Raw genomic sequence first — 56,661 nt, 5'->3', positions numbered from 1 at the left:
TGATCCTGCTCGTGCGCCGCGTGGGCTGAGCCCTCGGCGAGGCGCCTGCGCCAGGCTGGCGTCCCCGCCTGCACCACGCTCCGAACGCAGAAAAGGCCGGGTCCGAGGACCCGGCCTTTTCTGCCGTGATGGAGCCGCCTAAGGGAATCGAACCCTTGACCTATTCATTACGAGTGAATCGCTCTGCCGACTGAGCTAAGGCGGCGTGCTACGTCCCGGTCCGCTCGGCGAACCGGTGGCAACGAGCGCCTACTGTACCCAACGACCGGGCCAGATTCCAAAGCGGGCCCGGGGGGCCCCGTCGGGCGCCCTCCGGCTCAGCAGCGGAGCCCGTCCTCGGGGACGGTCCCGTCCACGAGGTAGGCGTCCACGGCGTCGCTCAGGCAGTCGTTCGCGCGCCCGTACGCGGTGTGCCCCTCGCCCTCCCAGGTGACCAGGACGGCGGAGTCGAGCGTGTCGGCGAGGCCCTCGGCCCACACGTAGGGGGTGGCCGGGTCGTTGGTCGTGCCGATGACGAGGATCGGCGCGGCGCCCTCCGCGGCGAGGTCGAACTCCTGGTCGACGACGGGGTACGCCCAGCCCTCGCACGTGAGCCCGCCGAACGCGAAGAAGTAGCCCATCGTCGGGGCCTCCTCCTCGAGCCGCTCGAGCTGGGCCTGCATCGCGGCCGGGTCGTCGTCCTGGCGCCCGTCGAGACAGTTCACGGCCCGGAACGCCTCGGACGAGTTCGACGAGTACGTGCCGTCGGCGTTCCGGTCGTTGTAGAAGTCGGCGAGGTAGAGCAGGCCGTTGCCGGTGCCCTCCTCGAACGCCTCGGTGAGCGCCTGCGTGAGCACGGGCCAGCTCTGGTCGTTGTACAGCGTGACGGCGACGCCGTAGAAGCCGAGGGTCTGCGTGACGCTACGACCCGAGTCCGTCGGGAGCGGGTTCGCCTTCGCCGCGTCGAGGAGCGAGCGGATCTGACGCATCCCCGCGTCCGTGTCGCCCTTCAGGGGGCACTTGCCGCCGGCCTGGCAGTCCTCGACGTACGCGCGCAGGGCGTTCTCGAAGCCGACGGCCTGCTGCTCGGAGATCTCGTCCGGGTCGAGCGAGGTGTCGATCGCCCCGTCCAGCACCATGCGGCCGACCTTGTCCGGGAACAGCCCGGCGTACGTGGCCCCGAGCTGCGTGCCGTAGGAGTAGCCCAGGTACGCGAGCTTCTCGTCGCCGAGGACGGCGCGCAGCATGTCCATGTCGCGCGCGGCGCTCTGGGTGTCGACCTGGCCGAGCAGCTCGCCCGTGTTCTCGGCGCACGCGTCGGCCCACGCGCGACGGTCCTCCGCGAGCGCCTCGAGCCCCGCCTCGTCCGTGTCGAAGTCGCGCGACAGGGACTCGTCCTTGGCGGCGTCGTCGAGGCACACGACGGGCGACGACTGCCCGACGCCGCGGGGATCGAAGCCCACGAGGTCGTAGGCCGCGGTGACGCTCTCGCCGACGGTCGGCGCGAGCGACGCGACGAAGTCGACGCCCGACGCGCCGGGCCCGCCGGGATTGGTGAGGAGCGAGCCGATGCGCTCGCCGGTCGCGGGCTGGCGCTTGACCGCGAGCTCGATCTCGCCCGCCGCCGGGTCCTGCCAGGAGAGGGGGGCGCGCGCCGTCGTGCACTCCCAGCCGGCCCCGCACTCCTCCCACGCGAGGGTCTGCCCGTAGAACTCCTCGAAGCCCTCCGGTCCCGTCTCGCCCGTGCCGGTCGACGACGCGGTCGGGACGTCCTCGACCGGGGTCTGCTGCTTCGGGGGCGCCGAGCACGCGCCCGCGACGAGGGCCAGCGCGAGGGTCGCGGCGCAGGCCAGGGCGCGGCGAGCGGGGCGGGAGGAGGGGGACGTCGTCACCCGGACACGGTAGCCGCTCGCCCGTCGCGCGGGAGACGGCCCACCGGCGGCGGCCCGCCCTTTCACGCGCTCTTCACCGCGCGGGTCGTCACCCCGCGGTCCAGGCGAACTCGCCGGCCGCGCCCTCGGCCGGCGGCGGCACGACGACGGTCCCGCGGTCCCCGAGCACGACGCTCACGTCGGCGCTCGTGTCCACGTCGTCGGGCACCGCGACGACGGACGTCGCGGGGACGTAGTCCATGGTGCACGCGGTGTCGGCGGGGATGTCGACGAACGACACGACGACGTCGCTCCCCTCGACCGCGGCGTCGTCCTCTGCGAGCAGCGGGCACGAGCTGGACCCGAACGTCACGACGAGCAGGAGGCCCGGCTCGGCGCTCCACGCGGCGCCGGTGCCGCCTTCGGTCGGCGCGTCCGCGCCGGGCGGCAGGCCCTTGCCGTGCGCGCCCGCGACGACGTCCATCGTCGCGGCGTCGGGCAGGCCCTGCTGCTCGTCGGTGGCGTCGTCGGTCGGCTCCGTGGACGGGTCCGACGAGGGGTCGCCGTCGGGCTCCGTGGTCTCCTCGGTGGCGCTCGTGCCGTCACCGCCCCCGTCGGTTCCGGACGCGCACGCCCCGAGCAGGGCGACCGTGGCCGTGAGCGCGAGCGCCGCGGTGAGGCGCGCGGTCCGGGCGGCGGGACGACGGGCGGGGACCATGGGGACTCCTCGGTCGGCGACGGGTGCGCGACCATCGTGGTCCGCGCCGGGACCTCGCGCGCGCCGAACCGCCGACGCGCCGCGGGATCGTGACCCGACGGTGACCCGGGGTGGGAGCATCCCCGCATGGACGCACCGCACCCGACCCGCGGCACCGAGCGGCCCCCGCTGCGCTGGGGCTTGCGCACCGACCTCCTGCGGCACGGCGACGGCGGCGACTCGAGCCGCGTCGGGTACGTGGAGCTGTTCTTCGACCTGGTGTTCGTCTTCGCGGTCACCCAGCTCTCGCACGGGCTCATCGCGCACCCCGGCGTCGAGGCGCTCGGGCACACGCTCCTGCTCGGCGTCGCCGTCTGGTGGGTGTGGGTCGACACGATGTGGGTGACGAACTGGCTCGACCCCGAGCGCCTGCCGGTGCGGGGCCTGCTCGTGGCGCTCATGCTGCTGGGCCTCGTCCTCGCGAGCGCGATCCCGGAGGCGTTCGGCGACAAGGGCCCGCTGTTCGCCGTCATGCTCGTCGCGATGCAGGTGGGGCGCAGCCTCTTCACGATGGTCGCGATGGGCCGCGTGTGGCCCGAGAACGCGGTGAACTTCGTCCGCATCACGACGTGGCTCGCGGCGTCGGGCGTGCTCTGGGTCGCGGGCGGCCTCGTCGAGGAGCACCGCCTGCTGCTGTGGGCGGTCGCGGCCGCGATCGACGTCGCCGGGCCGCGCGCGATGTTCTGGCTCCCCGGGATCGGGGCGTCGCGCGCGAGCACGTGGGTGGTGCGCGGAGAGCACATGGCCGAGCGCGTCAGCCTGTTCGTCATCATCTGCCTGGGCGAGTCGATCATCGTCACGGGCGCCGCGTTCGCCGAGCTCCCCCTCGACCTCACGACCGTCTCCGCGTTCTGCTCCGCGTTCGCGAGCACCGTGCTCATGTGGCTGCTGTTCTTCGACCGGTCCGAGCGGCGCGCCACCGAGTACTTCACGTCGCGCGCCGAGCGCGGGATGGTCGCCCAGACGGCGTACACGTACGTCCCGTTCGTCATCGTCGCCGGGATCGTGCTCACCGCCGTCGCCGACGAGCTCGTGCTCCTGCACCCGCTCGGGCACGACGGCGGCCACGCCGACGCCTGGACCGCCGGGCTCGTGTGCGGGGCGGCGGCGACGTACCTCGTGGGGAACGCGCTGTTCCGGCGCGCGACGGGCGGGCGCTGGTCGCTCCCGCACGTGCTGGGCGCGGTCGCGGTCGGCGTGCTCTTCGCCGTCCACGCGTGGCTCTCGCCGCTCGCGCTCAACTGGGTGACGGACGGCGTCCTGCTGGCGGTCATCGTGGGCGACGTGGTCCGCGCGCGGCGGGTCCCGACCCCACCGTCGGACGGGCTGTCGGGTACGCCGTCGGACGTGCCGGGCGCGCCGACGGGGCCACCGCCCGAGGCGCCGTCCGGGACCCCGTGAGCCGGGCCCCGTGCGTCTCGCCGGGCGCGATCGTCGCGACGTCGCTACGTTCGCCCTGATGGCGCGGGGCAGCAGGCCGTCGCGTCGCGGGACCCGTCGAGAAAGGGCGTGACCGTGGACTTCTGGGACTTCTTCTGGCTCCTCGTGTGGAGCTTCTTCTTCATCGCGTACCTCATCGTGCTCTTCCAGATCATCGCGGACCTGTTCCGTGACCGGGAGCTCTCCGGGTGGTGGAAGGCGGTCTGGATCATCTTCCTCATCTTCCTGCCCGTGCTGACGTCGCTCGTCTACCTCATCGCGCGCGGGCGCGGCATGGCGGAGCGGCAGGCCGCGGCCGTCGTGCAGGCGAAGCACGACACGGACGCCTACATCCGCCAGGTCGCGACGACGTCGCCGGCCGAGCAGATCTCCCACGCCAAGGCGCTCCTCGACTCGGGCGCCATCACCCCCGAGGAGTTCGCGCAGCTCAAGGCGAAGGCGCTCGCCTGACCGACCCCTGCCTCCCCCGGGCCGGGCGTACCCGCGTGCGGGTGCGCCCGGCCCGTCCGACGATCGAGACATGACCCGCTTCGGCTACACCCTCATGACCGAGCAGTCCGGCCCTCGTGCGCTCGTGGAGCACGCGGTCGACGCGGAGCGCGTCGGCTTCGACTTCGAGGTGATGAGCGACCACTACTTCCCCTGGCTCGACGCCCAGGGCCACGCCCCGTACGCGTGGTCCGTGCTCGGGGCGGTCGCCCAGGCGACCGAGCGCGTCGGCCTCATGACGTACGTGACCTGCCCCCTCCTGCGCTACCACCCCGCGGTCGTGGCCCAGAAGGCCGCGACCGTGGCGCTCCTGTCCGACGACCGCTTCACCCTCGGGCTCGGCGCCGGGGAGAACCTCAACGAGCACGTGGCGGGCGAGCGCTGGCCCGCCGTCGGCGAGCGGCACGACATGCTCGAGGAGGCGGTGCAGATCATCCGCTCGCTGCTCGACGGCGAGCGCCTCACGTTCGAGGGCGTCCACTACCGCGTCGACTCCGCCAAGCTCTGGGACCTGCCCGACGAGACCGTCGAGATCGGCGTGGCCGTCTCCGGGCCGCAGTCGATCGAGCGGTTCGCCCCGCTGGCCGACCACCTCGTCACCACCGAGCCCGAGGCCGGTGTCGTGCAGCGGTGGTCCTCCGTCCGCGAGCGCGCCGAGCTCGCGCCGTCGCGCGTCGTCGGGCAGATGCCGATCTGCTGGGACCCGGACGAGGAGACCGCCGTGGCGCGCGCGCACGAGCAGTTCCGGTGGTTCGGCGGCGGCTGGCGCGTCAACGCGGACCTGCCGACGACCGAGGCGTTCGAGGCGGCGACGGCGTTCGTGCGGCCCGAGGACGTGGCCGCGTCCATCCCGTGCGGCCCCGACCTGGACGCGGTCGTCGAGGCGGCGTCCGCGTGGTGGGAGGCAGGATTCACCGACCTCGCGCTCGTCCAGGTGGGCGAGGTCGGGCAGCGCGAGTTCCTCGAGACCGCGGCCGGGCCGCTCCTGGAGAAGCTCCGCGCGGCAGCGCCGTCGAGCTAGCGGCCGTCAGCCCTGGGGGCGCAGCGCGACGACCATCGCCTCCACGGCCAGCAGCGGCGCGACGTTGCCCTCGAGCCGCTCGCGCGCGACGCCGATCGCGTCCATGCGCCGCACCGTCTGCTCGGGCGTCGAGTCCTGCGCGAGCGCAGCCACCGTCTCGGCGAGCTCGGTGTTGACGAGCTCGACCTGGGCCCCGAGCTGCACCACGAGCACGTCGCGGTACAGCGAGAGCAGGTCGACCATCGCGCGGTCGAGCACGTCGCGCTGGTGGCGCGTCGCGCGCCGCTTCTGGTCGGCCTCGAGGTCGCGGAGCTGGGAGCGCAGCCGCGGCGGGAGCGTCTCGCCGTCCGCGACGCCGAGCGCACGCAGGAGCTCGGCCTTCTCTGCGGCGTCGCGCTCCTCCGTCGCCGCCTTCGCCTCGGCCTGCGCGAGGTCCACGAGCTCCCCCGCGGCGAGCACGGCGTCGCCGACCCCGCGGACCCGCCGGGCGAGCGAGAGCACGGACGTGCGGCGCTCGCGCGCCCCCGCGTCCCGCGCGAGGCGCCGGGCGAGACCGATATGGCTCTGGGCCGCGCGCGCCGCGACGAGGGCGACGTGCTCGTCGACACCGTCGCGCTGCACGAGCAGGCCCGCGACGGCCTCGACCGGCGGCACCCGCAGCACGACCCCGCGGCAGCGTGAGCGGATCGTCACGAGCACGTCCTGCGGGCTCGGGGCGCAGAGGATCCACACCGTGTGCGGGGCGGGCTCCTCGATCGCCTTGAGGAGGACGTTCGTGGTGCGCTCCGCCATGCGGTCGGCGTCCTCGACGACGATGACCCGGCGCCGGCCCTGCGACGGGCTGCGGCTCGCGACCGTCACCAGGTCGCGCACGTCGTCGATCTTGATGGTCACGAGCTCGGTCGCGACGAGCGTCACGTCCGGGTGCGTCCCGGCGAGCGTCGTGCGGCACGCCTGGCAGCGCCCGCAGCCGCCCTGCTCGCACTGGAGCGCGGCCGCGAACGCGCGCGCGGCGTTCGAGCGGCCGGAGCCGGGCGGGCCGGTGAGCAGCCACGCGTGGGTCATCGCGGCAGGGTCGGTGGCCGCGGCGCGGAGCGTCGCGACGGCCTGCTCCTGCCCGACGACGTCGTCCCAGACGCTCATGCGTGCGCGTCCCCGGCAGGCCGCGCCGGGGCGCCCGGCAGGAGGTCCGTGCCCGGCGCGTAGCCGATCGCGCTGTCCGTGTCGTCGAAGCCGTCGTCGGGCAGCGCGGCGACCGTGTCCTCGGCCTCCTCGACGACGGGCGTGAGCTCGAGCCGCGCGGCGACGTCGACCCGGATCTGCGCCTGGAGGTCGTCGACCGAGCCCGCGGCGTCGAGCACGACCCAGCGCTCCGGGTCCGACGCCGCGCGCGTGAGGAACGCCTCGCGCGTGCGGCGGTGGAACTCCGCGCCCGCGCGCTCGAGGCGGTCCTGCTGGCGGCGGATGCGCCCGGCGGCGACCGCCGGGTCGAGGTCGAGCAGGATCGTCACGTCGGGCAGGAGGTCCTGCACGGCCCAGCGCGAGATGAGCTCGACCTCGTCCGCGCCGAGCTCGCGCCCGCCCGCCTGGTAGGCGACCGACGAGTCGAGGTAGCGGTCCGTGACGACGATCGCGCCGCGCTCGAGCGCGGGGCGCACGAGGCTCGCGACGTGGTGCGCGCGGTCCGCGGCGTAGATGAGCGCCTCCGTGCGGGGGTCCATGTCCTGCCCGTGGAGCACCGCGGCGCGCAGCTCCTTCCCGAGCTCCGTGCCGCCCGGCTCGCGCGTCAGCACGACCTCGCGCCCCGTGAGCTCGCCGAGCCACTGCCCGAGCAGGCGCGCCTGCGTCGACTTGCCGACGCCGTCGCCGCCCTCGAAGGAGATGAAGTACCCGGGTGCGCTCACGGCGACCACCCTAGTCGCGACGTCGGACACGGGCCGGTCCCCCGGGCGCCGGACGTGCGGGACAGCCGCGGGCGCCGGACGCGCGGGATAGCCTCGGGCCATGCCCGATCCCGTGACCGCCCCCGTGACGGACCCCCCGCCCGCTCCTCTGCCCACCCCCGGCGTCGCGTTCGCCGGCCGGACGTTCGACGCCGTGCTGTTCGACATGGACGGCACCCTCATCGACTCGGTCCCGGCGGTGGACCGGAACTGGCGTCGCTGGGCCGCGGAGCACGGGCTGCCCGACGCCGAGGACTTCCAGATCCAGCACGGCACCCCGGCGCGCACGCTCATCGCGACGCTCCTGCCGGCCGACCAGGTCGAGCCCGCGTACGACCGCATCCACGAGCTGGAGCTCGAAGACAACGAGGGCGTGACGATCCTGCCGGGGACGCGCGACGCGCTCGCCGCCCTGCCCCCGGAGCGGCAGGCGATCGTCACGTCGTGCACCCGCCCCCTCGCGGCGGCGCGCATGGCCGCGTCGGGCCTCGTCGCGCCGTCGGTGGTCGTCACCGCGGACGACGTCGCCCACGGCAAGCCCGACCCGGACCCGTTCCTCCTCGGCGCGGAGCGCCTGGGCGTGGACCCGGCGCGGTGCCTCGTCGTCGAGGACGCTCCGGCCGGGGTCGCGTCCGCCCGCGCCGCGGGGTGCGCCGTGCTCGTCGTGACGGGCACGCACACGGCCGACGAGCTCGCGTCCGCGTCCCCTGCACCCGACGCGCTGGCGGCGGGCCTGGCAGCGGTGCGCTTCGCCGCGGGCCCGGACGGCATCCGGATCACGGACGCCTGACCACCCCGCCGACCATGGGGTCGTCTCCCGTCCTCGTCCCCTGACGGGCCAGACCCCCATGCTCGGCAGGGTGCAGCGGGCTGATCCTCAGTAGACGGACGCTCGCTGGGCGGCCGCGACGACCTTCGACGCGGCGGCGTGGATCTCCGCCAGCTCGTCGAGGGTGAGGCCCGTCGCGGCGACGATGGCGGGCGGGATGCGCTCCGCGTCACGACGCCGCGCGCGCCCCTCGGGCGTGAGCGTCACGCGGACCTGGCGGCCGTCGTCGGGCGATCGGGACCGGCGCACGTAGCCGAGGGTCTCGAGCCGCTTGAGGAGCGGCGAGAGCGTCCCCGCGTCGAGGTGCAGCCGCGCGGCGAGGTCGCCGACGGTCGACGTCGTGCCCGCCGCGTCGTCCTGCCACAGCGCGAGCAGCACGAGGTACTGCGGGTGGGTGATGCCCAGGGGCTCGAGCAGCGGCCGGTACAAGGCGACCATGCCGCGCGCGCCCGCGGAGAGCGCGAAGCACACCTGCGCCTCGAGCGCGAGCGGGTCCGCGAACAGCGTCGGCGCGCCCGGTGCGGACGCCCCGCCGTTCTCCTCGCTCGTCATGGCGCCATGCTACCGAGGATCGCGCTATTCTTGGTACGCCAATCATTGGTGCACCAACCATCAGCGGACGAGCACCAGCCACCGGCCCCCCGGCCGGCGACGCGACACCAGCGGAGGACACCGTGGCGCGCAAGAACGACAAGCGCACGCTCGGCATGCGCATCACCGAGGGCTTCCTGCCGATCTTCGGCCCGGCACAGCTGGGGCGGCAGGAGGCCGACGGCCGCGGCGTGTCCGACGCCGAGCGCGAGCGCGACCAGGAGCTGCGCACCCGCTTCGAGCGGGTCACCGGCCCCGACGGCCGCAGCTACGTCGTCGAGCACACCGACTGACGCGGCGCCCGCCCGCGAGCGTCACTCCCCGGGGTAGACGACCCCGACCTGGCGGCGCACCTCGTCGAGCGTGCGCATGACCTCGAGCGTCGAGTCCCACGACATGCGCGGGCTCTGCGTCTCGCCCGCGGCGACGCGGCGCGCGACCTCGGCGGCCTGGTACTGCTTGCCCTCGCCGGAGAAGCCGTCGTAGAACCAGGACGCGCCGTCGTGCCGGACGACCCGGAACGACGTCGGCGCGTAGAACGTGCCCTCGACCTCGATGCGGCCCGCCGTGCCCGAGATCACCGCCGTGTTCGCGGTGCGCGACCACAGCGTCGTCGAGAGCGTCGCCTGCGTGTCGCCGTAGCCGAGCACGATGCTCACCTGCCCGTCCACGCCCGTCTCCGTGAGCGCACCGACGGCCGTCACGGTCGACGGCGCGCCCAGCAGGTCGTGCGCGAACGACACCGGGTAGACGCCCAGGTCGAGCAGCGCGCCGCCCGCCAGCTCCGGCGCGTAGAGCCGGTGCTCGGGGTCGAACGGGAACCACTGGCCGTGGTCGGCGCTGAGGTTCACGACGTCGCCGATCTCGCCGCGCGCGATCACGCCGCGCAGCGCGGCGACGTGCGGCAGGAACCGCGTCCACATGGCCTCCATGACGAACACGCCCGCCTCGCGCGCGGCGTCGAGCACCTCGACCGCCTCGGCCTCGTTGCGCGTGAACGCCTTCTCGACGAGGACGTGCTTGCCCGCGCGGATCGCGAGCAGGGCGTGCTCGTGGTGGTGCGAGTGCGGCGTCGCGACGTACACGACGTCCACCTGCGGGTCCTCGACGAGCTCGTCGTAGCCGTGGTGCGTCGTGGGGACGCCGTGCGCGGTCGCGAAGCGCTCGGCGCGCACGCGGTCGCGCGAGCCCACCGAGGCGACGCGACCCTGCGTGTGCAGGCGCACCGCCTCCGCGAACGACGACGCGATGCCGCCCGCGCCGAGGATGCCCCAGCGGATCGGGGGCGCGCTGCGCGGATCGGGGACCGTGCCCGTCACCTCGGCGGACAGGTCGGGGAACGGGTGGACGCCGGAGGCGGCCGGGGTCTCGTCGGGGTGCGCGGCGGGCGGCGGGGCGACGGTGCTCATGCGGCCCACGCTATCGCCCTGCGCGGGCCCCGCCGACGCTCGTCCACAGGCCGCGCGTCGGGCCCGCGAGCAGCCCTCCCCCGCACGGGTGGTGCGCGCCGCCGCGCGGCGCGTCACGATGGGGGGCATGACGACCCCCGCGCCCCGGACCGGCACGCCGACCGACGCCGGACCCGAGCCCGAGGCACGGGCGAGCGCGCGCGACCTCGTCAAGGTCTACGGCTCCGGCCCGACGGCCGTCCGCGCGCTCGACGGCGTCGACGTCGACTTCGCCCGCGGCCGCCTCACCGCGATCATGGGGCCGTCCGGCTCCGGCAAGTCGACGCTCATGCACTGCCTCGCCGGCCTCGACTCCCCGACGTCCGGCAGCGTCGTGATCGACGGGCAGGAGATCAGCCGGATGTCGCAGCGGCGGCTCACGGCGCTGCGCCGCACGCGCGTCGGGTTCGTCTTCCAGGCGTACAACCTGGTCCCGACCCTCACGGCCGCGGAGAACATCACGCTCCCCCTCGACATCGCGCGCACCCGCGTGGACCGCGACTGGTTCGACGAGGTGACGACCGCCGTCGGGCTCACCGACCGCCTGCACCACCGCCCCTCCGAGCTGTCCGGCGGGCAGCAGCAGCGCGTCGCGTGCGCGCGGGCGCTCGTGTCGCGGCCCTCGATCGTGTTCGCCGACGAGCCGACCGGCAACCTCGACTCGCGCTCCGCGGGCGAGGTGCTCACGTTCCTGCGCCGCTCCGTCGACGAGCTCGACCAGACGGTCGTCATGGTCACGCACGACCCGCGCGCGGCGTCGTACGCGCACCGCGTCGTCTTCCTCGCGGACGGGCGCCTCGCGGGCGAGCTGCACGACCCCACGCAGCAGGACATCCTCGACGCGCTCGCGCTCGCCGCGGACTCCGGCGCATGATCCGCGTCGCGCTGCGGGGCGTGCGCGCGCACGTCGTGCGGTTCGTCCTGTCGGTGCTCGCCGTCACGCTCGGCGTCGCGTTCGTCGTCGGGACGTTCGCGTTCCGCGGCATGCTCTCCTCCACGTTCGACGACATCATCGCGACGACCCTCACGGCCGACGTCTACGTGCGCGGCGCGCAGGAGGTCGAGAGCGACACGTCCGGGCCCGGCGGTGGCGGCGCCGCCGGCGGGGGCGGGTTCGCGGGCGACCGCACGCTCGTCCCGGCCGACCTCACGACGGAGGTCGAGGGCGTCGACGGCGTCGAGCGGGCCGTGGCGGACGTGTCCGGCCCCGTCGTGCTCGTCGCGGCCGACGGCACCGCCGTCGTGACCACGGGCCCGCCGAGCACGGCGTTCTCCGTCGACCCGGAGGACCCGAGCCTCACGCTGCTCGACGGCGCGTGGCCCGGCGCGGGCGAGATCGTGCTGGAGCAGAGCGCGGCCGAGACCGCGGACCTCGCCACGGGCGACGAGACCACGGTCGTGCTGGGCGGGGAGCCGCGCCCCGTGACCGTGTCCGGCGTGTTCGGCATCGAGGCCGCCGCCGCGGGTGCGGTCCTCGTCGGGATCGACGGGGACACCGCGCGCGAGGTCTACGCGCCCGACGGGCTGGTGCCCCAGATCGCGGTCTGGGCGGACGCGAGCGGGCCGGTGGACGAGGACGCGCTCGCGGACCGCGTCGCGTCGGTCCTGCCGTCCGGGGCGGAGGCCGTCACGGGCGAGCAGGCGCGCGCCGAGGCGAGCGAGGCGGTCGAGGAGGTGCTCGGGTTCGTCGAGACCTTCCTGCTGGTGTTCGCCGCCATCGCGCTGTTCGTCGGCGCGTTCATCATCGCGAACACGTTCGCGATGTCGGTGCGCGAGCGCCTGCGCGAGCTCGCCCTCCTGCGCGCGCTCGGCGCGTCGCCCGGCCAGGTGTTCGCGTCGGTCCTCGTCCAGGCGCTCGTCGTCGGGCTCGTGGGTGGCGGGTTCGGCGTGCTCGCGGGGGCCGGCCTGGTGCGGGTCATCCGGTGGGGGCTCGCGCTCGCCGGCTTCGAGTTCTCCGGCCGGGTCCCGCTCGGGACCTCGCAGGTCGTGGCCGCCGTCGCGCTCGGGGCGGTCGTCAGCGTCCTCGCGGCCGTGCTGCCCGCGCGGCGGGCCGCAGCGATCCCGCCCGTGCAGGCGATGCGCGACGACGTCGCGCCCGACCGCGGCACCGGGCTGCGGGCGGTGGGCGGGGTGGTCGTCGTCGCGGCGGGCGCCGGTGTGCTGTGGCTCGCGGCGTACCTGGGTTCCTCCGTCGTGGACGCGCCGACCGGGTGGGCCTGGGTCGACGACCTGAGCCCCCGGCTGCTCCTCGGCGTCGGGGCCGGGCTCGTGCTCGTGGGGGTGCTCGTCGGGTCGCCGGCCGTCGCGCGCGGCGTGCTCGCGGTCCTCGCGTGGCCGCTCGTCGTCGCGCTGCGCCCGCTCGGCCGCCTCGCGCGCGGCAACGTCACGCGCAACCCCCGCCGCACCGCGAGCACCGCGGGAGCCCTGCTCATCGGCATGGCGCTCGTGTCGGTCACGGGCGTCATCGCCGCCTCGACCCAGGCGTCGGTGCGGAGCATCGTCGAGAACGAGGTGCGGGCCGACCTGGTGGTCGACTCCGCGACGCTTGTCGTACCCGAGGGCGCGGTCGAGGCCGTGACCGCGACGCCGGGCGCCGCCGTCGTGGACACGGTGCGGCTCGGGTCGGCGCCGGTCGCCACGGTCGGCGGCGGCTCCGGCACGGACGACCGCACGGCCGACGGCACGGACGACGGCGCGCGCGGGACCGACGTCGCGGGCGTGCCCGCCGGGTTCTTCGACACCGCGCTCGAACCCGTGACGCTCGCCGGGGACCCGACGGCCACGCTCGAGGACGGGGACGTCGTCGTGCACCGGCGCACCGCGCGCGAGCGCGGCTGGGAGGTGGGCGACACGCTGCGGCTCGGCGAGGGCGATGCCGCCGTGGAGGCGCGCGTGGGCGCGGTGATCGACAGCCAGCTCGTGGGGACCGGCGTCCTCGTGCGCGACGACGTGTTCGACGCCGTCGTGCCGGCCGCCCAGGCAAGCGTGCGGATCGTCTACGTGTCCGCGGCCGACGGCGCGAGCCCGGCCGACGTCGAGGAGCTGCGCACCGCCCTGACGTCTGCGGTCGAGCCGTTCCTCGTCGTCACGGTGCTCGACCGGGAGCAGACCGCGTCCGCGTTCGCCGACCAGGTGAACCAGGTGCTCGTCATCCTCTACGCCCTGCTCGCGCTGTCGATCGTCATCGCGCTGCTCGGCATCGTCAACACGCTCGCGCTGTCGATCATCGAGCGCACGCGCGAGATCGGGCTGCTGCGCGCCGTCGGGCTGGGGCGCCTCCAGCTCGCGGGGGTCATCGCGATCGAGTCGGTGCTCACCGCCGTCTACGGGACGGTGCTCGGCGTCGCGACGGGCATCGGCATCGGCGCCGCCCTCCCGGGCGTGCTCGCCGACGAGGGGCTGAGCACGCTCGCCGTGCCGTGGGGCCAGGTGCTCTCGATCCTCGGCGTCGCGGTCGTCATCGGGCTCGTCGCGAGCGTCTGGCCCGCGATCCGCGCCGCCCGCCTCCCGGTCCTCGACGCGGTGACCGTGGACTGACCGCCTCCCCCTGAGTGCAGGAGCTCGTCGCGTCCGGACGCCCGGGCGCGACGAGCTCCGGCGCTCACGGGACGGGTAGGGGGTCCGGTGCCGGGGTGCGGTAGCGGCGCAGCGGGGCGTTGCGCCACGCGACGAGCCCGACGACGGCGCTCGCCACCAGCCCGCCCGCCACCAGCGCGACGGGCGCGGACGTCAGCGACGCGAGCACTCCCCCGCGGAAGTTCCCGACCTCCGGGCCGGCGACACCCACCACGTGCTCGACCGAGGACACGCGGCCCCGGAACTCGTCGGGCGTCTCGAGCTGCACCAGCGCGCCGCGCGTCACGACCGACACCGTGTCCGCCGCGCCGGCGACAGCCAGGCACGCGAGGGCGAGCCACAGCGGCCCCGCGAGCCCGAAACCGGCGAGCGCGACGCCCCACGTCGCCGCCGCGGCGAGCTGCAGCGCGCCCGAGCGCGTCGCCCGCGTCACGGCCCCCGAGAGCAGGCCCGCGCCGATCCCTCCCACCGCGACCGCCGAGAGGAACAGGCCGAGGGTGCGGGGGTCGCCGTCGAACCGGATCTCGTTGACGAGCGGGAACAGCGAGATCGGCATGGCGAGCACGGTCGCCGCGACGTCCGTCGCGAACGCGCCGCGCAGCGTCGGCTTGCGCCACACGATCGACCACCCGCCCGCGGCCGCCCGACGGCGCGGCGCGGGCCCGGGCGGCGCGGCGGCCGGGCCCGTCGTGGCCGAGGGACCGACGGGGAGCGGGGGCAGGGGCGGGAGGCGGACGAGCCCGAGCAGCGCGACGACGGCGGCCACCGCCTGGAGGCCGTACGCCGCGGGCAGGTCCCAGCGCGCCAGGACCAGGCCGGCGAGCGCGGGCCCGACCAGCATGGCCACCTGGAACGCGAGGTTCTGCAGCGCGAGGCCCGCGGCGACCTGGTCGGGCGGCAGCAGCCGGGGCGGCACGGTCCGGCGCGCCGGCGAGCCGAGCGCGTTGCACGCCGCGCCCACGGCGACGAGCCCGAGCAGGAGCCACACCGACCGGTTCCCCGCGAGCGCCTGCGCGGCGAGACCGGCCGCGGCGAGCACCTGCCCGACCGCGGCGAGGCGCATGAGGGTGCGGCGGTCGTGGACGTCGGCGAGGTGCCCGCCCACCAGGCCGAGCGTGAGGAGCGGGACCGCCGTGGCCAGGCCGATCGTGCCCGTCCACAGCGGGCTGCGGGTGAGCTCCCAGACCTGGAGCAGCACCGCGACGTTCGCGACCTGGAACCCGAGGCCGCCCACGGCGGACCCGGCCCACAGGTCGCGGTAGGCGCGGCTCGCGCGCAGCGGCCGCAGGTCGAGGACGTGGTGGCGCACCTCAGCGCTCCCGCGGCGCCGGGTGGCCGGCCGCGTCGAGGCGCTCGACGAGCCGCTCGCGCAGCGAGCGACGGGCGAGCACGCGCTCCAGCTCGACGACGACCGCGCTCAGGGCGTGCGGCAGCTCGTCGTCGATCTCGGCGACGGACTCCTCGGTCGCCCGCCACTCCGCCTCGAGGAGCGGGACGAGCTCGCGCGACCGCGCGGTGAGCGCGACGCGGCGCGTGCGGGCGTCCGCGCCCGGCGCGGTCTCGACGAGGCCCTCGCGCCGCATCGCGCTGACCGTCTGGCTCATCGCCGAGTGCGTGCGCCCGAGCGAGGCCGCGAGCTCCCGGATGGTCAGGGGGCCGGTGTGCGCGAGCCGGATGAGCGGGTAGACGAACCGCGGGCGCACCCCCACGATCCCGCGGTCCGCGTAGACGGTCTCGATCTCGTCGTCGAGGCGACGGAGCACGGCGTGCAGGGAGTCCCAGCGGCCAGGGACCGTGGTCGGGTCCAGAGAAGTCATAGCACTGTTATAACAGCACTCATGCGATTCGCAGGTCGCCGGTCCACCGATTACTAGGTTGCCGCCCTAACTAGATAGCCGTACTGTCTAGTTCATGAGGTTCGACGAGCGGCTCGACCGCGAGCTCCTGCGCGGCGTGCTGCCGCTGTGCGTGCTCGCGGTCGTCGCGACCCACGGCCCCACCTACGGCTACGCGATCACGCGGTCGCTCGCCGACGCGGGCCTCGGCACCGTGAAGGGCGGCACGCTCTACCCGCTGCTGCAGCGGCTGGAGGACGACGGCCTCGTCACGACCTCCTGGCACCAGGGCGAGCGCGGGCCGAGCCGTCGGTACTACGCCGTCACGGACCAGGGTCGCGTCGCGCTCGCCGACGCGACCTCCCGCTGGGACGCCGTGACGACGGCGGCGACCACCCTGGTCGCGGGCGCGTCCGGCGCGCCCTCGCCGGACCGCCCGCGCCCGGCCGCGGGCCTCGACCCACGGGCCGGCGCGCGCCCGGACCCCGACCCGGGAACCGGGCCGGTCCACGAGCCGGTCCACGAGCCCGGCGCGATCCCGGCCGACGCACCCCCTCCCGACCCCACCTCGACAAGGACCCCCCGATGAGCGACACGACCCGCTACACGATCGAGCGCCGTCACGCGCCGCACGTCGACCCGCGCTGGGCCGAGGCGCTCCTGCTGGAGCTGCGGCTCCAGGGCGTCGCCGGAGCGCGCATCGGCGCGGTGCTCGCCGAGGTGGACGCGCACGTCGTCGACTCCGGCGAGACCGCGCAGGAGGCGTTCGGCGACCCCGTGGCGTACGCGCGCTCGCTCGACCTGCCCGAGGACCCCGCGCAGTCGAGCTCCTCGATCGGTCGGACGGTCGCCGCCTCCGCCGTGCAGACGGTCGGGATGCTCGGCGTGCTGTGGTCGCTGCGGCCCGCGCTCGACGGCGGCGCCCTCGTGGTCCCGGCCGGGATGCTGCTCGTCCTCGTCGCCGCGCTCGCGGGCTTCGTCGGGCTGTGGCGCGCCGGCGACCGCGTGCTGCGCGCCGCGCTCGCCCACCCCGTGCTGACCGTCCTCGGGAACATGGTCGTGACGGCTGCCCTCGTGGCCGTCGCGGTCACGCTGCGCGCCCCGGTCGCGAGCCTCCCTGCGGCCCCGGTCCTGGTCGCGGCCGCCGTCGCGCTCGTCGTGGGGACCGTCTGGGGCCTGCGCGAGCAGGGCTCGGGCGACCCCGTCGTCGACCCGCTCGACGACGCGCCGCACGCCCGCACCGACCGCACGGGGCGCTGGGGCGTGCTGCTCCTTCCCGCGGTGACGGTGGTGCTCGGGACGATCACGGTGCTCGTCCGCTGAGCCGGGAGGGGACCTAGGTCACGCGAACCGGCGTCCCGGTGGTGGTCCCCGGGGACGCGTGACACGGTGGGGATGGCCGGCGGGCACCGGCCTCGCACGGCTGCGGCGCGCCCGACGGCGACCCACCGACTCCACAGGAGGCCACGATGTCCGAGGTTCCCGTCCGCACGCTCATCAGCCCGCTGCGCTACGTCCAGGCCCGCGGTGCGCTCACGCGGCTCGGCGAGTTCGTCCGACCGATCGGCACGAAGCCGCTGCTCGTCGCCGACGACGTCGTGTGGGGCATCGTCCAGGACACGGTCGCCGTGTCCTTCCAGGAGCAGGACCTCCCCCGCCACCGCACCGGGTTCGGCACCTACGCCACCGCCGCGGAGGTCGACCGGCTCGCGCGCGAGATCGACGAGCTCGGCGCCGACGTGATCGTCGGCATCGGCGGCGGCTCGACCATCGACGCGGTGAAGGCCGCGGGCCACCTGCGCGGCATCCGCTGGGTGTCCGTGCCGACCGTCGCGTCCACCGACGCCCCGTGCTCCGCCCTGTCCGTGATCTACACCGAGGACGGCGCGTTCGAGGAGTACCGGTTCTTCCCGCACAACCCGGACCTCGTGCTCGTCGACACGGGCCTCGTCGCGAACGCGCCCGTGAAGTTCCTCGTCGCCGGCGTCGGCGACGCGCTCGCGACGTGGATCGAGGCGCGCGCCGTCGCCGAGGCGAACGCGTCGACCATGGCCGGCGGCCTCCCCCTCGTCACGGGCACGGCGCTCGCGCAGCTCTCGTGGGACATCCTCTGGGAGAACGCGCTGCCCGCGATCGACGCGGTGCAGAACCACCTCGTGACGCCTGCCGTCGAGAAGGTCGTCGAGGCGAACACGCTGCTGTCCGGGCTGGGCTTCGAGTCCGGCGGCCTCGCCGCGGCGCACGCGATCCACAACGGCCTCACCGCCGCGCCCCAGACGCACGGCCTCACGCACGGCCAGAAGGTGAACATCGGCTCCGTGACGCAGCTCGTCCTGGAGGGTGCGCCCACCGAGGAGATCGAGGAGTTCGTGCGCTTCACGACGCGCGTCGGCCTGCCGAACACCCTCACCGAGATCGGCCTCACCGCCGACGACGTGCACGACCTCACGCGCGTCGCGGAGGCCGCCACCGCGGAGGGCGAGACGATCCACGCCATGCCGTTCCCCGTGCGCGTTCCTGAGCTCGTCGACGCCCTGCGCTCCATCGAGGGCTTCTCCCGCCGCGTCCGCGCCGAGGCGGGCCTCCCCGAGCCGGTCAAGCACACCGCGCACTGACCCGTCCCCACCGGGCCGGGCCCCGCCGTCGCCGGAGGGGCCCGGCCCGGGACGGGCCGACCAGGCGGTCCCGACCCCTCGACCATGTGGATCTGGCGCGTCCGGCGGCCCGGACGCACCACGATCACCTGGTCGGCCGACGGGTGACAGCCGACCGGTGACGGCTGACGGGCGGCTACTTCTTCGCGGCCGTCTTCTTGGCGGGGGTCTTCTTCGCGGCCGGCTTGCGGGCCGTGGTGCGCTTCTTCGCCGGGCCCTGCGCGCGCTTCTCCGCGAGGAGCTCGATCGCCTGCTCGGGCGTGATCGACTCGGGCGTGACGTCGCGGGGCAGCGTGCGGTTCGTCTCGCCGTCGGTGACGTACGCGCCGAACCGGCCGTCCTTGACGACGATCGGCTTGCCGCTGTTCGGGTCGTCACCGAGCTCGCGCAGCGGCGGCGTCGCGGCACGCTGGCCGCGCCCGCGCTTGGGCTGCTTGTACAGCTCGAGCGCCTCGTCGAGGGTGACGGTGAACATCGACTCCTCGTCAGGCAGCGACCGCGAGTCGGTGCCCTTCTTGAGGTAGGGACCGTAGCGGCCGTTCTGCGCCGTGATCTCCTCGCCCGACTCCGGGTCCGTTCCGACGACGCGCGGCAGCGACAGCAGGCGCAGCGCGTCGTCGATCGTGATCGTGTCGAGCGACTGCGTCTTGAGCAGCGACGCCGTGCGCGGCTTGGGCTGCGCGGCCTTCGCCTTCTTCTGCGCGGCGGCCGAGAGGCTCGTGTCGATCGGCGGGAGGTCGAGCACCTCGGTGACGTACGGGCCGTAGCGGCCGGCCTTCGCAATGATCTCGTTGCCGGACACCGGGTCGGTGCCGAGCACCTTGCCGTCGTCGGCGCCCGCGGCGAGCAGCTCGCGCGCCTTGGCGACGGTCAGCTCGTCGGGGGCGACGTCGTCGGGCACGGACGCGCGCGGCGGGTTCTCGCCCTCCTTGACGGGGGCGGAGAGGTCCTCCACGTAGGGCCCGTAGCGCCCGACGCGGAGCTGGATGCCCTCGCCGATCGGCACCGAGTTGATGCCGCGCGCGTCGATGTCGCCGAGGTTCGCGACGAGGTCGCGCAGGCCCTCGGCGTCCTCGCCCTTCGCGGCGTCGCCGAAGTAGAACTCGGTGAGCCACGCGACGCGGTCGCGGCGACCGGCGGCGATCTCGTCGAGGTCGGCCTCCATGCGCGCGGTGAAGTCGTAGTCGACGAGCCGGTCGAAGTGCTCCTCGAGCAGCCGCACGACGGCGAACGCGAGCCAGCTCGGCACGAGCGCCTGCCCGCGCGAGAGCACGTACCCGCGGTCCTGGATCGTCGAGATCGTCGAGGCGTACGTCGACGGCCGCCCGATCCCGAGCTCCTCGAGCGCCTTGACGAGGCTGGCCTCGGTGTACCGGGGCGGCGCGGACGTGGAGTGCCCGTCGGCGGTGAGGTCGTCGGCGCGCAGGGCGTCGCCCTCGCTCATCTGCGGCAGGCGCGCCTCGTCGCCCCCCTTGGCCCCGACGACGGGCGCGTCCTCGGCGTAGCGGTCGACGTCCGAGCTCTCCTCGTACGCGGCGAGGAAGCCGCGGAACGTGATGACGGTGCCCGACGCGGCGAACACCGCGTCGCGGCCCGCGACGTCGCCCGCGGCGGCCGAGAGGGTCGCGCCGAGGCGGACGGACGCCGTCGACCCCTTCGCGTCCGCCATCTGCGACGCGACGGTGCGCTTCCACACGAGCTCGTAGAGCTTGAACTGGTCGTCGCTCAGCTCGCGCTTGACCTGCGCGGGCGTGCGGAACGAGTCGCCCGCGGGGCGGATCGCCTCGTGCGCCTCCTGCGCGCCCTGGTTCTTCGCGGCGTAGACGCGCGGCTTTTCCGGGACGAACTCGGGCCCGTACAGCTCGGCCGCCTGGCGGCGGGCCGCCGTCGTGGCCTCCGCCGACAGCGACGGCGAGTCCGTACGCATGTAGGTGATGTAGCCGTTCTCGTACAGCGACTGCGCGGTGCGCATCGCCTGGCGCGACGACATGCGCAGCTTGCGGCTGGCCTCCTGCTGGAGGGTCGACGTCGTGAACGGCGCCGCGGGACGGCGCGTGTACGGCTTGGTCTCGAGCGAGCGCACCGCGAACGCCGCGTCCGCGAGGCCGGTCACGACGGCGCGCGCCGTCGTCTCGTCGAGGTGCGCGACGCCGTCGCGCGCCGCCGCCGGCTTGAGCTGCCCGCGGTCGTCGAAGTCGCGGCCCGAGGCGACGCGCGCGTCGCCGAGCTGCACGAGCCGGGCGCCGAACGCCTTGCCCGCGTCCGGTGCCGACGCGTCGGCGTGCTCGAAGGTGCCCGTGACGTCCCAGTACTCGGCGGGGACGAACGCCATGCGCTCGCGCTCGCGCTCGACGACGAGGCGCGTCGCGACCGACTGCACGCGGCCGGCCGAGAGCCCCTGGGCGATCTTGCGCCACAGCACGGGCGAGACCTCGTAGCCGTAGAGGCGGTCGAGGATGCGGCGGGTCTCCTGCGCGTCGACGAGGTGCTCGTCGAGGTCGCGCGTGTTCTGCAGCGCCCGCTGGATGGCCTCGCGCGTGATCTCGTGGAAGACCATGCGCTTGACCGGGACCTTGGGCTTGAGCGCCTCGAGGAGGTGCCACGCGATGGCCTCGCCCTCGCGGTCCTCGTCGGTCGCGAGGTAGAGCTCGTCGGCGTCCTTGAGCGCGCGCTTGAGCTCGGCGACCTTCTTCTTCTTGTCCGCGTAGACCTCGTAGTACGGGTCGAAGCCGTGGTCGACGTCGACCGCGAACTTCCCGTACGGGCCCTTCTTCATGTCCGCGGGCAGCTCGGACGGCTGCGGCAGGTCGCGAATGTGCCCGACGCTCGCCTCGACCTCGTAGTCGTCGCCGAGGTAGCCCTGGATCTTGCGAGCCTTAGCGGGCGACTCGACGATCACGAGCTTGCGTGGCATCCGATCCTGCTTTCGTCCGTGCGTACGTGTCCGTGGCGGGCGCTCCCTGCCCGACGGCGGCGGGCCCCGCCGGGGCCCCGGCGACCCGGACGACCGTCCGGTCGCCCGCCGTGGCAGCCTACGACGTTACTCCCGTCGCGCCAGCCGCACGCACCCTACCCCCGAACGGGACGACGGTCGGGGCGGGCTGTGGACTGACGGACGAGGAGCAGCACCGCGAAGGCCGCGGCCGTCACCGCCAGCACGCCCGCGACGCCGCCCGCGTAGGCCGTCACCTCCTGCGCCGCCGTCGTGCCCCAGGTCGCGGGCGTCGCGCGCAGCGCGAGCGCCGCCGCGACCCCCGCCGCGGCCGCGCCGAGCAGGAGGAGCACCGCCGTCACGGTGGAGCCGGGCGTGGGCCCGGCGCCCGGGTCGAGCGACGACCTCGGCGTGAAGACGCACACGAGGGCGGCCCACGCGAGGACGACGAGGACGGCGGCGACGACGTCGCTCGGGCGGTGCCACTGGCCGACCAGGGTCGAGACCCCGGTGGCCGCGGTGTACGCGCCGCCGAGGACGGCGACGAGCGCCCGGGCGCCGCGCGGCACGACGAGCAGCAGCGCGGCCGCGACCGACCCCGCGACGGTGGTGTGGCCGCTGGGCAGCGAGTTCTCCCAGTGCCAGCCGCCGATGAGCTCCTCGCGGCCAAGGAGGGAGTGCTTGACGAGCTGCGTCGTGACGTTCGCGCCGACGACGAGGAACGCGACCTGCACCGCGAGCCCCCAGCGGCGGCGGAGGAGCGCGATGCCCATCGCGGCGCCCAGGCCGCCGACGACGAACGCGACGGAGACCGTGTCGAGCACCGGCTCGGCGACCGCCCACAGCTCTCCCTGGCCGGTCACGGCGCCGTCGAACGCGGCCCGCTCGAGCATCTGCCCGGCGAACGTGTCGACGAAGAACCGCCACACGAGCCACGCCCCCGCGACCGCGAGCAGCGCGACCACGGCCGCGACGACGCGCGAGCCGGTGCTCGGTCCGTCGGGACCCGGGACGGCGTGCGCGTGCGGCGCCCGGCGCGGCGCCGGGGCCGAGGGACCGCCCGCGGCGGCCTGCGGGACGGGCGGGTACGGGGTCCCGGCGGGGGGCGCTGCGGCGGGGCCTGCGGGAGGCACTGCCGGGGGCGCTGCGGCGGGCGGCGGCGCGGCCGTCGGTCCGGGCGTGGGCGGCATCGGCTGCGTCGCCGGGAGCGGCCGCGTACCCGCCCCGCCGCTGGTCGGCAGCGGCCGGGTCGGGGCGTGGTCGGAAGGCATCCCACCACCGTAGAGGACGCGTGTGCGCATTCGGGGAAGACGACGGGAAGAGCTGCGGGCGCTGCCCCGGACCGGTCCGGGGCACGGCCCGCCCGTCCGGGTCGAGGGGCCCGGGCACGGCGTCGCAGGCCGCCAGTAGGGTGACGCCATGACCGACGCCTCCCCCGCGCCGAGCGCCCCCGGCGACGCCGACGCGAGCGACTCCGCGTCCCCCCGGAGCCCGCGGCCCCGGCGCCCGCGCCCCGGGACCGCCGAGCGGAGGGAGGAGATCCTGCGCGCGGCGATGCGCGTCTTCGGGTCGCGGGGCTACCACCAGGGGTCGCTCGCGGAGGTCGCCGAGCAGGTGGGCATCACGCACGCCGGCGTGCTGCACCACTTCGGGTCCAAGGAGCGCCTGCTCACCGAGGTCCTCGCGTCCCGCGACCGCGACGGCGTCGCGCACCTCGAGGGGCAGCACATGCCGGGCGGGCTCGACCTGTTCCGGCACCTCGTCGCGACCGCCGCCGCGAACGCCGAGCGCCCCGGGATCGTGCAGACCTACACGGTCCTCGCCGGCGAGGCCGTCACGGACGACCACCCGGCGCGCGCGTGGGTCACCGCGCGCTTCGCCGGACTGCGCGCCGACGTCGCCGGTGCTCTCCGCGAGGTCGTCGAGGAGCGGCGGGCCGCGGGCGACGAGACGGCGGCCGTGCCGGACGACCGCGCGCTCGACCTCGCCGCCTCGACGATCATCGCCGCGATGGACGGCCTCCAGACCCAGTGGCTCCTCGACCCCGACGCCGTCGACCTCGCCGAGGCGACCGCGTTCGCGATCGAGGCCGTCCTCGCCGCGACCCTGGCGGGCGCCCGCCGCGCCCGCCCGCTCGCCTGACGCGCTACGTCGCCACGCTCTCCGGCACGGGCTCGGGCACCGGCTCGACCGCGGGCTCCGCACCGCCGTCCGACGGCGCGGCGTCGCCGTCCGACGGCGCGGCGTCGCCCTCCCGGCGGCCCTCGCGGTACGCGGCGATGGACAGCGTCCGCAGGCGCGACGACCGGCCGGTCGGGTTGTCGACGAACCCGACGGCCGAGATGTAGGGCTCGATGACGTGGATCTTCTGCAGCGGCGTGACGATGAGCAGCTGCAGCCCGAGGCGGCGGAACAGCTCGAGCGCGAAGCGCGTCGACTCGTCCGACCCCCGCCCGAACGCCTCGTCGATGACGACGAACCGGAACGCCGTCGACCGCACCGCGCCCCAGTCGAGCTTGAACTGGTAGGCGAGCGACGCCGCGAGCACGGTGTACGCGAGCTTCTCCTTCTGGCCGCCGGACTTGCCGCCGGAGTCGGAGTAGTGCTCGTGCTCGGAGTCGTCGGCGCGGGACCGCTCGGACGCGGAGAGCACGAACCAGTTGCGCACGTCGGTCACGCGGCGGCGCCACGCCTCGTCCAGGTCCGTCATGCCCTCGCGGCCGCGGAACCGCTCGACGAGCGCCTTGACCCGCAGGAACCGGTCCTCCGAGTACGACAGCGCGCCGTCGGCGAGCGACCCGTCGCCCTCGGCGAGCGCGCGGTCGTCCTCGGCGAGGATCCCGTCGCCGTCGGTGCACGCGCGCAGGTCCTGCTGGAACTCGCGCACCTCGAGGTTGGGCGTGCGCGACATCTCCAGACGGATGTACCGGCCCGGGTTGTAGTCGATCGCGCGGAGCGAGTCGTTGATCGTGTCGATCCGGTCGCGGATGACGTCGGCCTGCTTGGCGAGCTCGGCCGCGAAGCCCGCGATGTCGCGGATCGCGTTCGTGTTGAGGTACGCCTTGAAGTCGGCCTCGAACCGCGGGAGGTCGTCGCGCACGAGCCGGTCGTGGATCTCGCGGTAGCCGTCGGCCGATCGCACGTCCGCGTCGAGCTCCGCCGTCTCGACCGGGTACGCCGACCGGAACGAGGCCATCTGCCCCGCGATCCGCGTCCCGAGGTCCGCGCGCTCGCGCTGCGCCTGCTCGGCCTCGGCCGTGAGCCGCGAGCGCACCGCGTTCTCGACCGCGTCGAGGTCGGCCGCGCGCGTCGGGCCGTCGGCAGCGCCGCCCGGGCCCGCCGCGCCGAACCCGGCGAGCTCGCGGTCGAACTCCGCGGCGAGGGCCGCCGTCGTCTCCTCGTCGAGCGTCTCGCCCGCGCCGTCGAGCACGGCGCGCGCCCGCTCCCGCGCCGTCCGCGCCTCGTCGAGCGCGTGCCGGTCGGCGCCGAGCGTCGCGACGACGCGGTCGCGCTCCGCCTCGAGCTCCGCCTGGCGGCGCGCGTTGTCGTCGAGGAGCGCCGCGAGGCGGCCGAGCTCGTCGCTCGCCTGCTCGAGCCGTCGCTTCTCCTCGGCGAGCTCGGCGATGCGCGCCGTCTCGGCCCCGCGGTCGAGCTCGTCCCAGTCGCGGTAGACGTCGAGCCGCCCGAGCGCGGCGGAACGGGCCTGGAGCGCCTCGCGCGTGGCGGCCGCCTCGTCCCGACGCCGTGCGAGCGCGTCGCGACGCGCCGTGACCTCGGCCGCCTGCTCGAGCAGCGCGTCGATCTTCGCCTGGGTCGACCAGCCCAGCACGTAGCCCCGGCGGTCGTCGACCGCGCGCGTGTCGTTCTTCTCGTGGTGGTCGGGCGAGTGCTTGACCTGGCCGGCCCGCGTGATCGCGCGCGGGAGCCGGCGGAACGCGTCGAGGTCCGGCGCGCACGCGTGGTCGGCGCGGCGCTCGAGCTCGGCCTCGACCCACGCCGTGAGGGTCGGCGCGTCGTCGAGACGGCGCACGTCGAGCAGGTCGGCGAGGAGCGGGACGCCGTCCTCGCGCGGCGCCGGCCGGGCGGCGGGGACGCGCTCGGGCACCCGGTGGTAGACGAGCCGCAGCCCGAGGTGCTCACGGTCGACCCACGCGGACACCGCGTCGTAGTGCGCCGCCGGCACGAGGAGCGAGAGCGCGAAGCCGCGCAGCACGCGCTCGGCCGCACCCTCCCAGTCGGCGTGCTCGGGGCGGACGGCGAGCAGCTCGCCCACGAAGGGGACGTCGCCCGGCGCGAGCCCGACGCCGTCGCACAGCCGGTCCCGGACCTCCAGGTGGGTGCGCGGCAGGTTGGACCGGCGGTCGGCGAGGCTCGCGAGCTCGGCCTTGACGTCGGCGGTCTCCTGCTCGACGGCGCGCACCTGCGCCGCGACCTCGCTCGCCTGCTCCTCGGCCCGGGCGAGGTCGTCGCGCACGCGCACGGCGGCGTCGTCGGCCGCGCGACGGAGCGCCGCGAACGCCTCGGCGTCGACGAGCGCGGCCGCCACCGCGCCCGCGGTGGCGCCCTCCCCCGGCCCCGCCGGGCCGGAGTCCCCCGCCGCGGCGTCGGCGCCGTCCGGGGCGCCGAGCGTCAGACCGGCCGCCGCCGCGTACCCGGCGAGCTGGGCGACCCGGCGCTCGCGCGCGGCGCGCTCGACCTCGCGGCGCGCGACCTCGCCCTCGATCGCGGCGAGCCGGTCGCCGCCGTGGCCCGCGCGCTCGAGCTCGAGCCGCTGCCGCTCGGCGCCGAGCAGCCCCAGCTCGTCGACGACGCGGCGGCGGCGGGCCTCGCCGTCGGCCACGCGCTCGTCGAGGGCGGCGGTGAGACCGTCGAGGTCCGCCACGCGGCGCGACGCGGTGAACGCGCGCAGGGCGTCGCGGCGCGCGACGAGCGCCTCGGCCCGCTCCCCGAGCGCGTCGTGCGCGTCGCAGTCCGCGAGCAGGGGCGCGAGCCGCTCGATCTGCGCGGTCGCCCGCACGACGGCGTCGTGCGCGCTCGTCAGGTCGTCGAAGTGCGCGACGAGCCGGTCCGTCCAGCGGTCGGCGTCGAACGGCTCGAGCATGTGCTCGCGCACGAACTCGCCGAGGTCGCCGACCGACTTCATCGACACCGTCTGGTGGAACAGGTCCATCGCCTGCTCCGACGGGATGCCGAGCAGGCGGCGGAAGTCGCGCCCGTAGTCGGGGAAGTGGTCGCGCACCTGCGCGCCGGACTCGCGCAGGCGGCGGCGCAGCGCCGCGACGTCGCCGCCGAAGCCCGCGAAGTCCTCGGTGATCGTCAGCGGGCGGTCCGCCGTGACGAAGAAGCGGTCCGGCTGGCCCGCCTGGCCCGGGGCGAGCCAGAACACCTGCGCGAGCGTGACCTCCTGGTCGAACCCGCGGTTCGAGAACCGCCCCAGCACGACCGAGTACGTGCCGCGCTCGCGCAAGCCCACGTGGCGCGTCGTGCCCGTCGCCTCGTCGCGCTCGGACTTGTAGTGCCCTGCGACGTACGACCGCAGCGACCGTTCGCGCGCCCCCGCCCCGGCGGCCTTGTTGTACGAGATCCGGTGCGACGGCACGAGCAGCGTCGTCACCGCGTCGACGATGGTCGACTTGCCCGAGCCGATGTCGCCGGTCAGCAGGGCGTTGCGACCGTCGAGGTCGAACGCCCACACGCGCTGGTCGAACGTGCCCCAGTTGAGCACCTCGAGCCGTTCGAGCCGGAACCCGGCGCGCGCGTCGAGGTCGGCCGCCGGGTCGTGCAGCTCGACCGCGCTGAACAGGCCCTCCATCACGCCACCGTCCTCGTCGTCGTCCCCGCCGTACCCGTCGCCAGGCCTGTCCCCGCGCCCGCCGCCCCTGTGCGCGTCCCCGCCCCCGGACCGCCGCCCTCGGCGGCGAGCTCCAGGTACTGCGCGAGACGCGCGTCGAAGTCCGCGAGCCACTGCGCGTCGACGAACGCCTTGAGGATGCGGCGCACCTCGTACCGCCGGGCCTCCGCGTCGGCCGGGTCGCCGGGGTCCCCCGGTGCGACGGCGTCGGGCCCGTCCGGGTCCGGGCGGCCCGCCGGGCGCAGGAAGCCGAGCTCCACGACGCGCCGCACGAGCGCGTCCACCCGGTCCACGAGCCGCGCCTCGTTCGCCGCGGCGCCCGCGTCCTGGGTGAGGAAGACCCGCAGCAGGTCGACGATCTCCGAGCGCGTGATCACGAGGCGCGTCTCGCCGCCCTCCGAGTCCGCCTGCGCGAGCCGCTTGCGCAGCAGGGCGAGCAGCAGGCTGACGTCGAACGGCAGCTCGCGGCGCGGGATCAGCCGCGGCACGCGCTCGTCGCGCTCGTGCTCGGGCTGGGAGCGCAGGTAGGCGTAGCCGTCGCCCTCGTCGACGACGACCTGCAGCCCGAGCATCGCGACGGCGTCGCGCACCTGCGCCTCGCGGGCGAGCAGGTCGCGCCACAGCGCCTCGCCGGACTCGCGGTAGACGACGCCCTTGAGCAGCGACGTCACGACGACGGACAGCTCCGGGTCGCGCGCGGTGCGGGTCGTGCTCACGGGGTCTCCTCCGGGCTCGGGTCGGGGGCGGCGTCGGGTCGTGCGTCGGGTCGTGCGGCGGGGGGCCCGCCGGGCGGGGAGCCGCTCGTCCGCCGCGCGTACGTGACGCGGGGCAGCCGCGCGACGCGCACCACCGGGTCCGGCGCGCCGTCCTCGGCGACGGGCCCCGCCGGGGCCTCGCCCTCCCAGCGCACCTCGTCGGTGCATTCGTCGTCGTGCACGACGACGAACCGCGGGTCCTCGAGCGACAGGTACGTCACGAGCTCGGCCAGCCCGTGCTCGAGCGGGGCCTCGGCGAGCAGGTCCGCGAGCGCGACCTCCCCCGGTCCGCCGGGCCGCGAGAGCGTCGCGCGGACCGTGCGCGCGAGGCGCTCCGGGTCGACGTGCACCTGGTCGTAGAGCGCGTCGACCTCGAAGTCGTCGTCGCCGACCTCGACGTGGTCGGAGTCGAGGCGGGCCGTGGGGCGCGGCGTGAAGAGCGGTCGCTCCGTCGGCAGCACGACCTCGGGCGCGACGGCGTCCACCGGCATCCCCGGCGGGGCACCGGCGCGGCCTGCCGCGCGGGCGACGTCCCGCGCGCCGAGCGCCTTCGCCTCGACGCCGCGCAGGATGTCCATGACCCGCCGGTTCTCGAGCCACACCTGGTCGTCGAGGAAGCGGCGGAGCTGCTCGGAGAGGGTCCGCACGGTCGCCTGGGTGCGCTCGCCGGCGTCGAGCCAGTCGTAGTGGACGCGGCGCAGGCGCCGGTGCTCCTGCTCCCGGGCCGCGGCCTGCGCGGCGGCGTCCACGGCCGGGCCGGGCGTCCCGGGTGCCGGCCGGACGACGTCGGGCGCGATCGCGTCGAGGGACTGCACGCGCTCCACGAGCGCGGCGAACTCCTCCTGGCGGCGCCGGTCGAGGAGGAAGTCGTAGAACGCGTGGAACGACCGCCCCTGGTCCGACTCCGCGATGGCCGTGCGCGACCGCACGACCTCCTCGAGCAGCTCGCCCTTCGCGCCGTCCCAGCCCGTGATGCGCTCGCGCAGCTCCCGGTCGAGGGAGCGGAAGTTCGCCTCGACCTCGCGGAAGTCGGAGAGCAGGTCGGCCGCCGTCTGGGTGAGCTGCTGGTAGCGGTCGCGCTGCGCCGCCGCGTCGAGGACGGCGACGCGCCCCGCGCGGACGTGGGCGATCTCGTCGTCGATGGCGGCACGGCGCTCCTCGAGCTCGCGCAGCCGCTCCGCCGGGTCGGTCTGCGTGCCGACGGCGAGCTGGCGCAGCAGCCCGAAGACGGTGTTGAGCCGCGACTCGGTGCCGACGAACCCGCGCCCGCGCAGGGACGCGACCCAGCGCACGGCCTGCTCGACGGCGGGCGTCGCGTCGTAGTGCGGCTCGGCCGAGCCGGGCGGGTACCAGGCGCGCAGCCAGCCCTGGTCCGGGTGCGTCCAGTGGTCGACGTACGCCTGCGGGGCCCGCGGGTACCGCGGCTCCGTGCCGGAGGCGCGCGCGGCCCGGCCGTCGACGGCCCACAGGTGGTCGTCGAGGCGCGCGACGAGCTCGCTCTCCGGGATGGCGCGCACGTTGTCCTCGACGAACAGGGTGCCGAGGAACGAGAGCACGAGCGGCGCCGTGTCCGCGCGCAGGAGCCGCCACGCCGCGCTCGACCGTCGCAGGGAGTCGACGTCGTCGTGCTGCACGCAGGTCCTCTCGGGCGGGGCGGGTCGGTGCCCGGCGCGGCGGCCAGGGCGCGCCACGCGAGGGGGCGCCCCCAGATCTTAGGGCGGACCGCCCGCACCGCCCCCACGACCCACCGCGAGGCCGCCCTCCCGCGGGGCTCGGCGGGCGTCCGACCGGTCGCCTGGGACCGCTCGAGAAGCGCCCCGGATCCGGGACCATGGTCCCTGTCGGCCCCGCCGCGCACGTTCGTACGCTGGGTGCGGCGCCGGGCCGGCAGCGCGCCCACCCTGCCGGCCGGCGCCACCTTCTGCCCCGCCCGCCGGACCTCTCCGGCGGGGCCCCGCGGACCCGAGGACCGCCCGTGACCGGAACGACCACCGCGCTCGCGGACGACGCCCGCTCGCCCGGCCCGACGGCGTCGGGCACCACGCCGGACGCGGGCTTCGACCCCTTCGCCCGGCCCACCGGCTGGACCCACTCCCGCGGCGTGCTCTTCGGCGAGATGCTGCTGTTCGGGCTGCTGAGCCTCACGGCGGCGTTCGTACTGTCGTACGACGCCGTCCTCCTCGCCGGGGACCCCGGCGCGGTGCTGTCGTGCGACGTCAACACCGTGCTGTCCTGCGGGACGGTCGCGCAGTCGTGGCAGGCGCAGGTGTTCGGCTTCCCCAACGCGTTCCTCGGGCTGATCGCGGAGCCGATCGTCATCACGACGGCGGTCGCGGCGCTCGGCGGGACCCGCTTCCCCCGGTGGTTCCTCTTCGCCGCGCAGTGCGTGTACCTGCTCGGGGTCGTGTTCGCCTACTGGCTCTTCTACCAGTCGATGTTCGTCATCGGGGCGCTGTGCCCGTGGTGCCTGCTCATCACGGTCTCCACGACGCTCGTGTTCGCGTCGCTCCTGCACTGGAACGTCCTGGAGGACAACCTCTACCTGCCGCGCGGCGCCCAGGCGCGCCTGCTCGGGTTCGTGCGGTCGGGTGCGTACGGCTACCTCGTCGCGGCGTGGCTCGTGGGCCTCGCCGCCCTCGTGCTGCTCAAGTACGGCCCGGCGCTGCTGGCCTGACGGCCCACGCGGCCGAGCACGAGGCTGCTCCCGGGAAGCGGACGGGAACGACGGCAGCCTCGTGCTCGGCGCGCGGCGGGCGGTCAGGGCGTCGTCGCCCCCAGCGTGTAGGCGCCCGAGCCGGAGTACGCCTGGACGACGAACCGGTAGTAGCCCGCGGCCCCCGAGTAGGAGACGGACTCGTTCGCGCCCGGGGAGGTCGACTGCGCGACCGTCGCCCACGTCGACCCGTTCCAGCGCTGGAGGTAGAGGTCGAAGTCGGCACCGCTCGGACCGCTCACGCACGCGCGGTGCGTCCCGGCGGCCCCGGCCGTGTAGTACGACCCGTTGGGCTGGACGGCCGTCGTGCCCGCGGCGAGCGACCCGGTGTACGTGCGGGCGTAGCCGCTGCAGCCCGTCGGCGGCTGCGGCGTGCCGCCCCCGCCGTCGCTCGTGAGGAGCGTCAGGCCGTACGCCGAGAGGATCTCGCCCACCGGCTGGAAGTACGTCGTCCCGCCGGAGCTGCAGTTCCCGGACCCGCCGGACGTGACGCCCTGCGCCTGGTTGCCCGCGAGGAGCGAGCCGCCGGAGTCACCGGGCTCGGCGCACACCGTCGTGCGGATGAGGCCGGTGACGGTCCCCTGCGGGTAGGTGACGGACGCGTTGTACGCCTGGACGGTGCCGCAGTGCCAGCCGGTGGTCGAGCCCGAGCGGCAGACGGAGGCTCCGACCGGCGCCTGCGTCGCGCCGGCGACCGCGACGCGGCCCCCGGCGTAGTTGTTCACCGCGCCGACGGGCGTGTTGCCCGCGTCGACCTGGACCCACGCGTAGTCGTTGCCCGGGAAGCTCGACCCGCGGAACGTGCCCGCCGGCCCGGACGTGCGCGCGCCGGTCGAGCCGCAGTGCCCGGCGGTGACGAACCCGCCCTGGACCGCGAACCCGACGGAGCACCGGCTGCCGCCGCCGATCGTGTACGCGTTGCCGCCCACGACGTCGATCAGCGGCCGCGGGGACTCCGTCGTCTCCTCGTACGCGACCGCGTCGGCGGGCACGCCCGCGGCGGCGACCTGGGCGGCGACGTCGGCCTGGCCGCCCTCGCGCACCGAGACGACGACGCGGTTGCGCGTCACGTCGACGTACCAGCCCGGCAGCGCCGCCGGGTCGTCGGCGAGCGCGCCGTCGAGCGTCGCGCGCCAGGTCTCGAGGTCGGCGAGCGTGTGGTCGACGTCGACCGCGGTGGCGCCCTCGGCGCGCACCGTGCGCGCGTCGGCGGCGTCGGTGACGCCGACGTAGAGGACGTTCGCGGCGTCGTCGACCCACGCGCCCGCGTAGTCGGCGCCGAGGCGCCGCTCGAGCGCGGCCTCGGTGCCCGCGGCGTCGGACTGGAAGGCGAGGCGCGTCCGTGCGTCCCGCGCGCTGAGGCCCAGGTCGCGCTCCAGCGCGCGCTCCAGGCCGGGGGCCGTCTTGGGGACCGCGCGCACCGTCGCGCGCTGGTCGTCGGGTGCGGGCGTGGCGGCGACGGCGTGCGTCGCGGCCCCGCCCGCCAGGAGCGTCGCCGCGGCGGTGACCGCGGCGAGCCTCCTGCGGAGTGGTCGTGTCATGTCGTCCATTCCCTTCGCCGGGCCCGGGTGGCCCGGTCGAGGGCCACGCTAGGGACGCGTCCAGGGCGCGCCCAGATCACGATCAGGTCATACGCGGGCGCTATGTGCGGGCTCGCCCCTACGCGGTCTCCACCGGGTGCTCGGCGCGCCACCGCCGGTAGCGGGGCGAGCGCTGCACGGCGTCGCGGTGCGCGCCCGTCGCGGCCCGCAGGACCGCGTCGACCGGGAGGCGGTCGACGGCGTCGCGCCGCCACCCCACGTGGTGCGTCCAGCGCAGCGGGGCGCCCTCGAGCGCGACGGTCCGCACGCCGGGGGCGTCGAGGAGCACGGGCTGGACGAGCGCGACGGCGTGCCCGCCGCGCACCTGGTCGATGCACGACGTGCGGTCCGACTCCCCCATCGCGCGCGGCGTGAAGCCCGCCCGCGCGCACGCCCCCACGAAGCAGCGCTCGAAGCACCCGCTCCCGGGGGCCGTGAGCCACAGCGCGTCGGCGAGCTCGCCCAGCCCGACGGCGTCGCGCCCGGCGACGGGGTGGTACTCGTCGACGAGCACGAACACCGGGTCGGTGGACACCGCCGTCCACACCAGGCCCCCGGCCGCGGGCGGGGACGCGTCCCCGCACATCCCGACGAGCGCGACGTCGAGCGTCCCGCTCGCGAGCCGGTCCGCGGTCTCCTCGACGGACCACGACGTCGCCGTCGTGACGAGCAGGTCGTCGACCCCCAGCGCGCCGGGCAGCGCGGTGTGCAGCCGGCTCGCGAACAGGCCGCCGATCGCGGAGCTCACCGTCCCCACGTGCACGCGGCCGACCGTGCCGTGCTCGCTCGTGAGCCGCCGGGCGTCGTCGACCAGCGCGGACATGGCGGGCAGCACGACGCGCGCGTGCCGCAGCACGAGCTCGCCGAGCTCCGTGGGGCGCGCGCCCTGCCGGTCGCGCGTGAAGACGCACCCGCCGAGCGTGCGGTCGATCCGGTTGAGCTGGGCGGTGAGGGCGGGCTGCGCGAGGCCCAGCGACGCCGCCGCCTTGGTCACGCTGCCCGTCTCGGCCACCGTCACGATCATGCGCAGGTGCCGCACCTCGAGGTCCATGCCGCCCCAACGTATCGGTGCGGCCGGGGCGTGTCGCGCGCGTCAGCCCACGGGCGCGAGGAAGCCGTCGCGCACGAGCCCGCGCACGTCGGGCAGGAGCTCGCCCGCGAGGTCCTCGGCGCCGACCTCGAACAGCGCGGCGATCGCCCCCACGAGCTGCCCGACCGTCAGCTCGCCGTCGCTCGCGCCGACGAGCGCGGCGAGCCCCGTCGTCGCCCGCACGGCGCGGCCCAGACCGTCGCCCTGGCGCAGCAGGACGACCGTGGGGTCGGGCGCGCCGGGCGTGTGGAACCGCTCCTCCGTGACGTCGGGCGCGACGGCGAGCCGCTCGCCCGCGAGGGCCGCGTCGTCGCGCGCCGCGAGCCAGTCGTGCGCCGCGAGCGACGCCGCGAGGTGCGCGCCGAGCGGCTGGCGCACCGACCCGGTGTGCTCCTCGAGCCGCCGCAGCGTCGGGCGGGCGCCCGCGAGCGGACGGCGCAGCGTGACGATGCCGAAGCCGACGGCCTCCACGTCGCGCGCGGCGAAGTCGTCGAGCCACGCGCCGTACGCAGCCGCCCACGCCGCGGGCTCGCGCTCGGGGGTCGTGCCGCCGTCGCGGATCCAGGTCTCGGCGTACTCCGCGGGGTCGAGCACCTCGCGCTGGACCACCCAGCCGTCGAGGCCGGCCTCGTCGAGCCACGCGCCGACGCGCTCGTCCCACGGCACGCCGCGGCGGTGCTCCCAGTTGCCGAGGAGCTGGGCCACGCCGCCGGGCTCGAGCACGGCGCCGACCCCGGTCACGAGGTCGCGCACGAGGTCGTCGCCCGACCGGCCGCCGTCGCGGTACTCGTAGTCCGGGAGCGCGCCACCGGCGGCGCGCGGGGTGATGACGAACGGCGGGTTCGACACGACGAGGTCGAAGCGCTCGCCCGCGACCGGCTCCAGCATCGAGCCCTCGCGCAGCTCGACGCGCCCGGTCGCCGGGCCGCGGGGTGCGGCTCCGGCGGCGGGGCCCGACGCCTCGTCGAACGCCGCGTCGAGCGCCGCGTTGAACGCGGCGAAGCCGAGCGCCCGGCGCGAGATGTCCGTGCCGACGACCGCGCGCGCGTGCCGCGCGGCGTGCAGGGCCTGGATGCCGCAGCCCGTCCCGAGGTCCAGCACGCGCCCGACCGGCGTCCGGACCGTCACCTGGGCGAGCGTCAGGGACGCGCCGCCCGCGCCGAGCACGTGGTCCGGGGCGAGCCGGCGGCCCGTCGCGAGCTCGCCCAGGTCCGACGACAGCCACCACGTGACGGGGCCCGCGGCGTCGGTCGCCGCGTACGGCCGCAGGTCGACGAGCGCGCGCACCGCGTCGTCGTCGCCCGCGCCCGCCGCCTCGACGAGACCCAGCCGCCGTGCGCCGTCGACCCCCGTGCGCCCGAGCGCCGCGTCGAGGGCGCGCCGGGGCACGTCGTCGCCGAGGAGGAAGAGGGCGGCGAGAGCGGCCGTGGGGTCGGCCCCCTCCCGACCGCGGTCGCGCAGCGCCCGCCGCGCCGGGACGGCCTGCTCGCGGTGCAGCGCGGCGGACGCGACGGGACCGAGCACGCGCTCGACGCCGTCGACCGTGAAGTCCGCCGCCGCGAGGTCCTCGCGCAGCGTCGCCGCGGCGGCCGCGAGGTCGGCGGGGGCGGAGCCCGCGCCGGGCGGGACGGGGCCGGGCCCGTCCGCGGCGGTGCGCGACGACGGGCTCGGGGTGCTGGAGGCGGGAGGCATGGCTCCATCCTCACCGATCCGCGCGCGGCGGCCGAGGGCCCGCGCCGCCCCGGACGCGACGGACCCCCGGCGCGCCGAGGCGTGCCGGGGGTCCGTGGGGGACGACGTCGTCAGCAGTTCTGCGTGCCGTAGACCGCGACGTTCTGCGCCGAGGTCTGGAAGGTCTCGTCCGTCATGAGCGACATGATCGAGGAGGTGTCGGCGTTCGCCGGGTCGTCGACCGCGGTCTCGAGCGTGTCGGTGAGCTGGCGGAAGACGCCCGTGACGTTGTCCCAGTCGGTGCTGATCTCGGCCGGGGCCTCGGCGGCCTCGAGCGACGCCGTGAACGTCTCGAACTGCGTCACGGCGGCGGCCGGGTCGCTCGTGTCGATCGAGCTCAGGGTCGTCTGGGCGTCGAGCAGGGCGTCGTAGGCGGTGCAGAAGTCGCCCGACGCCTCGGTGTCGCCGGACTCCTCCTCGGCGGGCTCCTCGGACGGGGTGGTCTCCTCCTCGGCCGACGTGCTGGTCTCCTCCGCCGGCGTGGTCTCGGAGTCGGTGCTCGCGTCGTCGCCGGAGCCGCCGCAGGCGGCCAGGCCGAGCACGAGGAGGGCGCTCGTCGCGAGGGCGGTCGTGGTCTTGGTGATCGTCAGTCGGGTGCGCATGACGACCATGGTTTCCCACGGACGCGCGTCGCGCGCCCTCAAAGCCTCGAAGTGGGGACCGCTCCCCATGTGGCCATCGCCACGGGGTGAAGTTCCGGCGCGTGCCGGTCAGCGCGCGCAGCCGGCCCGGAAGTACTCGGTGACGGCCCGGGACGACGACGTGAGCGCCGCCGTGTCGATCCGGCGCCCCACGCGGTCGATCGCCCGCGACAGCTCGCCCGTGTCCCGCGTGCCGGTGGCCTCGACCTCGTCCGCGATCATCGTGAGGTAGGTCGTGACGACGGCCCAGTCGCGCGCGACCGCCGCGGGCGGGGTGGTCCCGGCGAGCGTGTCGCGGGCGGTGGTGAACCCCTCGACGAGGGCCTCGGGGTGGTCGACCGTGAGGTTGACCTGCGCCTTGGCCGCCGCGCCCCACGCGACCTCCGCCTCCCGGCACGCCGGGTCGACGGCGCCCGCCCCCGGGTCCGTGCCGTCGTCGGGCGCGGTGGTCGCGGCGAGGTCCGTCTCGGCAGGGTCCGTGCCGTCGGCGGGTGCCGCGCCGTCGTCCGCGTCGTCCCCGGCACCCGGGGACGACGCCGCGGGTGCGGCGGGCGGGGGCGGTGCGGCGGCGGGCGCTGCGCCCGGGAGGGACACGACGTCGAACGCCCCGCTCGCGACGACGGCGAGGCACAGCCCGGCGACGACGGCGAGGACCGCGGCGTGGGCCACGGCGCGCACCGGTGATTGCATGGCCCCTATGATGACGCCTCCCGCGGGCGCGAAGAACCCCGCGGGCCTTGCCGGCCGGCGGGGTCCTCGGGGTCGCCGCGGCGTCAGCCCATCGTGTTGACGATGAGACCGATGTGGGTGAAGAAGTTCATCGCGCCGAACAGCAGGAACGCGACGCCGGACAGGCCCCAGGCCCACCCGATGACGACCCGCACGACGCGCCGCCCGGAGCGGACCGCGAACGGGAAGAGGATCGCGCCGACGCCCACGAGCGCGATGAGCCCGGACATGAAGATCGCCTCGACGAGCGGGTAGGCGGCGAACGCGCCGGAGATCGGCTCCTCCGGCGGCGCGGCGAAGAGCTGGTACGTCACGCCGGCGATCGCGATGGCGACGAGGCCGAGGCCCATGCCGAGCACGAACACCGAGACGGGGCGCGCGACGGCCTGCAGGTGCTCGGTGGCGTCGGCCCGCTCGAGCGCGGCGCGGCCGCGCGTCCAGAGGTAGAACGCGGCGGCGAGGAGCAGCACGCCGAACGCGAGGCTCGTCTCGCCGAAGATGATGTTGTCGAACGGGAAGCCGCCCGCGGCGAGCGGCCACGTGAGCGTCATGTGCAGCCCGGTCGCCGTGAGGATCGTGCCCAGCACGCCGAACGCGAGCGACCAGCCCTCCACGACGATCTTCCCGGGCGCCCGCAGCAGCTCGTGGCCGAGCATGACCAGCAGGATCAGCCCGGCGCCGACGGCGACGGACATCACGGTGTTGTAGGTGGGCATCTGCGCCCAGTCGATGACGAGCCCCTCGGCGGCGACCATCCTTCTCCACTCCTCGTTCGTTCCACGGGCCGCGCTCGCGGTCCGAGGGCGATAACCATACGCGCGTATAGGTTATTCCTCACTACGATGGCCGCGTGGACGACGCTGCGGGTGCCCGGGACCGGTCGGCGGCGAGCGGCGCGCGGGGCGCACGCACCACGGTCCAGGGGCGCAGCGCGGAGCGGCAGCGCGCGATGGTCGACGCCGCCGCGCACCTGCTCATCGACCAGGGCTTCGCCGCCGTGACCCACCGGCAGGTCGCGCGCGCCGCGGGCGTGCCGCAGGGGTCGGCCTCGTACTACTTCCCGACGAGCGCCTCGCTCGTCGCCGCGGCCGTCGAGGCCGCGGAGGACGTGCGCGCGACGGCCGCGCAGGAGCACGCCGACGCGCTCGCCCACCGGCGTCGCTCGAGCACCGCGACGGCGCGCGAGCTCATCGAGACGCTGTACGCCCCGCACGTGGACGACTCGGTGGTCGACGTGCGTCTCGACCCCATGCTCACGGCCATGCGGGACCCGGCGCTGCGGCCGATCATGCGCGCGTCCCGCCCGCGCCTGCTGGCCGCCGCACGGACGGTGCTCGACGCATCGGGCCACGAGCACGTGACGGACACCGACCTCGTGGCGCACGTGGTGGACGCGGCGCTGCTCTCGGGGGCCGCGGCGGAGGACGGCCGCGTGCTCGACCACGCGACGCGGACCGTCGCGCGCTTCCTCGACCACTGGCACTGAGCTCGCAAACTTACTGACCAGTTACTTGGTTTCCCGGTAGAGTGGCGACGCCCGGTCCGCCGACCCGCACGCACCCGCGGCGCCACCGGGCGCCGTCGCTGCCGCCGTGGAAGGACCGTCCGTGAGCACCCTGCCCTACCTCGACCCCGCCGTGCCCGTGGCCGACCGCGTCGAGGACCTCCTCGCCCGCATGACGCTGCCCGAGAAGGTCGGCCAGATGCTCCAGCTCGACGCGCGCGACGGCGTCGGGCCCGCGGTGCTCGAGAAGCACGCGGGCTCGCTGCTGCACACCTCGCCGGAGAACGTCCTCGCCGCGCACGAGCTCACCGGGCGGACGCGGCTGCGCATCCCCCTGCTGCTCGCCGAGGACTGCATCCACGGCCACTCGTTCTGGGTCGGCGCGACGATCTTCCCCACCCAGCTCGGCATGGCCGCGACGTGGGACCCCGCGCTCGTGGAGCAGGTCGCGCACGCGACCGCGGTCGAGGTCGCCGCGACCGGCGTCCACTGGACCTTCTCCCCCGTGCTCTGCATCGCGCGCGACCTGCGCTGGGGCCGCGTCGACGAGACGTTCGGCGAGGACCCGTTCCTCATCGGCGAGCTCGCGTCCGCGATGGTCCGCGGCTACCAGGGCGACGGGCTGTCCGACCCGACGGGCATCCTCGCCACGGCGAAGCACTTCGCGGGCTACTCCGAGACGCAGGGCGGGCGCGACGCGAGCGAGGCCGACATCTCGCAGCGCAAGCTCCGGTCCTGGTTCCTGCCCCCGTTCGAGCGGGTCGCGCGCGAGGGCTGCGCCACGTTCATGCTCGGCTACCAGTCCATGGACGGCGTGCCCGTCACCGTGAACGGCTGGCTGCTCGACGACGTCCTGCGCGGCGAGTGGGGCTACACCGGCACGCTCGTCACCGACTGGGACAACGTGGGCCGCATGGTCTGGGAGCAGCACATCCAGCCCGACTACGTGCACGCGTCCGCCGCGGCCGTGCGCGCCGGCAACGACATGGTCATGACGACGCCGCGCTTCTTCGAGGGCGCGCTCGAGGCGGTGGACCGCGGCCTCGTCGAGGAGGCCGCGATCGACGCCGCCGTCCGGCGCATCCTCACGCTCAAGTTCCGCCTCGGCCTGTTCGAGGACCCGCGGCGGCCGGACGTCGCGCGCCAGCAGGCGGTCATCGCGTCGGCCGAGCACGCCGCGGTGAACCTCGAGGTCGCGCGCCGCTCCCTCGTGCTCCTCACCAACGACGGCACCCTCCCGTTCGCGGGCGGGCTCGACCGTGCCGCCGGCACGCCCGACGGCCGGGCCCTCGCCCCGGCCGGGGCGCCCGCCCGGACGATCGCCGTCGTCGGCCCGAACGCGGACGACGACCACACGCAGCTCGGCGACTGGGCGGGCGCGTCGGGCCAGGCCGACTGGCTGCCGGACGGCCACCCGCGCGAGATGACGACGACCGTGCTCGACGGCTTCCGCGCGCTCGCCCCGGAGGGCTGGGCCGTGACCCACGCGCGCGGCGCCGACATCCTCACGCTCGCGCCCGACCCGGAGGGCGAGCTGTTCCCCGACGGGCAGCCGCGGCCGCAGGTCGTCGTCCCGGCGGCGCCCGACGACGCGCTGATCGCCGAGGCCGTCGCCGCCGCGCGCGACGCCGACCTCGCCGTCGCCGTGGTGGGCGACCGCATCGAGCTCGTGGGCGAGGGGCGCTCGACCGCGACGCTCGAGCTCGTCGGCGGCCAGGTCGCGCTGCTCGACGCCCTCGTCGCCACCGGCACCCCCGTGGTCGTGGTCGTCGTCGCGTCGAAGCCGCTCGTCCTGCCGCCGTCGGCGCACGCGGCGGCGGCGGTCGTCTGGGCGGCCAACCCCGGGATGCGCGGCGGCCAGGCCGTCGCCGAGCTCGTGCTCGGGCTGATCGAGCCCGAGGGCCGGCTCCCGATCTCGTTCGCGCGCCACGCGGGCCAGCAGCCGACCTACTACAACGTGGTCCGCGGCCAGCACGGCGTCCGCTACGCCGACCTCACGCAAAGCCCCGCGTTCGCGTTCGGCGAGGGCCTGAGCTACACCACCGTCGAGTACGCCGACCTGCGGGTGCTCGGCACGGAGCACGGGCCCGACGACGTCGTGCGCGCCGAGGTCACGCTGACGAACACCGGGTCGCGCCCGGTGCGCGAGACCGTCCAGGTCTACGTGAGCGACACCGTCACGTCGGTGACGTGGGCCGAGAAGGAGCTCAAGGCCTACCGCAAGGTGGACCTCGCGCCGGGCGAGTCGGCGACCGTCGGCCTCGAGGTGCCCGTGGCGGACTGCACGCTCGTCGACGCGCATGGGCGCCGCGTCGTCGAGCCGGGCGAGTTCGAGCTGCGCGTCGGGCCGTCCTCGCGCGAGGACGCGCTCCTGCGCGCGTCGTTCACCGTCGCGGGCTAGTCCCGCGCACGACGGAGGGCGCCCGGGTCGACCCGGGCGCCCTCCGTCGTCTGCGGTGGCCGGGCGTCAGGCGCCCGTCGCGACGCGCTCCCGCTCGACGGCGGACTCCTCGCGGTCGACGCGCGCCGCACGCAGCCGCGACATGATCACCGCGCCGAACGCGATGGCCGCCGCGACGACCGCGATCGCGATGCGCAGGACGTGGTTCGCGTCCTCGGGCACGCTCATGAGCACGACCGCGGGCGCGATGAGCACCGACACGAGGTTCATCACCTTGATGAGGGGGTTGATCGCCGGGCCGGCGGTGTCCTTGAACGGGTCGCCGACCGTGTCGCCGATGACGGTCGCGGCGTGCGCCTCCGAGCCCTTGCCCCCGTACGCGCCGTCCTCGACGATCTTCTTCGCGTTGTCCCACGCGCCGCCCGAGTTGGCGAGGAACACGGCCATGAGCACGCCCGCGCCGATCGCGCCCGCGAGGAAGCCGGCCAGCGGCCCGACGCCCAGGCCGAAGCCGACGGCGATGGGCGCGAACGCGGCGAGCAGACCGGGGGTCGCGAGCTCGCGCAGCGAGTCGCGCGTGCAGATGTCGACGACCCGGCCGTACTCGGGGCGCTCCTGGAACGTCATGATCCCGGGGTGCTCGCGGAACTGGCGGCGCACCTCGAACACGATCGCCCCGGCCGCGCGCGTCACCGCGTCGATCGCGAGGCCCGAGAAGAGGAACACGGTCGCGGCGCCGAGGATCACGCCCACGAGCGTGATCGGCGAGATGATCTGGTAGTCGAGCATCGCCGTGACGAGACCGCTCCCGACGCCCTGCACGTCCGCGAGCGCGTGGCTCACGGCGTCGGCGTACGACCCGAACAGGGCCGTCGCCGCGAGGACGGCCGTCGTGATCGCGATGCCCTTGGTGATCGCCTTCGTCGTGTTGCCCACCGCGTCGAGGTCCGTGAGGATCTGCGCGGCCTCCGCCTCGCCGTCGCCGGACTCGCCGACCGACATCTCGTAGATGCCCTGGGCGTTGTCCGAGACGGGGCCGAACGTGTCCATCGCGACGATGACGCCGACCGTCGTCAGCAGCCCGCACCCGGCGAGGGCGACGAGGAACAGCGCGAGCCACACCGACCCGCCCGCGAGCAGGAACAGACCGCAGATCGCCGCGGCGATCACGCCCGCCGTGTACACGGCCGACTCGAACCCGACCCCGATGCCCGACAGCACGACCGTCGCCGCGCCCGTGCGCGAGGTGGCCGCCACGTGCAGGGTGGGCTTCGACGTCGTGCCGGTGAAGTAGCCCGTGATCCACAGGATGATGCCCGCGAGGACGATCCCGATGACGACGGCGAGGCTCGCGACGACGCGCGGGTCGGCCGCGATCCCGGACAGGTCGCCGAGGTCGGCCGTGCCGTCGAGCGCGGCGAACGACGACGGCAGGTAGACGAACGCGGCGACGGCGGCGAGCACCGCGCCGATGAGCGCCGAGAGGTAGAACCCGCGGTAGATGGCCTTGAGGCCGTTCTCCTGGCCGCGCACGCGCGTGATGAACACGCCGAGCACCGCGACGAGCGCGCCCAGGGCCGTCACGACGAGCGGGAACACGAGGCCCTCCTCGCCCATCGCCGCCTTGCCGAGGATGAGCGCCGCGACGAGCGTCACCGCGTACGACTCGAACAGGTCGGCCGCCATGCCCGCGCAGTCGCCGACGTTGTCGCCCACGTTGTCCGCGATGGTGGCGGCGTTGCGCGGGTCGTCCTCGGGGATGCCCTGCTCGACCTTGCCGACGAGGTCCGCGCCGACGTCCGCCGCCTTGGTGAAGATGCCGCCGCCGACGCGCATGAACATCGCGAGCAGCGCCGCGCCGAACCCGAAGCCCTCGAGCACCGCCGGGGCGTCGCCCTTGTAGACGAGCACGACGCCCGCGGCGCCGAGCAGGCCGAGGCCGACGACCGACATGCCGACGACGCCGCCCGTCCGGAACGCGATGCGCGCGCCCTCCGAGCGCCCGCCCGGCCGGGTCGCGGCCGACGCGACGCGCACGTTCGCGCGCACCGCGAGCCACATCCCGAGGTAGCCGATCGCCGCCGAGAACCCGGCGCCCACGAGGAACGCGACCGAGCGCCCCACGCGGATGCCGCCGTCGCCCGGCAGCAGGAACAGGAGGCCGAAGACGATCGCCGCGAACAGCGCGAGCGTGCGGAACTGGCGGCTCAGGTACGCGCCGGCGCCCTCCTGCACCGCCTGGGCGATGTCCTGCATCTTCGCCGTGCCCTCGTCCGCGGCGAGGACCTGTCTGCGCAGCACGACCGCGAAGGCGAGGGCCACGAGGGCGATCGCCGCGATGACCGCGACGATGGTGAGACTTTCCGTACCGAGCGTGAGCATCCGTCCTCCTTGACGAACCGCGCGACCGTCGCGCCGGTCCCCTGCCGGAGCGATGGGGGTGAGTCTACGCACGTGTGTCGTACGTCACGACCACTCGTGCAGGACGTCACGAGCGCACCCGGTGACGGCGCCCCGGGCCCTGTCAGCCCGGCGGTCGCGCGGTCGCTCCGCCGGCGTCCGGGGCGAGGTCCGTGGCGAGGCGCGCGACGGCGTCGGGCCGGGTGAGCGGGTAGAGGTGGCCCTCCCCCGCGAGCCCGACGCGCGGCACCCCGAGCCGGTCCGACAGCTCGCGCTGCGCGCGCAGGAACCGGGCGCTCGCCCGCAGGCCGGTGACGAGCAGCGGCTCGGCGCCCGCGGGCAGACGGCGGCCGTCGTCGAGCAGGTCGCGCACCCGCGGCGCCTGCTCCCAGCTCGCGAACCACTGGTGGGCGAGCAGTGTCCACGCCTCGCGCGAGCCGTAGCGGGCGCGCGCGACGTCGTGCGGGAGGCGGTCCGGGGCGCGCGTGACGACCCGGACGCCCACGCGGCGCAGGGTCGCGCCCGTCACGGCGAGGCCGCTCGCGAGCACGCCCGCCGCCGCGGTGCCGGCCCGGGCCGTGACCCGCCCCGTGTGCAGGGCCGGGAGATGGGCCTCCCACGGGCTCGTCGGGTCGAGGAGCACGAGCCGGCGGACCTCGTCCGGGTGCCGCAGCGCCCACTCGATCGCGGTGAGCCCGCCGACGGAGTGCCCGACGAGGTCCACGGGCCGCGACCCGCCGACGCCGAGACCCTCCCGCACCACGTCGACCGGTCCCGTCACGGGCACGCGCCACGCGTCGAGGACCCGGACGTCGTCGGTGCCGGACGCGGTGCCGAGTGCACGTGCGAGCGGGGCGAAGTCCTCGGGCGTGAGCGCGAGGCCCGGCAGGACGACCCAGGTCATGCGGACTCCCTCTCTCGCGGTGCGCGACCACCCTACGGAGCGCTCCTGGGCGTGCGTAGGGTGGAGCCTGTGTCGACGCCCAGCACCCCCGTGACCGACCCGACCCTCCACGACCGCGCCCTCGCCCACGCGCACGACCTCGCGACGTTCGTCGAGGCGTCCCCGTCGTCGTACCACGCGGCGCACGAGGTCGCGCGCCGGCTCGAGGCCGTCGGCTTCGAGCGCCTGGACGAGACCGCAGCGTGGCCGTCGGTGACCGAGGGTGACGGGCCCGCGGGCGGGCGGTACGTCGTCGTGCGCGACGGCGCGGTGATCGCCTGGGCCGTGCCCGCGGGCGCGACGGCGACCACGCCGTTCGCGATCCTCGGCGCCCACACCGACTCGCCCGGCTTCAAGCTCAAGCCGCGCCCGAGCGTCGGCCGCGAGGGCTGGTGGCAGGCGGGCGTGGAGATCTACGGCGGCCCGCTGCTCAACTCGTGGCTCGACCGCGAGCTCGAGCTCGCCGGTCGCCTCGTCACGGCCGACGGCGAGGAGCACCTCGTGCGCACGGGCCCCCTGCTGCGCATCCCGCAGCTCGCGATCCACCTCGACCGCGCCGCGAACGACGGGCTCACGCTCGACAAGCAGCAGCACACGCAGCCCGTGTGGGGGCTCGCGTCGGCGTCCGGACCGGCCGGGTCCGACGTCGCGGGCGCGCCGCACGGGACGAGCGGCGGGGACGTGCTCGCCGAGCTCGCGCACCACGCGGGCGTGCGGGCGAGCGAGGTCGCCGGGTACGACGTCGTGGTCGCCGACACCCAGTCGCCCCGCGTGTTCGGTGCGCACGGCGCGTTCCTCGCGTCCGGGCGCCTCGACAACCTGCTGTCGGTGCACGCCGGTCTCGTCGCGCTGCTCGAGGTCGCGGGCACGCCCGACCGGCCCGTCGAGGGCGCCGCGATCCCCGTGCTCGCCGCGTTCGACCACGAGGAGATCGGGTCCGAGTCGCGCTCCGGCGCGTCCGGCCCGTTCCTCGCGGACGTGCTCGCCCGGGTCGCGGCCGGCCTCGGCGCGACCGACGAGGAGCGGCACCGCCAGCTCGCGGGGTCGCTGTGCGTGTCGAGCGACGTCGGCCACTCGGTGCACCCGAACTACCCGGAGCGGCACGACCCCGCGAACCGGCCCCTCGCAGGCGGCGGTCCGATCCTCAAGATCAACGCGAACCAGCGCTACACGACCGACGCGCACGGCGCCGCGGCATGGGCGCGCGCCTGCGCCCGGGCCGGGGTGCCGAGCCAGGAGTTCGTCTCGAAGAACACCGTGCCGTGCGGCTCGACCATCGGACCGCTCACCGCGACCCGCCTCGGCATCCGCACGGTCGACGTGGGTGTCCCCATCCTCTCGATGCACTCCGCGCGCGAGCTCACCGCCGTCGTGGACCCGTGGTACCTCTCGCGTGCGGTGCTCAAGATCTTCCAAGGCTGAGGTCCGGGCCCACCCCGCCGGCCGAGCAGGCGGTTCTGGTTCGTCCTGGGCGCGGGACGGACCAAGATCGCCTGGTCGGGCAGCCGCGATCGCCTGGTCGCGCCCGTCAGGGGCGCCCGTCAGGGGCGCTCGGCGCGGTCGCGGACGCCGCGCAGCATCTTCTGCGTCATGAGGAAGCTCACCGGCTGCACCGCCTCGACGACCGCGCGGCCCGCGGCGCCCAGCGGCACGTACCGCTCGCGGACGAGCAGGCGCGACCGCGGGGTGCCGTCCGCCCCCGGCGGGAGCGGTCGCACGACGAACGCCCACGAGAACCGGAACGGCATCGTGTCCGGCTGCCCGGGGCCCGGCGCGCCGAGCAGCACGAGGTGCGAGCCCGGCTCGAGCGCAGCCACCCGCAGGACGGCCTCGTCGGCCAGGTGGACGTCGTCGCCCACAGCGAGGCCCTGCCAGCGCTCCTCGATCGCGTCCGCGCTGCGGATGCCCAGGCCGACGAGGTTCTCGAGCGCGTCGTAGGAGTAGAAGCCGCCGCGGCCCTGGCCGAGCTGGACGAGCCACGGCCAGACGTCGGCCGGCGGCGCGTCGACCGTCACGGCCCGCGTCGCGACGACGGCGCGCGCGTCGGGGACGAGGTCGTCGCCGGGGAGCACGCACTCGTGCTCGCCCTCCCAGGTGCCCCACGTCTGGGTCATGCGCCGGGTGAGCAGGAGCGCCCCGGCGGCGAGCGCCGTCGTCGTCAGGACCCGGACCCCACGCCACGCTGCCATGCGTCGATCGTCGGCCGTGCGCCCCGCCCCGCGCGAGGGCCGGAGGTCCCGAGCACGGCGCCTCTCGGCCGAAGCGTGGGCCCGAGGTGGGACACTCGGAGACGTGCTGCACGCCCCCACCACCTCCCCGCGACCGACGAGCGCGACGCTGCTCGACGTGCTGCGCGCGGGTGGGCGGCGGGACGAGCGGCTGCGGCACGTGCGCGAGCTGCCCGCGCGCCCCGGCACCCAGGGCGAGTGGCCCGCGTGGGCCGACGCGTCGCTCGTCGCCGGGTACCGGGCGCTCGGCGTGGAGCGCCCCTGGGAGCACCAGGTCGAGGCGGCCGACGCCGCGTGGTCGGGCCGGCACGTCGCGCTCGCGACCTCCACAGGCTCCGGCAAGTCGCTCGCGTTCTGGCTCCCGGCGCTCACGGCCGTGCGCGCCGACGCCGCGGCGCGCGTGCTCGACCCCGGTCGCATCGAGTCGGTCGCGCGCCGTGGTGCCGTGCTCTACCTCTCGCCCACGAAGGCGCTCGCAGCCGACCAGCTCTCCGGGCTCCAGCGCCTCCTCGACGCCGCCGGGACGCGCGACGTCCGGGTCGCGACGTGCGACGGCGACACCGGGCAGGACGAGCGCCGGTGGGTGCGCGAGCACGCCGACGTCGTGCTCACCAACCCGGACTTCCTGCACTTCGCGCTCCTGCCGCACCACCGCGGCTGGACGCGGCTGCTGCGAGACCTGCGGTACGTCGTCGTGGACGAGGGACACGCCTACCGGGGGGTGTTCGGCGCGCACGTCTCCCTCGTCCTGCGGCGCCTGCGCCGGCTCGCGGCGCACTACGCGCGCGAGGGCGACCCGCCGCCGACGTTCGTCGTCGCGTCGGCGACGACCGCCGACCCGGCGACGAGCGCGGCGCGGCTCGTCGGGGTCGAGCCCGACGACGTCGTGACCGTCGCGCGCGACACCTCCCCCGCGGGGCGCAAGACGTTCGCCCTGTGGGAGCCGCCCGTCGTGGTGGGCTTCGAGGCGTCCGCGGACGACGGTCCCGCGGAGGGTCACGACGACGACCCGGCGGTCGCGACGCCCGCCGAGGGGCCGGAGCACCCGCGCCGCAGCGCCACCGCCGAGACGGCCGACCTGCTCGCCGACCTCGTCATCGCGGGCGCCCGCACGCTCGCGTTCACGCGCTCTCGCCGCGGCGCGGAGTCCGTCGCGGTCCAGACGCAGGACAGCGTGCGCGTCGTCGACCCCCGGCTCGTGCGCCGCGTCGCCGCGTACCGCGGCGGCTACCTGCCCGAGGAGAGGCGTGAGCTCGAGGACGCGGTGCGCACCGGCGACGTGCTCGGCCTCGCGACGACCAACGCGCTCGAGCTGGGCGTCGACATCTCGGGGCTCGACGCCGTCCTCATCGCCGGCTGGCCCGGCACCCGCATGTCGGTCTGGCAGCAGGCGGGCCGCGCCGGGAGGGCGGGCGCCGACGGCCTCGTCGCGTTCGTGGCACGCGAGGACCCGCTCGACACGTTCCTCGTGCACCACCCCGAGGCGGTGTTCGACGTACCGCTCGAGGCGACCGTGTTCGACCCCGCGAACCCCTACGTCCTCGCGCCGCACCTGTGCGCCGCGGCGGCGGAGGTGCCCCTGCGGTCCGAGGACCTCGCCGCGTTCGGCACGCCCGACGTCGTGCGCGGCCTCCTCGACGTGCTCGTCGCGCGCGGCGCCCTGCGGCGCCGGGCCTCCGGCTGGTACTGGACGCACGCGCAGCCCGCGTCGGGCATGACCGACCTGCGCGGCTCCGGCGGCGCGCCCGTCCGGGTCGCCGAGGCGCGCACCGGTCGGCTGCTCGGGACCGTCGACGCCGCCTCCGCGGACGGCTCGGTGCACGACGGCGCGGTGTACGTCCACCAGGGCCGCACCTACGTCGTCGAGCACCTCGACCTCGCGGACCACGTCGCGCTCGTGCGACGGCAGGACGTCGACCACGGCACCTGGTCCCGGTCGACCACGTCCATCACGATCGTCGACGAGCCCACGGACGGGGACGTCGCGACGGGCCGCGAGGTCGTCGAGCGCAGCTGGGGTCCGGTCGGCTGGGGCTACGGCCCGGTCGACGTGTGCTCCCAGGTGGTGAGCTTCCAGCGCCGCCGCCTCCTCGACATGCAGGTCCTCGGCACGGAGACCCTCGACCTTCCCGAGCGCACGCTGCCGACGATGGCCGTCTGGTGGACCGTCCCCGCCTCCGTGATCGAGGAGGCGGGCGTCGACGCCGACGAGCTGCCCGGCGCGCTGCACGCCGCCGAGCACGCGTCGATCGGTCTGCTTCCCCTCCTCGCGACGTGCGACCGCTGGGACCTCGGCGGGGTGTCGACCGCGCTGCACGCCGACACCGGCGAGGCCACGGTGTTCGTCCACGACGCCTACCCCGGCGGGGCCGGCTTCGCCGAGCGCGGGTTCGAGCTCGGCGCGACCTGGCTCCGCGCGACGCGCGACGCCATCGCCCGCTGCCCGTGCCACGACGGCTGCCCGGCGTGCGTGCAGTCGCCCAAGTGCGGGTCGTACAACGCCCCGCTCGAGAAGGCCGCCGCCGTCCGGCTGCTCGACGCCGTGCTGGCGCACGCCCCGGCCGCCGCGACCGAGGCCGAGGCCGAGGCCGATGCCGATGCCGATGCCGCGGAGCGGACCGCAGGTCTCCCGCGATAGGGCACGGCACGTCCACAGGGTCGAGGACGAGTACCGTCCGGTCGTTGACGGCACCCGTCCCACAAAGGATCGCGCCCGCCGGTCACAACGCTCGCGCCGCCCGACGGACCGCTGCCCCTGCCGGTGGCGGTCGCTCATCGCGCGCTCGCCGGGCCGGCGCGGGCGGCGGCGGTCGCGCGGCCGAACGTGACGCCGAGGAACGTCACGCCGGCGCTCGACTCGGCATCCACCCGGACGACCCCGGCGCCCTGCTCCGTGCACGCGACGACCACGGCCCGGTTGCGCGCAGCGGCCTCGCGCGCCCGGCCGCAGGGTTCCCACCCGTCGCGGACTGCCGTCGCCGCCGCGAGCGCCGCGAGGTCAGCTCCGGTCTGCGCGGTGCCACGCGCCGCCTGCGCCTGCGCGAGCCCGGCGAGCGCGAGCGCCAGGACGAGGACCGCCGCGACGACCCCGAGCACGAGCACCGTGCCTGCTCCGTGCTCGACGTCGAGGTGGACGGCCACCCCCGGCCTCGCACCTGGCCGGCCGTCGGTCTCGGTCCCGATCGCGGTCTCGATCCCGCTTCCGGCCCGAGTCTCGGCGCCAGACCTGGTCCCGGACCCGGTCTCGGTCTCGGTCTCGGTGCGCCGTCCCCGCGGAGGCCGCGCCGCGGTCACGGCTCCGCCCACGCGACGGCCTCGCCGCTCGCGCGCAACGGCGACCCGGCGAGCCACCCGCCCACGACGGGCGTCGTGACGCGCACCTCGACCCACGGGTCGCCGCGCAGCACGCCGACCGTCGCGCCGGCTCCGGCGACCCGGAGCGCGGTCGCGCGCACGGTCGCGTCGTCCTCACCGATGGCCACCGCCCGGGCGGCGGCCCTCGCCGCGTCGGCGGAGCGCATCTGGGCGCCCGCCGCCGCGGCGAGGGTGAGGACCACGACGAGCACCAGGACGACCGCGGGCAGGGCGACCGCGAGCTCGGCCGTGACCGCACCTCGCTCGCCGCCCTCACGGACCCGACCCCTCGGCCGGCGGCTCTCCGCCCCGGCGTCCCGTCGCACGGGCTCAGCCCAGCGAGAGCGCGCTGCGCACGATGCCGAGCAGCATCTCGCGCACCTCGCCGCTCTTCAGCACGACGATGAGCAGCCCGGCGAAGCCTGCCGCCGCGACCGTCGCGATGGCGTACTCAGCCGTCGCGAGACCCGCCTCGCCGTCCTGCCCCGTGCTCGTCCCCGTCAGGCGCGCGAACGCGCGTCGCGGCTGTCGTGTCATCTCCGGCTCCCCTCGTGTGGCCCGCGTCGTGCGGGCGGTCGGGGAGACCCTGCCGGGACCTGCACCCCTGCCGCACCCCACCGCGGGGCGTCGGTGGACGGGGCTCTCAAGACGACGACCTGTGCACGGCAGCGCGCCCTCCGCCCGCGTCGACGGGCCGAGCCACCAGCACTCCGTCGCACGATCAGCACCCGGTCGACGGGTCGAGCCACCGGCACCCCGTCGCACGATCAGCACCCGGTCGACGGGTCGAGCCACCGGCACCCCGTCGCACGATCAGCACCCGGTCGACAGGTCGAGCCACCGGCAACCCGTCGCCCGAGGAGCACCCCGTCGACAGGTCGCGCGAGCAGCACCCCCGTCGACGGGTCGAGAGACCAACCCCGGCCAACCGGGGCGCGGTCAGCCCCAGGTGAGCGGGGCGAGCTCGAGGTGGAAGCGGAGCCTGCCCGGGTCGACCGGGGACCCGTAGAGCGGCGCGATCGACTCTTCCAGGGCACGCGCGTGCTCCGGCCAGGTGTCCTGGGCGTTCGCCAGGAGGAGGGAGAGGTCGGCGTGCCGGTCGGCGACCCCGAGCCGCCCGACGTCGACGAACCCGCGGAGCTCCAGCGTCTCGGGGTCGAGCAGGACGTTGGGCAGGCACAGGTCGCCGTGGCAGACCACGAGGTCCGTCGCCTGCTGCTCCCGCCGCCACGGCAGCTCGGCGATGAGTTCCGCGAGGAGGTCCGCGGGGTCACGGGACTCCTGCTCCGGCCGCAGGAACTCCGGGTGCACGCGGCCGCCGTCGACCACGTCGCGGGCGAGGGCGACCATGGCGTCGAGGCTCCGGTCGAACGGGCAGTCGGCCACGGCGAGGTCGTGGAGGGCCCGCGCCGCCGCGAGGACGCTCGTCCAGGCGCGGTCGACCTGGTCGGGGCGGACCGTGTCGGCGGGCACGCCCGGCACCGTGCGCGTCACGAGGACGGCCTGCTCCCCCGTGTCCTCCCACACCAGCACCTCGGGGACGACGATCCCGCGCTCAGCTGCCCAGAGCGCGCGGTCCCGCTCGTCCGCCAGGTCGGCCGCCTGGTCCGGGCCCACGACCTTGGCGTGCCGTGCGCCGTCCGCGCTGACGAGCACGCGGGCCGAGGACTCGCCGCTCCCGACGTCCCGCCAGGCGTCGTCCCGGAGCGCAGCAGGCACATCGGAGACAGGGGACGGGTCCATGCGGCCACCGTAGCGACCCGACTCGACACCGGCCCCGGCCCCGGCCCCGGCCCCGGCCCGAAAACAACACCGACGCCCGCCTCTGCCTCCGGACCTCCGACGCCTATCCGGAGAGCAGACCCGTCCCGAGGGAGACGAGGACCGGCAGCAGCCCGACGAGCACGAACGCGGGCAGGAAGCACGCACCGAGCGGGAGCACGAGGTGCACGGCGAGCCGTGCCGCGGCAGCCTTGGCCGCCCCGGTCCGGTCCTGGCGCGACGCCCCGGCCGCCGCCCGCAGCGACGACGCCGGAGCGGCGCCGTGCAGCCACGCGGGCCGCAGCGCGCGCTGCACGACCCCGAGCCGCGGCGGTGCACCCGCCCAGGCCCCGTCCCACGACGCCCCGAGGAGGAGCGCCGCGCCGGCGGCGCGCAATCCCGCACCGTCGCGGCCACCGACGCACGACCCGACGACGTCGAGCGCTCGCGGGATCGCCGCCCCCGACCCGACGGCGGCCGCGAGCAGCTCGAGGAGCACCCCGGTCTCGATGCCGGGTTCGCGGTCGTCGCCCCGGCGCCGTCGGCCGCCGGGGCCGTCGCCGGGATCGCCCGGCGCGGGCGCTGCCCGCCCGACGGCGACGGCGCGCCGTCCGGCCTCCGTGCGCGCGGACCACCACGGCGCCGCGCCCGCCAGGACGCAGAGCGCCACGAGGACGAGGGTCATCGGTGCTCTCCTTCTCGGGCGGGCCGCGCCGCGCGCCGCGCGGTCACCGGTCGTCCCCTGCGGTGCGCGCCCGCTCGACGAGCCGAGCTGACCACGTGCGGCCCGCGACGAGCAGCAGGACCCCGAGGAGCACGCCTGCCGTCCCGAGGCCGCCGTCGGTCGCCGTGCCGAGCGGGTCGGCGCCCAGCACGTAGCCGAGCAGCACCCCGACGACCGGGAGCCAGAGCAGCACGCGGGCGGTCGCGCGCGGTCCGGCGAGCGCCGCCTCCCGCTCGGCCCGCGCCTCGGCGTCCGCGGCCACGGACACGGCAACCTCGTCGAGCACGGTCGCCAGCGGCGCACCGAGCTCCGCGGCCAGCCGGCACGCCGCGACGAGGGCACGCGCCGTCGCCGGGCCGCCGACGTGCGGCGCGAGGTCCGCGACCCGCGGGACGCCCCCGCCGTCGACCCGGACCCCGACCGCACGACCCCACGCGACGCCCGGCGCGGCTCCGGACCGCAGGAGCGCGCCGACCTGCGTCACGACGACGCGCACGAGCTCGGGCACCGCCTGGGGTCGGGCCGGGCGGCGCAGGACGGACCACCGCACGCCGCGCGACGCCGACCGACCGACGACCTGGCGCGCCGACCGACCGCCCCGGGCCGTGGCGCACCAGACCGCGGTACCGACGAGCAGACCCACGAGGACCGTCATGCGCGCGCTCCCCCGCCGCGCACCGTCCGGGCCGCACCGGCGCGGAGGCTCCCGGCACGTCGTCGCGTCATGCGGACCACCGCCCCACGAGCTCGTCCCACGCCGGTCCCGCGACCGGCCCCGCCACGCCCGGCGACCCGTCTCCCGTCGAACCGCCGCGCGGCGACCCGGCGCCCGGCGACCCGCCTGCCGTCGACCCGCCGCCCAGCGAGCCACCGCCCGGTGACCCACCGCCCGGCGGCACGACGGTCCCGTCCCACGACCCCGCGACGTCCACGCGCAGGGCGCCGCGCTCGTCCTGCCGCACGACGCCGAGCTGCGCGAGGACGCGCCGGGTCGTGCCCGCCGTGCGGACGCGGCGCAGGTGCAGCACGACGTCGAGCCCGCCCGCGGCCTGCGCGGCGACGGCGGCCCGGTCCATCCCCGCGAGGGCCGCGAGCGCCTCCAGCCGGGCGGGGACCACCTCGACGTCGTTGGCGTGGATCGTCGCGAGGCCCCCGTCGTGGCCCGTGTTGAGCGCCATGAGCACCTCGCGGACCTCAGGCCCGCGGCACTCGCCCAGCACGATGCGGTCGGGCCGCATGCGCAGCGCGGCGCGCACGAGGTCGGCGAGGTCCACGCCGCCCGCGCCCTCGACGTTGGGCCGCCTCGCGGTGAGCGGGACGACGTGGGGATGGTCCGGGTCGAGCTCGCGCGCCTCCTCGACGCAGACGACCCGCTCGTCGGGCGGGACGAGCGCGAGGAGGGCGGCGAGGAGCGTCGTCTTGCCGGTGCCGGTGCCGCCGGAGACGAGGACGTTCGCGCGCCGCGCGACGAGTCCGCGCAGCACCGGCTCCCACGCGTGCGGGACGGTGCCGCCCGCGACGAGGTCGTCGAGCCGGAACGTCCGGGTCCGCAGGACGCGCAGCGAGACGACGGCCCCCGTCGCGCACACGGGCGCGACGACGGCGTGCAGGCGCGTCCCGTCCGGGAGGCGGGCGTCGACGACGGGCGACGCGTCGTCGAGCCGCTGCCCGCCCGCCGCGGCGAGGCGCACCGCGAGCGCCCGCACGGCCTCGGGGCCGCCGAGCGCGACCTCGACCCGTTCGAGGCCGGCGCCGCGGTCGACCCACACGTCGTCGGGCCCGTTGACGAGCACGTCCGTCACGCCGGGCTCGTCGAGGTACCGCTGGAGCGGCCCGGCCCCGAAGATCTCCGCGTGGGCCGTCCGGGTCAGCTCGCGCAGCGCGGTCGTGCCGAGCACCCGGCCCGACGCCCGCAGCGCGTCCGCGACGGCCGCGTCGCCGAGCACCTCGGTGGCGCCGCCTGGGTCGTCGCTCGACCGCACGAGGCGGTCCCGGACCCCGTCGAGCAGGGCGACCCGGCCGCGCTCGGCACGCGGCGGCTCCTCCCCGCGGCGCTGCGCCCCGTCCGCGACACCTCCGTCCCGACCACGCCCGCCGCGCGGCGCACGCGCCTCCCGCGCGCTCACCGGGCGGGCCCGAGGTAGCGCGCCGCGAGCTCGCGACCGGCCCGGACGACCGGCCCGCGCCCGACGCACGGTCCGTGGCCCCGCTCGACCGCGCCAGCGAGCGCACGGTCCCACCCGGCGGTGGCGGCGACGTCGAGCCCGACGGCGGCGGCCACCTCGGGCGGCGAGAGCCGACCGGGAGCGGGGCCGCGCACGACGAGGGCGGCCCGGCCCGGCAGACGGTCGCGCACCGCCGCGGCGCCCGCGACCCCGGCGACGTCGAGCGGGGTCACGAGGAGCACCTCGTCGCAGGCCTCGAGCAGCGACGCCCCGGCCGCGCCCGCCCCGAGGGCCGCGCGGTCGGAGTCGAGCACGAGCACCCCGGACCTCGCCGCCGTGGCCTCGGCGAGCGCGGCGACGACGTCGGCGAGCGCCGCCTGCTCCGGGCCCCCGCCGCGCTCGGTGCTGACGACCGGCACGGTGCCCCAGCGGGGCAGGCGCGCGAGGAGGTCGTCGCCGTCGATCCTGCCCCGCGCGTCGGCGAGGTCCGGCCAGCGCACGCCCGGGTCCTGCTCGACACCGAGCAGGACGTCGAGGCCCCCGCCCAGGAGGGAGAGGTCGACCAGGCACGTCGGCGCGCGCCGCCGCGCGACCGCCCGGGCCAACGACGCGGCGACGACGCTCGCCCCCGCCCCGCCGCGCGCACCGACCACCGCCACGACCGCTCCGTCCATCGCGCTCCCCCGCCCTCCGTCGACCGGGGACCACCCTGGCCCGGCGACGCGGGCCGCCGTCGGCCCGTCACCCGTCCTGGGGACGGGCCCGTCGGCGAGCGCTCCTGGGGACGGCCACGTTCCGCCGCTAGGCTCGCGACCGTGACCCCGCTCCCGGACCCGACGGACCCGCCGCGCGCCGGCCGGGTCGCCGCGTTCTTCGACCTGGACAAGACGATCATCGCGACGTCGTCGGCCGCGGCGTTCTCGCGGCCGTTCTTCGCGGGCGGGCTCATCAACCGCGGGGACGTGCTGCGCAGCGCGTACGCGCACTTCCTGTTCATGGTGGGCGGGGCCGACGCGGACCAGACGGAGCGCATGCGTGCGCACCTGTCGAACCTCGTGACCGGCTGGGACGTCGCGACCGTCTCCCGCATCGTCGAGGAGACGCTCCACGAGCACATCGACCCGGTCGTGTACGCGGAGGCGGTCGAGCTCATCGAGTCGCACCACGAGCACGGGCACGACGTCGTCATCGTCTCGGCCTCGGGGAGCGAGGTGGTGGAGCCCATCGCCGCGGTGCTCGGTGCCGACCACGCCATCTCGTCCCGGATGGCCGTCGAGGGCGGTCGCTACACCGGCGCGATCGACTTCTACGCGTACGGCGAGAACAAGGCCGTCGCCCTACGCGAGCTCGCGGAGCGCGAGGGCTACGACCTCGCGGCGAGCTACGCGTACTCGGACTCCGTGACGGACGCGCCGATGCTGAGCGCCGTCGGCCACGCGTTCGTCGTCAACCCCGACCGGACGCTGCGTCGTCTCGCCGCCGAGCACGGGTGGGGCGCGCTGACGTTCTCGCGGCCCGTCGCCCTGCGCTCGCAGCTCGCCGCGCCGACGCCGGTGCTCGCCGCCGCAGGCCTCGTCGGGCTCGGCGTCGTCGGGTGGCTCACGTGGCGGGCGTGGCGCCGCCGCTCGCGCGGCTGACCCTCTTCAGCGTCGCTGCCCGCGCGGCTGACCCGCCCGTCCGGCCCCCCGCGGACGACCGCCGAAGGGCCCGATCCGGACCTCCCGGACCAACCGCACCGGCGTGTTCGAACCCCGGTAGAACACGGTGTGGAAGAACCCCCGGAGCGCTTGCGCCCGCCGCCCCGGCGGGCTGTGATGGAAGGACAACAGCACCGCGGCGGTACCCACGCGCAGGGCAGTCCACCGAAGGACGCGCTGACCGGAGCGGACCAGGCCACGACGGCCCCCGACCCGTTGCAGCGACTTGGAGCGAGCGCGCCTGTTCACCGCCGCCGCTGGCGACCACGGCGTCCGCGAGGGCGCCGTCGTCGTGTCCGGGCTCACGCGCCCCGTTCCCGCGTCGCGGCCCGCCGGCCGGGCGATACTGGGGCCCATGACGTCAGCGCCGAGTGTCTCCTCCTCCATCACCGCCCGCCTCCAGGTCGAGGCCCGCCCCACCGCCGTGAGCGAGCTGACGACGGCGATCGAGCACACCGGGGGCATCGTCACCGCCCTGGACGTGACGGCGTCGGGCCACGAGCGCATCACGGTCGACGTCACGGTCGCGACGCGCGGCGAGGAGCACGCCGGGCAGATCGTCGAGGCGCTGCGCGCGCTCCCGGGCGTCGTCGTGGACCGCGTCTCCGACCGCACGTTCCTGCTGCACCTGGGCGGCAAGCTGAAGATCGAGTCCAAGGTGCCGATCCGCAACCGCGACGACCTGTCGATGATCTACACGCCCGGCGTCGCGCGCGTGTGCGAGGCCATCGCCGCCAAGCCCGACGACGCCCGCCGCCTGACGATCAAGCGCAACACCATCGCGGTGGTCACCGACGGGTCGGCCGTGCTCGGGCTGGGCGACATCGGCCCCCTCGCGTCGCTGCCCGTCATGGAGGGCAAGGCCGCCCTGTTCAAGCGGTTCGCGGACATCGACGCGTTCCCCATCGCGCTCGACACGACCGACGTCGACGAGATCGTGCGGACGGTGAAGGCGATCGCGCCCGTGTTCGCGGGCATCAACCTCGAGGACATCTCGGCCCCCCGGTGCTTCGAGATCGAGGCGCGGCT

At 76.0% G+C, this 56,661-nt stretch carries 49 protein-coding genes and 1 tRNA gene (2 of these 50 only partly in view); 19 read left to right on the top strand and 31 right to left on the bottom strand.

The features are described from left to right. A protein-coding gene (locus ACI769_RS06380; protein ID WP_409141359.1) for a hypothetical protein crosses the window boundary here: on the top strand, positions 1–29 show its 3' end. Its footprint begins 739 nt before the window's first position; only the last 29 of its 768 coding nucleotides appear in the window; its start codon lies off the left edge, out of view; it ends in the stop codon at positions 27–29. A 100-nt stretch (positions 30–129) separates the two neighbouring features. Here ACI769_RS06380 and ACI769_RS06375 read toward each other — a convergent pair. From ACI769_RS06375 to ACI769_RS06365, 3 genes are all read right to left on the bottom strand, one after another. Next, positions 130–205: transfer RNA gene (locus ACI769_RS06375), tRNA-Thr, on the bottom strand. A 112-nt stretch (positions 206–317) separates the two neighbouring features. Then, entirely contained in the window at positions 318–1,871 is a 1,554-nt protein-coding gene (locus ACI769_RS06370; RefSeq protein WP_144681797.1) for an alpha/beta hydrolase, read from the bottom strand. 88 nt (positions 1,872–1,959) lie between these two features. Continuing rightward, complete coding sequence (locus tag ACI769_RS06365; protein WP_409141358.1) at positions 1,960–2,568, bottom strand: hypothetical protein; 609 nt, start codon at positions 2,566–2,568, stop codon at positions 1,960–1,962. 126 nt (positions 2,569–2,694) lie between these two features. On the opposite strand from ACI769_RS06365, the gene ACI769_RS06360 reads away from it, so the two are divergent. From ACI769_RS06360 to ACI769_RS06350, 3 genes are all read left to right on the top strand, one after another. Next, positions 2,695–4,008 carry a low temperature requirement protein A gene (locus ACI769_RS06360; RefSeq protein ID WP_409141357.1) on the top strand — a complete coding sequence of 438 codons (1,314 nt, stop codon included), beginning with the start codon at positions 2,695–2,697 and terminating at the stop codon, positions 4,006–4,008. A gap of 108 nt (positions 4,009–4,116) precedes the next feature. Continuing rightward, positions 4,117–4,497: an SHOCT domain-containing protein gene (locus ACI769_RS06355; protein WP_108051002.1), complete on the top strand. Its 381-nt coding sequence runs from the start codon at positions 4,117–4,119 to the stop codon at positions 4,495–4,497. A 70-nt stretch (positions 4,498–4,567) separates the two neighbouring features. Continuing rightward, the gene (locus ACI769_RS06350) at positions 4,568–5,557 is read left to right on the top strand and encodes a TIGR03557 family F420-dependent LLM class oxidoreductase (RefSeq protein WP_171467462.1); all 990 of its coding nucleotides are present in this window, start codon (positions 4,568–4,570) and stop codon (positions 5,555–5,557) included. A gap of 6 nt (positions 5,558–5,563) precedes the next feature. On the opposite strand, the gene ACI769_RS06345 is transcribed toward ACI769_RS06350, so the two are convergent. Together ACI769_RS06345 and tmk are read right to left on the bottom strand one after the other, a co-directional pair. Continuing rightward, entirely contained in the window at positions 5,564–6,700 is a 1,137-nt protein-coding gene (locus tag ACI769_RS06345; RefSeq protein WP_085386527.1) for a DNA polymerase III subunit delta', read from the bottom strand. After that, entirely contained in the window at positions 6,697–7,461 is a 765-nt protein-coding gene (gene tmk, locus ACI769_RS06340; RefSeq protein ID WP_371810580.1) for a dTMP kinase, read from the bottom strand. Before tmk ends, ACI769_RS06345 begins: the two co-directional genes overlap by 4 nt. A gap of 100 nt (positions 7,462–7,561) precedes the next feature. Here tmk and ACI769_RS06335 point away from each other — a divergent pair, with 100 nt between their 5' ends. Further along, positions 7,562–8,290, top strand: coding sequence for an HAD-IA family hydrolase (locus tag ACI769_RS06335; protein WP_114553234.1), 729 nt, complete (start codon positions 7,562–7,564; stop codon positions 8,288–8,290). A gap of 87 nt (positions 8,291–8,377) precedes the next feature. Here the strand turns inward: ACI769_RS06335 and ACI769_RS06330 are convergent, their stop codons facing one another. Beyond that, complete coding sequence (locus ACI769_RS06330; protein WP_171467460.1) at positions 8,378–8,881, bottom strand: MarR family winged helix-turn-helix transcriptional regulator; 504 nt, start codon at positions 8,879–8,881, stop codon at positions 8,378–8,380. Positions 8,882–9,003: 122 nt separating this feature from the next. On the opposite strand from ACI769_RS06330, the gene ACI769_RS06325 reads away from it, so the two are divergent. Further along, positions 9,004–9,213 carry a hypothetical protein gene (locus tag ACI769_RS06325; RefSeq protein ID WP_021482922.1) on the top strand — a complete coding sequence of 70 codons (210 nt, stop codon included), beginning with the start codon at positions 9,004–9,006 and terminating at the stop codon, positions 9,211–9,213. A gap of 21 nt (positions 9,214–9,234) precedes the next feature. On the opposite strand, the gene ACI769_RS06320 is transcribed toward ACI769_RS06325, so the two are convergent. Continuing rightward, positions 9,235–10,329 (bottom strand): Gfo/Idh/MocA family protein, encoded by a 1,095-nt coding sequence (locus tag ACI769_RS06320; RefSeq protein WP_409141356.1) that lies wholly within the window; start codon positions 10,327–10,329, stop codon positions 9,235–9,237. A gap of 127 nt (positions 10,330–10,456) precedes the next feature. Between ACI769_RS06320 and ACI769_RS06315 the strand changes: the two genes are divergently transcribed. Both ACI769_RS06315 and ACI769_RS06310 read left to right on the top strand, forming a co-directional pair. Then, on the top strand, positions 10,457–11,242 hold the full coding sequence (locus tag ACI769_RS06315; protein ID WP_034650462.1) for an ABC transporter ATP-binding protein: 786 nt from the start codon (positions 10,457–10,459) through the stop codon (positions 11,240–11,242). Next, complete coding sequence (locus ACI769_RS06310) at positions 11,239–13,905, top strand: ABC transporter permease (protein WP_409141355.1); 2,667 nt, start codon at positions 11,239–11,241, stop codon at positions 13,903–13,905. Before ACI769_RS06315 ends, ACI769_RS06310 begins: the two co-directional genes overlap by 4 nt. A gap of 64 nt (positions 13,906–13,969) precedes the next feature. On the opposite strand, the gene ACI769_RS06305 is transcribed toward ACI769_RS06310, so the two are convergent. Beyond that, complete coding sequence (locus ACI769_RS06305; RefSeq protein WP_409141354.1) at positions 13,970–15,253, bottom strand: MFS transporter; 1,284 nt, start codon at positions 15,251–15,253, stop codon at positions 13,970–13,972. Between the two features lies 1 nt (position 15,254). Further along, positions 15,255–15,761 carry a MarR family winged helix-turn-helix transcriptional regulator gene (locus ACI769_RS06300; RefSeq protein WP_409141353.1) on the bottom strand — a complete coding sequence of 169 codons (507 nt, stop codon included), beginning with the start codon at positions 15,759–15,761 and terminating at the stop codon, positions 15,255–15,257. A gap of 94 nt (positions 15,762–15,855) precedes the next feature. On the opposite strand from ACI769_RS06300, the gene ACI769_RS06295 reads away from it, so the two are divergent. The 3 genes from ACI769_RS06295 (at position 15,856) to ACI769_RS06285 (ending at position 18,394) form a co-directional block, all read left to right on the top strand. Continuing rightward, positions 15,856–16,368: a helix-turn-helix transcriptional regulator gene (locus ACI769_RS06295; protein ID WP_409141352.1), complete on the top strand. Its 513-nt coding sequence runs from the start codon at positions 15,856–15,858 to the stop codon at positions 16,366–16,368. Continuing rightward, positions 16,365–17,102 (top strand): hypothetical protein, encoded by a 738-nt coding sequence (locus ACI769_RS06290; protein WP_409141351.1) that lies wholly within the window; start codon positions 16,365–16,367, stop codon positions 17,100–17,102. The genes ACI769_RS06295 and ACI769_RS06290 overlap by 4 nt, the downstream gene beginning before the upstream one ends. 146 nt (positions 17,103–17,248) lie before the next feature. Next, positions 17,249–18,394 carry a glycerol dehydrogenase gene (locus ACI769_RS06285; RefSeq protein WP_086149135.1) on the top strand — a complete coding sequence of 382 codons (1,146 nt, stop codon included), beginning with the start codon at positions 17,249–17,251 and terminating at the stop codon, positions 18,392–18,394. A gap of 175 nt (positions 18,395–18,569) precedes the next feature. Here ACI769_RS06285 and topA read toward each other — a convergent pair whose 3' ends face one another. Beyond that, positions 18,570–21,347, bottom strand: a complete 2,778-nt coding sequence (gene topA, locus ACI769_RS06280; protein ID WP_409141350.1) for a type I DNA topoisomerase — start codon at positions 21,345–21,347, stop codon at positions 18,570–18,572. 155 nt (positions 21,348–21,502) lie between these two features. Further along, positions 21,503–22,636 (bottom strand): phosphatase PAP2 family protein, encoded by a 1,134-nt coding sequence (locus ACI769_RS06275; RefSeq protein WP_232322623.1) that lies wholly within the window; start codon positions 22,634–22,636, stop codon positions 21,503–21,505. A gap of 148 nt (positions 22,637–22,784) precedes the next feature. Here ACI769_RS06275 and ACI769_RS06270 point away from each other — a divergent pair, with 148 nt between their 5' ends. Then, positions 22,785–23,507 carry a TetR/AcrR family transcriptional regulator gene (locus ACI769_RS06270; RefSeq protein WP_085386536.1) on the top strand — a complete coding sequence of 241 codons (723 nt, stop codon included), beginning with the start codon at positions 22,785–22,787 and terminating at the stop codon, positions 23,505–23,507. A gap of 4 nt (positions 23,508–23,511) precedes the next feature. On the opposite strand, the gene ACI769_RS06265 is transcribed toward ACI769_RS06270, so the two are convergent. The 3 genes from ACI769_RS06265 to ACI769_RS06255 are packed head-to-tail and all read right to left on the bottom strand — an operon-like array spanning position 23,512 to position 29,605. Further along, on the bottom strand, positions 23,512–27,177 hold the full coding sequence (locus ACI769_RS06265) for an ATP-binding protein (RefSeq protein ID WP_409141349.1): 3,666 nt from the start codon (positions 27,175–27,177) through the stop codon (positions 23,512–23,514). Beyond that, positions 27,177–27,932: a DUF4194 domain-containing protein gene (locus tag ACI769_RS06260; protein WP_409141348.1), complete on the bottom strand. Its 756-nt coding sequence runs from the start codon at positions 27,930–27,932 to the stop codon at positions 27,177–27,179. Before ACI769_RS06260 ends, ACI769_RS06265 begins: the two co-directional genes overlap by 1 nt. Next, positions 27,929–29,605 carry a DUF3375 domain-containing protein gene (locus tag ACI769_RS06255; RefSeq protein ID WP_409141347.1) on the bottom strand — a complete coding sequence of 559 codons (1,677 nt, stop codon included), beginning with the start codon at positions 29,603–29,605 and terminating at the stop codon, positions 27,929–27,931. Before ACI769_RS06255 ends, ACI769_RS06260 begins: the two co-directional genes overlap by 4 nt. 341 nt (positions 29,606–29,946) lie before the next feature. Between ACI769_RS06255 and ACI769_RS06250 the strand changes: the two genes are divergently transcribed. Then, entirely contained in the window at positions 29,947–30,645 is a 699-nt protein-coding gene (locus ACI769_RS06250; protein WP_021483287.1) for a vitamin K epoxide reductase family protein, read from the top strand. A gap of 83 nt (positions 30,646–30,728) precedes the next feature. On the opposite strand, the gene ACI769_RS06245 is transcribed toward ACI769_RS06250, so the two are convergent. From ACI769_RS06245 to ACI769_RS06220, 6 genes are all read right to left on the bottom strand, one after another. Next, positions 30,729–32,225: a S1 family peptidase gene (locus ACI769_RS06245; protein ID WP_043658345.1), complete on the bottom strand. Its 1,497-nt coding sequence runs from the start codon at positions 32,223–32,225 to the stop codon at positions 30,729–30,731. A gap of 118 nt (positions 32,226–32,343) precedes the next feature. Next, positions 32,344–33,315, bottom strand: a complete 972-nt coding sequence (locus ACI769_RS06240; RefSeq protein WP_061266591.1) for a LysR family transcriptional regulator — start codon at positions 33,313–33,315, stop codon at positions 32,344–32,346. Between the two features lie 42 nt (positions 33,316–33,357). After that, positions 33,358–35,046 carry a methyltransferase gene (locus ACI769_RS06235; RefSeq protein WP_085386539.1) on the bottom strand — a complete coding sequence of 563 codons (1,689 nt, stop codon included), beginning with the start codon at positions 35,044–35,046 and terminating at the stop codon, positions 33,358–33,360. Positions 35,047–35,156: 110 nt separating this feature from the next. Continuing rightward, a complete protein-coding gene (locus ACI769_RS06230) occupies positions 35,157–35,687 on the bottom strand; it encodes a hypothetical protein (RefSeq protein WP_170963638.1) in 531 nt (176 codons plus the stop codon). A 108-nt stretch (positions 35,688–35,795) separates the two neighbouring features. Beyond that, positions 35,796–36,416 carry a hypothetical protein gene (locus ACI769_RS06225; protein ID WP_409141346.1) on the bottom strand — a complete coding sequence of 207 codons (621 nt, stop codon included), beginning with the start codon at positions 36,414–36,416 and terminating at the stop codon, positions 35,796–35,798. Positions 36,417–36,499: 83 nt separating this feature from the next. Continuing rightward, on the bottom strand, positions 36,500–37,210 hold the full coding sequence (locus ACI769_RS06220) for a DUF981 family protein (RefSeq protein ID WP_409141345.1): 711 nt from the start codon (positions 37,208–37,210) through the stop codon (positions 36,500–36,502). 95 nt (positions 37,211–37,305) lie between these two features. On the opposite strand from ACI769_RS06220, the gene ACI769_RS06215 reads away from it, so the two are divergent. Further along, the gene (locus ACI769_RS06215; protein WP_409141344.1) at positions 37,306–37,941 is read left to right on the top strand and encodes a TetR/AcrR family transcriptional regulator; all 636 of its coding nucleotides are present in this window, start codon (positions 37,306–37,308) and stop codon (positions 37,939–37,941) included. A gap of 121 nt (positions 37,942–38,062) precedes the next feature. Next, positions 38,063–40,360, top strand: coding sequence for a glycoside hydrolase family 3 N-terminal domain-containing protein (locus tag ACI769_RS06210; protein ID WP_396049380.1), 2,298 nt, complete (start codon positions 38,063–38,065; stop codon positions 40,358–40,360). Positions 40,361–40,426: 66 nt separating this feature from the next. On the opposite strand, the gene ACI769_RS06205 is transcribed toward ACI769_RS06210, so the two are convergent. Next, positions 40,427–42,742, bottom strand: coding sequence for a sodium-translocating pyrophosphatase (locus tag ACI769_RS06205; RefSeq protein WP_043655710.1), 2,316 nt, complete (start codon positions 42,740–42,742; stop codon positions 40,427–40,429). A gap of 142 nt (positions 42,743–42,884) precedes the next feature. After that, positions 42,885–43,664: an alpha/beta fold hydrolase gene (locus ACI769_RS06200; protein WP_085386542.1), complete on the bottom strand. Its 780-nt coding sequence runs from the start codon at positions 43,662–43,664 to the stop codon at positions 42,885–42,887. 69 nt (positions 43,665–43,733) lie between these two features. Here ACI769_RS06200 and ACI769_RS06195 point away from each other — a divergent pair, with 69 nt between their 5' ends. After that, positions 43,734–45,125 (top strand): M18 family aminopeptidase, encoded by a 1,392-nt coding sequence (locus ACI769_RS06195; protein WP_409141343.1) that lies wholly within the window; start codon positions 43,734–43,736, stop codon positions 45,123–45,125. Between the two features lie 119 nt (positions 45,126–45,244). Here ACI769_RS06195 and ACI769_RS06190 read toward each other — a convergent pair whose 3' ends face one another. Next, on the bottom strand, positions 45,245–45,892 hold the full coding sequence (locus ACI769_RS06190; protein ID WP_043655704.1) for a hypothetical protein: 648 nt from the start codon (positions 45,890–45,892) through the stop codon (positions 45,245–45,247). A gap of 103 nt (positions 45,893–45,995) precedes the next feature. Between ACI769_RS06190 and ACI769_RS06185 the strand changes: the two genes are divergently transcribed. Next, the gene (locus ACI769_RS06185) at positions 45,996–48,569 is read left to right on the top strand and encodes a DEAD/DEAH box helicase (protein ID WP_409141342.1); all 2,574 of its coding nucleotides are present in this window, start codon (positions 45,996–45,998) and stop codon (positions 48,567–48,569) included. A 134-nt stretch (positions 48,570–48,703) separates the two neighbouring features. Here the strand turns inward: ACI769_RS06185 and ACI769_RS06180 are convergent, their stop codons facing one another. The 8 genes from ACI769_RS06180 to ssd all read right to left on the bottom strand — a co-directional run bounded on the left by ACI769_RS06180 (position 48,704) and on the right by ssd (position 54,609). Continuing rightward, positions 48,704–49,072, bottom strand: a complete 369-nt coding sequence (locus ACI769_RS06180) for an Rv3654c family TadE-like protein (protein ID WP_137279700.1) — start codon at positions 49,070–49,072, stop codon at positions 48,704–48,706. 149 nt (positions 49,073–49,221) lie between these two features. Continuing rightward, complete coding sequence (locus ACI769_RS06175; protein WP_409141341.1) at positions 49,222–49,611, bottom strand: TadE family type IV pilus minor pilin; 390 nt, start codon at positions 49,609–49,611, stop codon at positions 49,222–49,224. Positions 49,612–49,615: 4 nt separating this feature from the next. Then, positions 49,616–49,822: a DUF4244 domain-containing protein gene (locus ACI769_RS06170; RefSeq protein ID WP_043655695.1), complete on the bottom strand. Its 207-nt coding sequence runs from the start codon at positions 49,820–49,822 to the stop codon at positions 49,616–49,618. Positions 49,823–50,224: 402 nt separating this feature from the next. Then, positions 50,225–51,028 carry a phosphotransferase gene (locus ACI769_RS06165; RefSeq protein WP_409141340.1) on the bottom strand — a complete coding sequence of 268 codons (804 nt, stop codon included), beginning with the start codon at positions 51,026–51,028 and terminating at the stop codon, positions 50,225–50,227. Positions 51,029–51,131: 103 nt separating this feature from the next. After that, positions 51,132–51,731, bottom strand: a complete 600-nt coding sequence (locus ACI769_RS06160; RefSeq protein ID WP_409141339.1) for a secretion system protein — start codon at positions 51,729–51,731, stop codon at positions 51,132–51,134. A 43-nt stretch (positions 51,732–51,774) separates the two neighbouring features. Next, a complete protein-coding gene (locus ACI769_RS06155) occupies positions 51,775–52,425 on the bottom strand; it encodes a hypothetical protein (protein WP_043660460.1) in 651 nt (216 codons plus the stop codon). Positions 52,426–52,492: 67 nt separating this feature from the next. After that, on the bottom strand, positions 52,493–53,752 hold the full coding sequence (locus tag ACI769_RS06150) for a TadA family conjugal transfer-associated ATPase (protein WP_409141427.1): 1,260 nt from the start codon (positions 53,750–53,752) through the stop codon (positions 52,493–52,495). A gap of 140 nt (positions 53,753–53,892) precedes the next feature. After that, a complete protein-coding gene (ssd, locus tag ACI769_RS06145) occupies positions 53,893–54,609 on the bottom strand; it encodes a septum site-determining protein Ssd (protein WP_409141338.1) in 717 nt (238 codons plus the stop codon). A gap of 141 nt (positions 54,610–54,750) precedes the next feature. Here ssd and ACI769_RS06140 point away from each other — a divergent pair, with 141 nt between their 5' ends. Together ACI769_RS06140 and ACI769_RS06135 are read left to right on the top strand one after the other, a co-directional pair. Continuing rightward, positions 54,751–55,572, top strand: a complete 822-nt coding sequence (locus ACI769_RS06140) for an HAD family hydrolase (RefSeq protein ID WP_409141337.1) — start codon at positions 54,751–54,753, stop codon at positions 55,570–55,572. Between the two features lie 415 nt (positions 55,573–55,987). Then, a protein-coding gene (locus tag ACI769_RS06135; protein WP_082774168.1) for an NAD-dependent malic enzyme crosses the window boundary here: on the top strand, positions 55,988–56,661 show its beginning. Its footprint extends 799 nt past the window's final position; only the first 674 of its 1,473 coding nucleotides appear in the window; its start codon is at positions 55,988–55,990; its stop codon lies off the right edge, out of view.

The sequence above is a fragment of the Cellulosimicrobium sp. RS genome (assembly GCF_046159675.1).
In the GTDB taxonomy this organism is placed as follows: Bacteria; Actinomycetota; Actinomycetes; order Actinomycetales; family Cellulomonadaceae; genus Cellulosimicrobium; species Cellulosimicrobium funkei.
This window is presented reverse-complemented; position numbering and strand designations above follow the sequence as displayed.

What these genes read in the sequence shown, in the direction of transcription:
- ACI769_RS06165 (WP_409141340.1), bottom strand. Translation starts at nt 51,028, where the DNA reads ATGGACCCGTCCCCTGTCTCCGATGTGCCTGCTGCGCTCCGGGACGAC.
- ACI769_RS06225 (WP_409141346.1), bottom strand. Translation starts at nt 36,416, where the DNA reads ATGCAATCACCGGTGCGCGCCGTGGCCCACGCCGCGGTCCTCGCCGTC.
- topA (WP_409141350.1), bottom strand. Translation starts at nt 21,347, where the DNA reads ATGCCACGCAAGCTCGTGATCGTCGAGTCGCCCGCTAAGGCTCGCAAG.
- ACI769_RS06350 (WP_171467462.1), top strand. Translation starts at nt 4,568, where the DNA reads ATGACCCGCTTCGGCTACACCCTCATGACCGAGCAGTCCGGCCCTCGT.
- ACI769_RS06190 (WP_043655704.1), bottom strand. Translation starts at nt 45,892, where the DNA reads ATGGCAGCGTGGCGTGGGGTCCGGGTCCTGACGACGACGGCGCTCGCC.
- ACI769_RS06245 (WP_043658345.1), bottom strand. Translation starts at nt 32,225, where the DNA reads ATGACACGACCACTCCGCAGGAGGCTCGCCGCGGTCACCGCCGCGGCG.
- ACI769_RS06285 (WP_086149135.1), top strand. Translation starts at nt 17,249, where the DNA reads ATGTCCGAGGTTCCCGTCCGCACGCTCATCAGCCCGCTGCGCTACGTC.
- ACI769_RS06335 (WP_114553234.1), top strand. Translation starts at nt 7,562, where the DNA reads ATGCCCGATCCCGTGACCGCCCCCGTGACGGACCCCCCGCCCGCTCCT.
- ACI769_RS06160 (WP_409141339.1), bottom strand. Translation starts at nt 51,731, where the DNA reads ATGACCCTCGTCCTCGTGGCGCTCTGCGTCCTGGCGGGCGCGGCGCCG.
- ACI769_RS06220 (WP_409141345.1), bottom strand. Translation starts at nt 37,210, where the DNA reads ATGGTCGCCGCCGAGGGGCTCGTCATCGACTGGGCGCAGATGCCCACC.
- ACI769_RS06265 (WP_409141349.1), bottom strand. Translation starts at nt 27,177, where the DNA reads ATGGAGGGCCTGTTCAGCGCGGTCGAGCTGCACGACCCGGCGGCCGAC.
- ACI769_RS06315 (WP_034650462.1), top strand. Translation starts at nt 10,457, where the DNA reads ATGACGACCCCCGCGCCCCGGACCGGCACGCCGACCGACGCCGGACCC.
- ACI769_RS06230 (WP_170963638.1), bottom strand. Translation starts at nt 35,687, where the DNA reads ATGCGCACCCGACTGACGATCACCAAGACCACGACCGCCCTCGCGACG.
- ACI769_RS06330 (WP_171467460.1), bottom strand. Translation starts at nt 8,881, where the DNA reads ATGACGAGCGAGGAGAACGGCGGGGCGTCCGCACCGGGCGCGCCGACG.
- ACI769_RS06295 (WP_409141352.1), top strand. Translation starts at nt 15,856, where the DNA reads ATGAGGTTCGACGAGCGGCTCGACCGCGAGCTCCTGCGCGGCGTGCTG.
- ACI769_RS06365 (WP_409141358.1), bottom strand. Translation starts at nt 2,568, where the DNA reads ATGGTCCCCGCCCGTCGTCCCGCCGCCCGGACCGCGCGCCTCACCGCG.
- ACI769_RS06360 (WP_409141357.1), top strand. Translation starts at nt 2,695, where the DNA reads ATGGACGCACCGCACCCGACCCGCGGCACCGAGCGGCCCCCGCTGCGC.
- ACI769_RS06300 (WP_409141353.1), bottom strand. Translation starts at nt 15,761, where the DNA reads ATGACTTCTCTGGACCCGACCACGGTCCCTGGCCGCTGGGACTCCCTG.
- ACI769_RS06310 (WP_409141355.1), top strand. Translation starts at nt 11,239, where the DNA reads ATGATCCGCGTCGCGCTGCGGGGCGTGCGCGCGCACGTCGTGCGGTTC.
- ACI769_RS06205 (WP_043655710.1), bottom strand. Translation starts at nt 42,742, where the DNA reads ATGCTCACGCTCGGTACGGAAAGTCTCACCATCGTCGCGGTCATCGCG.
- ACI769_RS06320 (WP_409141356.1), bottom strand. Translation starts at nt 10,329, where the DNA reads ATGAGCACCGTCGCCCCGCCGCCCGCCGCGCACCCCGACGAGACCCCG.
- ACI769_RS06345 (WP_085386527.1), bottom strand. Translation starts at nt 6,700, where the DNA reads ATGAGCGTCTGGGACGACGTCGTCGGGCAGGAGCAGGCCGTCGCGACG.
- ACI769_RS06235 (WP_085386539.1), bottom strand. Translation starts at nt 35,046, where the DNA reads ATGCCTCCCGCCTCCAGCACCCCGAGCCCGTCGTCGCGCACCGCCGCG.
- ACI769_RS06290 (WP_409141351.1), top strand. Translation starts at nt 16,365, where the DNA reads ATGAGCGACACGACCCGCTACACGATCGAGCGCCGTCACGCGCCGCAC.
- ACI769_RS06270 (WP_085386536.1), top strand. Translation starts at nt 22,785, where the DNA reads ATGACCGACGCCTCCCCCGCGCCGAGCGCCCCCGGCGACGCCGACGCG.
- ACI769_RS06275 (WP_232322623.1), bottom strand. Translation starts at nt 22,636, where the DNA reads ATGCCTTCCGACCACGCCCCGACCCGGCCGCTGCCGACCAGCGGCGGG.
- ACI769_RS06240 (WP_061266591.1), bottom strand. Translation starts at nt 33,315, where the DNA reads ATGGACCTCGAGGTGCGGCACCTGCGCATGATCGTGACGGTGGCCGAG.
- ssd (WP_409141338.1), bottom strand. Translation starts at nt 54,609, where the DNA reads ATGGACGGAGCGGTCGTGGCGGTGGTCGGTGCGCGCGGCGGGGCGGGG.
- ACI769_RS06155 (WP_043660460.1), bottom strand. Translation starts at nt 52,425, where the DNA reads ATGACGGTCCTCGTGGGTCTGCTCGTCGGTACCGCGGTCTGGTGCGCC.
- ACI769_RS06200 (WP_085386542.1), bottom strand. Translation starts at nt 43,664, where the DNA reads ATGACCTGGGTCGTCCTGCCGGGCCTCGCGCTCACGCCCGAGGACTTC.
- ACI769_RS06170 (WP_043655695.1), bottom strand. Translation starts at nt 49,822, where the DNA reads ATGACACGACAGCCGCGACGCGCGTTCGCGCGCCTGACGGGGACGAGC.